Raw genomic sequence first — 56415 nt, 5'->3', positions numbered from 1 at the left:
GCCGATGGCTTGGTCGCGCTCCGCGATGTGCGCGGTCAGCTGCGCGGTCCGGTCGAGGATGTCGTTGATGGTGCCGCCCTGGCCCTGGAAGACGGTGACGATGGCCGACGCGATGGTGTTGACCTTTTCCGGATCGAGCGCCCGGAAGAGCGGCTTGAAACCACCGATCAGGGCGTCGAGATCAAGGGCCGGTGAGGTTCGCGACAGCGGGATGAACCCGCCCGTCGGCAGGGCTTTGTCCGCGCCTTCGCCGTTGCCGCGAACCAGCTCCAGGTAGCGGTTGCCGATCAGATCGAGATAGCGGATCTGCGCCGTCGTCGACTGGTACAGCGGCACCGCGCGGTCGACGGTGAAGTCCACCTGAACCCGCTTGCCGCCCTCGATCAGCCGTATTTTTTTGACCTTGCCGATCTCCACTCCGGAGGCGCGCACGAACTGCCCGTCGCGCAGACCGCTGGCGTTGCTGAACTCCGCGGAATAACTGTTGGTGCGGTTGAACCGCATCTGCGCGAACACCACCACGATCGAGACGGTGATCAGCAGCAGCACCAACGAGACGATGCCGAGCTTGATAGCGCTGCCGGTGGCTTTCATGGGTTGATCGTGTTGTCCCCGACCTGGCGGCCCCACACGTATTCGATGGCGTATGGCGAGCCGGTGTCTAGGTGGTTGTACGGCGCAAGACTGGCGCCGGTGTCCACGACGAGGGACGGCGCCGGCCACAGGTCGTGGGTGATGCTTTGCCAACAACCCGGCGCGCCCCCGGGCCCGCCGCGAGCGTTCACCCGAGGGAGATTGTCCGGATACACATAGGGATTCGGTGCCCCGCCGACCAGTCCGGCCAGGCCCAGGAGCCCTATGGTGGCCGCCGTGCCGGCCAACCCCGGGAGCGTGAGGATGCCCCCTAATGCTGACGTCAGCTCGGTCATGGTCTTCAGCGCGTAGCCGTTGCCGCCGCCCACCGTCGCATAGGCCGCGGGCTCCTCGTCGTAATAGTTGCGGACGGTGCAGAAGATCTCGGGGCTATAGGTGTCGAGCAGCTGGGCGGTGGGCACCAGGTCGGCGACACCCCGTTGCAGATAGGGCCCGCCGCGGACGAAGATGTCTTCGCCCGTCTTGCCCAGGCCGGTTGCGGCCAACAACGCGGCATCGAGGTCGGCTTCCTGGCGGTGCAGCGTGCGCGCTGTGATCACCGCGTTGTTCAGGGCGTCGAACAGGTCGGGTGCGGCGTCGGCGTAGATGTCGCTCAGGGCCGCCAGCCGCGCGATGTCGTGGCGGATCTGCGGCATTCGCGGATTGATGTCGTCGAGGATCGCGTTGCCGTTGACGATCGACTGCCCGAACTTGTCGCCCAATCCGGTCAAAGCCTGCGCGGCCGCGGCCAGCGTCAGGTTCACCTTGACCGGATCCACCTTCTCCGCGATCGAAGTCAGCGTCTCGAACAACGTGTTGAACTCCGTCGTCACCGACCGGGCATCAATCACCTGCCGCGAGTCGATACGTTGCGGTGTAGGGTTTTTCGGCGCGGTCAATGACACATACTTGTTGCCGAACACCGTGGTTGCCTTGACGTTGGCGTTCACATTGGCCGGAATCAGCGAGATGTACTTCGGATTGACATCCAAGACGAACTTCGCCGCCGGCATGCCGTCCCGCTGGATCTCCGAAATGCTGGCCACGCGGCCGATTTCCACGCCGTTGTAGGTGACCTTTGACCCCGGATCCATCACCAAACCGGCCCGGGGCGCCACCATCGTCAAGGGGGTATTCGGCGTGAGCGTGCCCCGAAACTGCAACCAGACGAAGCCCAACACCGCCGCGAACACCATCAAGAACACCGTCGCCGCCGTCCTGTACGGCGGAATACGTTGCGGGTTCTCCTTCACCGGGGCCGTCATGGCGGGTCACACCGTGAGGTTGAAGTTGGGGTTTTTGCCGTAGACCGACATCGCGGTCAGTACGACCACGACAACGATGGTGATCAACGACAGCCGCATCGAGCGGCCGACCGCTTCACCGACGCCGACCGGCCCGCCGCTGGCGGTGTAACCGTAGTAGCAGTGGGTGGTCATCACGACCACGGCGACGAGTGTCACCTCCGCGAACGACCAGCCGACATCATTGAGCCGCAGGAACGTATGGAAGTAGTGGTTGTACGTGCCGATGGACTGCCCGTAGAGCAAAACCGTGGTGACTTGTGCGGACAGGAAGGCCAGAGTGATCGCCAACCCGTAGAGCGGGATGATCACGACGAGACCGGCCACCACCCGAGTCGACGCCAGATAGGCGACCGACCTGATACTCATCACCTCCAGGGCGTCGATCTCTTCGCTGATGCGCATGGCACCCAATTCGGCGGTGGCGCCCGCGCCGACCGTCGCGGCCAGCGCCTGACCGGCCGCGACCGGTGCCACGAAACGCACGTTGACCATTGCGGCCAGGAATCCGGTGAATGCCTCGACGCCGATGTTGCCCAACGACGCGAAGCCCTGGATCGCGACCAACGAGCCCGCGGACAGGGTGATGAAGCCGACGATGGCGGCGGTGCCGCCGGCCACGGCCATCGCGCCGGTGCCCATCCCCATCTGGGCGACCATCCGTACCAGCTCTCTGCGGTAGCGGTGTAGGGCGTAGGGAATCAGGCCGATGGTGGTCAGCGCGAACCAGACCATCTGCCCGATCTCGACCAGTGGCCGGGTGGGGGTGTCCCCGTAGCGATGCAAGACGGCGGTTGTCCGCGGGAACCGGACGCGCAAGGCTGCCACCGTCGCCATGTCAGCGGCCCGTTCCGAACCGGACGCCGATGGTGGTCAGTGCCGCGTTGACCGCGAACAGCGCGATGAAGCAGAGCACCACCGTCTCGTTGACGGCGGTGCCCAAACCTTTGGACCCACCGCGAACGATCAGCCCCCGGTAACAGCCGACCAGGCCGGCGATCAGCCCGAATATCGCGGCCTTGACGAACGCGATCACGACCTCGGGCAAGCCGGTGAGCGCCGTCAGCGTGGAGAGGTAGGCACCGCTCGAGACGTTCTGCAGGTACACGCTGAAGAGGTAGCCGCCGCCCAGACCCACGCCGATCACCAGACCGTTGAGCAGGACCGCAACGACTGTGGAGGCGATGACGCGGGGCACCACCAGCCGATGGATCGGATCAATGCCGAGCACCTCGAGCGCATCGATCTCCTCGCGGATGGTCCGCGCACCGAGATCGGCGCAGATGGCAGTGCCCCCTGCGCCGGCGACCACCAGCACGGTCACAATCGGGCCGAGCTGGGTGACCGCACCGATGCCGGCGCCGGCACCGGAGACGTCGGCGGCACCGAACTCGGCCAGCAGGACATTGAGCGTGAAAATGAGCAGCACGGTCTCCGGGATGGACACCGCGATAGTGGGCAACAGCGACACCCGCATGAGGAACCAGCCGTTCACGATGAACTCACGCCATTCGAAGGGCTCCTTGAGGGCTTTGCCCGTGAGTACACACATCCGGAAGAACCCTCCGGCCACTTCCGCACCCGGACGAATTCTCTGGCCTACTTTGCTGGCGAACAGGTGCGAGGTCGTCATCCGTGCTGCCCCTGACGTGACGATCCGACGAGTCGCAAGGTCTGCGCTGACTGTCCGAGCGGATCGCGCACAGTTGCGGGATGAAGATCTCGATTCCGATTCAACCCCCGGCGCGTCGAGCGGTTATATTGCGGGAATCGCTGTACCGCAAAGCGTTTCGAACATTGCTCGAGTGACGACAACTTCGGGGTTCTTAGCCCCAGGTTCCGGTTCGACAATGCTCCGAATTCGGCGCGGCGTGCCGCATCGCCTCGTTCCCGACGGCCGTCGACCAGGTGATCCCCCCGACCGGCACTCCGGGACCGTGCTTTCAACTCCATGCCGTCCTCGTTTGCGCCACGCGGTAACTATGGCATTAGACCGTACGGTCAGTCAATAACTTTGGGTTGTCGGCGTGTGCGCCACCAGGAACGCCGCGGGCATCATCTGGCCTGCGCCGGGGTATCCGCTCTGTTACCAGGCATTTTGAGCTGTGATCGCCTGAGTCTCGGTCCGTACCAAAACGCGTCGACAGGGAGGCCTGTGGTATGTAGACCGACCGTCCGTACAGTCATTAACGCCTTTGTGATTTGCGCTCGGCGAGGTCGGCTAAGGAGGGGCCAAGCGCCTCACGCGGGACGTGGTAGGAGCCCAAATCCCTTTCCGCGTAAGGTGTTCGAGGCTATACGGTCAATCTAGGGGAGTCGTGACCGCGGTGAGGCATTCGCGCACCACCGAGACGACGTCCGCGGAAGGGTCCGCCCACTTGCGCAGGCCCAGACGGTCGAGCAGCAGTCCGCCGAGGAACACGTCGACGAAGGCCGCCCCGACTTGTTCGGGCGTCCGGGAACCGGCGGGATCGAACCACACCCACATCCATTGCAGCGATCCCCACAGCTGCAGCGCGGCCAGTTCGGCGTCGACGCCACGGAACACGCCGCTCGCTATCCCGTTGCGGATCTCGTCAATCGCGAGGATCTGCAATTGATGGCGCAACTTTCGCACTTGATGCATGGCCGGGTCATCGAACAACTGGACCACCTCGCGCTGGCTCGCCACCGTCGCATCGCGGGCCACCACTTGCAGCAGCGCGGAGGCGTAAATGATTGCGGCGATCCGCTCGTGCGGCGCGGGGAGACGTGCCCATGCCATCTGTAGCGCATCGAGTTGGCGGACAAGGTGGGTTTCCTCGAGCTCCCGCAACATCTGCACTTTGGTCCCGAAGTGATGAACGATGGTGCCCTTCGACATGCCAAGCTCATCGGCGATGTCACCCATATTCGTTCTGTCGTAGCCGCGTTCGGCAACATAGCGGACAAACGCGTCGAAAATCTCGCCACGCCTACCTGGCGATCGGGGCATCTTTCACCTTCGCTCAAACTAACCGTACGAACGGTCTATCATAAGTTTCGCGATGTCAAGATCCCATGAGCTGGGCGACAGGTATTGGGTGACGCCGGCCGCGTGAAGCCGCAGTGCCGTTGGCGCCTCCGGCGATCGGGTCCCGAAACCCTTCGACCTGCCGTCCAGAACGGCGTGTGAGAAGCCGCTGCGAGCAGGTCGGTCCGACGGGGTCAGCCGGGGCTACAGCGCCCTGGGGCCACCGAATCTCTCCGGCGCGGTTACGACATACGTGTTCGCATTGGCCGCCGGCTTTATCTCACCGGCGGTGTACACGGTCATGAGCTCTCTGCCGTCGCCGTCGGCGACGCATACAAAGGTATCCGTCTCGGCGTCGTACTCGAAGCTGTCCCAAGCCAATACGAAGGCCAAGCAGTTGCCGTCGCGGTCCGTGATGACGAGCTTGTGGACCCCGGACTCCTTTAAGAGCTGGGCATCCTGCGAGCGATGCCGAGGGCCGTGGCTGGTGTGGAGCGTAGCGTGTGACATCTGTGTACTCCCTTAGCGAGGGTGTCTCCGTCTAGCCTAGGCTCAACTGCTCACGTAATCCGAGGCTTTGCCGGAAACGTTTCTCGCCGAATATCACCACGAACAGGGCCCTAGGGCCCCTGTCAAGGGGTCGTAAGTCGCTTCCCCCGCCGTTCGCGACGACCGGTCCACCGTTACGCGCTCGGACGACGCCGCGAACTGGGGACGGTAACGGGTGACGGGGATCTGGGCCGCACCGCCACCAACACCGCCCCGGCGAAGAACACGCCCGCGGCCGGCCACGAGAATCGCCCGTCCGGTGCGAAGCCGCCCTGGGCCAAGAGGTGCAGTCCAACGGCGGCCAGGACGGCACCGGTCAGCATGGTCGCCTCGGCCCAGCGATCACCGAGCGGCAGGCCGAACGTGGGTAGCGGAACCGCGAAGAACCGCCGCTGCCACCACAACAGCAGCATTTGCGTCGCCGTCACCACGCTGAGGATGGTGATCCACTCCAACCGGACCAGCCACCACGCCGCCGAGCCCTCGGGTGGTTGCGGTATCAGCCCGGCCGGATACGCGACGATCGCGACGATCACAACGGGAATCATGTGCCAAAGGTAGAGGGCCATCACGTTGTTGTTGGCGGTCGACAACACGCGCTGCACCGGCCGGTGGTGTAGGACCCGGTCGAGCATCGCCGCGAATGCCATCGCCAACCCGGCTTGGGCACACGCGAACGCCATCATCGCCATCGTGGGGGGCGTCGTGTTCTCGATCGCTTGGCCCGGAACGCCGATCATGCTGACCGGATACGGTCCCACTCGGATCAGCAGCGCCAGAGCGACGGTCGAACCGGCGGCGAGCAGCACCGGTCTGCGGCCGGCCAACAGCCCACCGTGCCAAGCGATCCCGAGCTGGTAGAGCAGGCCCCAGCAGAGCAGATAGTTCAGCCAGCCGACATAGGGGACATGGCCCCCGAGCGAGACGGCGTCGACCAGCGCGACCCCTGCGGCCAGCACCACCGGCACCATGAGACCCCAACGGTTCTGTGCCGCAACGGCAATGGGTGTCAGTGACACCACCAGCACGTACACGGCGAGGAACCACAGGTGCATGGCGACCGCCCAGCCCGCGTACTCGAGCACCGTGCCCGGTACCTGTCGGGCCTGCAGGGCCACCACGATCACCGAAACCAGCGCGACGTAGACCGCAGTGGGTCCCAGCACCCGAGCCAGCCGGTGCCGAATCCAGTCCTGGCGCGAGAAACTGTCGGCGTCGCGGCGGTGGGCCCAGGACACGGCTCCGGCGTAACCGGCGACGAAGAAGAACACTGGGACCGCCTGGAAAATCCACGTCAGCCATTGTGTCCAGGGCATGTCGAGCAGTGGGTTCTCGCGGCCGAATTGCCCGTCGCGGTAGGTCACCGAACCGGCCAGCCAATGGCCCAGCACGATGAGCACCACGCCCGACGCGCGGTAGAAGTCCACCGCCAGATTGCGGGCCGGTCGCGCAGCCGCTACGTCGTCCATCGGATCGCGGCAAGGTTGATGCGGTGCACCCGCGCAACGGTACCCGTCCCGTGGCGTGAAGTCGCTGGGCGCACAATGACTCCATGAAACAAGCTCGCCTCGCCAACCTGGAGGTCGGCTGCCTGGGCCTGGGGGCGATGGGAATGTCGGTCGCCTATGCCGGCGCCGGCAGCGACGACGCCGAATCGATCCGTACCGTTCATCGCGCCATCGACCTCGGTGTCACCCTGATCGACACTGCCGAGGTCTACGGCCCCTACGTGAACGAGGAACTTCTGGCCCGCGCCCTGCGGGGCCGGCGGGACCGGGTGGTGCTGGCCACCAAGTTCGGTCTCATCTCGCATACCGGCCGTGACGGACTCGACAGCAGCCCCGCCAATATCCTTCTCGCCGTGGACGGTTCGCTGCGACGGCTGGCGACCGACCACATCGATCTGTACTACCAGCACCGCCTCGACCGCCAGACCCCGATCGAAGACACGATTTCGGCGCTGGCCGAGCTCGTCGCGGCCGGGAAGATCCGGCACATCGGTCTTTCCGAAGTCGGCGTGGACATCATCCGCCGCGCGCATGCCGTGCACCCCATCACGGCCGTCCAATCGGAGTATTCGCTGTGGACACGCGACCAGGAAGAGGCGATATTGCCGTTGCTGCGCGAGCTGGGAATCGGGTTTGTCGCCTACTCACCGCTGGGCCGCGGCTTCCTCACCGGGACCGTCCGTTCCACCGGGGAGCTTCCGGACACCGACTACCGAAAGACCAATCCGCGTTTCTTCGACGAGAACTTCGAGCACAACCTGCGCTGCGCGGACGAAGTGCGCGACATCGGCGCCGAAGCCGGCGCGACGGCGGCTCAGGTCGCGTTGGCCTGGCTGCTGGCGAAAGGCTCTGACATCGTGCCGATCCCGGGCACCAAACGCGTCACGCGCCTGGAAGAAAACGTCGGGGCCGATGCGCTAGAACTGACCGCCGCCCAACTGGCGCGGCTCGATCGCCTCACCCGACCTGTGGGTGGGCACCACGCCGAGGCGCAAATGGCATGGATCGACCGCTAGTGGCCGGCAAGAAACTGGTGATCGGCGCCAGCGGGTTCCTGGGATCGCACGTCACACGACAGTTGGTGGCGGCCGGCGAAGACGTGCGAGTCATGTTGCGCCGCACCAGCTCCACCGCGGGCATCGACGATCTCGATGTCGAGCGCTGCTACGGCGACGTGTTCGACGACGTCGCCCTGCGCGCCGCGATGGCGGGCTGCGATGTCGTCTATTACTGCGTCGTCGACGCCAGAATGTGGCTGCGTGACGCGGCGCCGCTGTTCCGCACCAATGTCGAGGGCTTGCGACACGTATTGGACGCGGCCCTGGACGCCGACTTGAAGCGATTCGTATACACCAGCACCACGGGTGCTTTGGCGATCAGCGACAGCAGACCGGTCACCGAATCCGACCCGCACAACTGGGATCAGGGCGGCGCGTACATCGAAGCGCGGGTGGCGGGCGAAGACCTGCTGCTGTCGTATGCACGCGACAAGGGGCTGCCCGGCGTCGCGATGTGTATCTCCACCACCTATGGCGCGGGGGATTGGGCGCCGACCCCGCATGGCTCGCTGATCGCCCTGGTCGCCAAGGGCCGGTTCCCGTTCTATTTCGATTACTCGGCCGAGGTGGTGGGTATCGAAGACGCCGCCAGGGCAATGCTTCTCGCCGCCGAGCACGGACGCAACGGCGAACGATACATCATCTCCGACCGGTACATGAGCGTCCGGGAGTTGCACGAGATCGCGGCCACCGCCGTCGGCAGACGGCCGCCACGCATCGGTATCCCGATGTCGGTGCTGCGCGCCGGGGCGCGGATCAACGACCTGGCGGCGAGACTGTCGCGGCGCGACTTGCCGTTCGCCTATGCGGGAATACGGATGGCCGAGTTGATGTCGCCGCTGGACCACGGCAAGGCCACCCGTGAACTGGGATGGACGCCGGAACCCGTCGAGGACTCGATCCGCAAGGCCGCGGTCTTCTTCGCGTCGCGCTAGTCGATGCTGGCCAATGCCGCTGTGCCGTACTTCTTTTCGATCAATGCCCACGGGTCAGCGTAGGGGCCGCGTCCCTCCAGCCGGCGCTGCACCATCAGGATGGCACGCAGCGCCGGGCGCAAGATCGGGCCGAGCAGCCGCAGCACGATGCGCATGGGGCCCTGCGACTCGGCCAGCCAGGCCACGGTCTGCTGCCAGTCGTGCTCTTGAAAGTCGAGCAGCGCCTGCGCTTCGCTGGTGTCGTACCAGCCGGTGAAACTCCAGCCGCGGTCGTCGCCCGGGTCGCCGGGCAGGCCGGCCGACGGGCCGAGCGGGCCCAGGCCGGCTGCGGTCATGATGTCGTCTTGCAGGACGTGCTGTCGGAGCACGTACGTTTCGTTACCGCCGATGAGCAAGACCTTGCCGGAAATGGTCGCTTCGCGGTCGACGCCGTTGGCGAAGGCCAGCGCCACGTCGCGCGCATCCACCGCATGAATGCGGTTGTCGCTCGGCATCGAACGCATCAGCGTGAGGTAGTCACCGTTGATGCCGGCCTGGGTGTCCGGCGAGATGACGCCGGCGAGCCGGTAGAGCGCGTAGGGCAGGCCGCTGGCGCGGATCGCCGCCTCGGCAAGCACTTTGTCCTGTCCGTATTGATCGATCGGGTTGACCGGGGTGTCCGGGGTGATCCGCTCGGGCTGGCGGAAGGGGTTCCGCGATCCGTACACCGCGGCGCTGGACGCCATGAGGAACAGCGGCGGGCGGGGGAGTGCGGCGCAGGCCGCCAACAGGTTTTCGGTGCCACCGACGTTGACGCACCGGGCCAGGCCGGGATTGCGATACGACGGTGGGGAGACGACGGCGGCCAGGTGAACGATGGCTCCAGGCCGGTGGGCGGCGACCAGATCACGCACCGCGTCGGCGTCCAGCAGATCGGTGTAGGCGGGAACCAGCGTCCCCGGGTGCCCGGCGGCGATCAGTGCTCGTTCGACGGCGACGGTCTTGTCGTTGCGCAGATCCATCGCGATCACGGTGCGCCCCCGGTCGAGCAGGGTTTGCGTGCAGCGCCTGCCGATTTGGCCGAATGCGCCGGTGACCAGAACGGTGTTGACAGTCATGGGCGCGTCACTGATCCATCAGCCGGCCGGCCATTTTGCCGATCGCCGTGCGGATTCGGGGGGACGCATAGATCGAGAATAGTGGGGTCACGATGTCCTCGCGGAGTCGAGTTAGCTTGGAGCTCTTGATAAGCCACCGACCACCGATGTTTTCATAGGTCTCGTGGTAGTGGCCATAGCCGACCAGGGTTACCCCGGGCCCGAAACGCACGACGTCTTGCAGCGCCCATATCCCGCGCGCCGTCGTCGCCGACGTGAGCTCGATTTCGGGTGTGTGTACCTGGTGGGAGGTGGGTTGGGTGGGGCGGCCGAGTGCCTGGCGGGTGAACGCCACGAAGTCGTCGGCGCCGGCGATCACCTTGCCGCCCGCCTCGGATGTGTCACTGACGAAGTCGTCGGCGAAGATCGTTCGCCAGGCCGCCCAGTCCTTCGTGTCCAGGTAGCGGCAGTAGCGCGCTTTGAGCTGCTTGATGGATTCGATCGACGGCAGCGTGCCGGCGACCAGGCTTTCCGCGCGCTCTGTCATTGCGGCTCGATTCTTTCCGTAAGCGACTTGGCGTGACGTTTCACTGGCGAAGTGTAAACCTGTCAGCCTTTGAAGTAGACGATCTGATGTGAGGAGGCCAGCAGCCCGCCACCCCGCGCCCATAGCTGCGCGCTCTGGTCGAAGTAGCCACCGGCGAAGCGGTTGGCGTGGCCGGTGGCCAGCACGAAGTCGTCGCCCAGCGCGCCGAGTTGCTGCTGATCGGCGTGGAAGTACGTCGTCAAGGAGATCGTCCCGGACGGGATGAAGCCACCTCGCCGCAGGAACACCCGCGGGTAGAAGATGTCGCACAGTGCGGCCAGCGCCGGGTAGTCGACCGGGCGTCCCGCTTTGTCGCGGACCCACAAGGTGGTCGTCGATGACGGGCTCGGTTGCCCGTCCGCGCCGGCCATCGCACCCTCGACGAACCGCATGTCGTAGAGGCCCGTCCACGCAACGAAGCCCGGATCGCCGGCGGCGACCTGCTCGGGCGGCGGGGCGCTCGCCGCCCGAGCTTCCGTGTCGGCCCAGCTCTCGCGCCTGATCGCAAAGACCGCGGTGGCCGTGGTCTTGACCACCCCGTCCTGGCTGAGCTCGACAATCCAATGCTGGTTCGTGCGGTTGGTGCGCGCGGCCCGAAGCGCGATGTCGAAGTCGCCGTCGTCGATCGGTGCGGTGAAGTTGACGGTCAAGGCGAGCGGCTCCCCGATGCGATCGGGGCGCCCTTCGACGGCGGCAAGCATGGCGGCGGCCGTGATCCCGCCGAACGGTCCGACCATGTTGGCCCACTCCGGGTGCGTGCGACCGCGTCTGAGGTCCACGCTGACGGCGTCGAGGTGGATGGCTTCGTCGAAGGGATGTGGGTCAGTCATGTCGGTCCTTGATTGCCAGAACGTGGAGCGCCGTGAGGCCCAGCCGAACAATTCACCGCACGCTCCGGCACGAGTCGTCGGCAGACTACTCGCCACCGATCTCAGCGCCTGCCACGGGGTCGCCGCGCACGACCGGACGCCCTGCCGTCCCACCCGCACAACAGTTGCTGTACAGTCGCCCAGCACAAGGTCGACGCTCGAATGAGAGGCCATCCGTTGACTTCCGAGTCGGTCGAGGAATTCCGGAGCCGGGCCAGGGCGTGGCTGGCCGCGAACATGCCACGACGCGATCCGGCCACCGCGGCGCTGCTGGAGCGAGATCAGCCGCCGGCGTGGCACCGCGCTCGCGAGTTGCAGAAGCTCCTGTACGAGGGCGGATTTGCCGGAATCTGTTTCCCGCGCGAATACGGGGGGCTCGGGCTGAGCTACGAATACAAGAAGGCATTTGACGCCGAGTCCCTCGCGTACGAGACGCCGCTGCTACTCAACGTCCCGTCCTTCGGCATCTGCTGCGCAACGATTCTCGATACGGGCAGCGAGGAGCAAAAGCGCACCCACATCCCGGCCGCGCTACGCGGTGACGAGGTGTTGGTACAACTGCTGTCGGAGCCCAGCGGCGGATCGGACCTGGCGGGCGTCATCACCCGCGCCGACCGCCGGGATGGGCGATGGATCATCAACGGCGCCAAGACCTGGAGCACCTGGGCATTCGCCGCCGACTACGGGCTCTGCCTGGCCCGGACCAACTGGGATGTACCCAAGCACGACGGGCTGACGATGTTCCTGGTGCCGCTTCGGCATCCCGGAATCACGATCAACCGCGTCGAGCAGGTCAACGGTTCGATCGAGTTCTGCGAGGAGTTCTTCGACGACGTCGACGTGGGGGATGACGCCGTCGTCGGCGAACCGGGTAGGGGGTGGGAGGTCGCGTCGCGGCAGCTTTATCACGAGCGGCGCTGCATGGGCGACGGTTCGGAGTACACCAGCGGACCCGGAATCGCTGAGGCCGAAGATATTTTGGTCGACCTGCTGGCGTTGGTCGACAAGACGAACCAGCAGGACAGTGAACGCGTCCGGCAGATGATCGGGCGCGCTCTGGTCCACCGCACCGTCCACGGTCAGCTCAGCGAGCACGTCTTCCACGCGGTGGCCGGCGGCGCCCTGCCGCCGGCCGCCGGATCGATCATCCGGCTATCGATGGCCGCCGTCCACGACGTCGAAACGGACACCGCCCTTGCCGTCACGGGGACATCGGCCGTGGTCGAGGACGACGGCGGGCTGCTCGACATCGGGACGCGCTATCTGGGCCGGCAGACCGCCAGCATCGGCGGCGGCACCACCGAGATGGCGCGCAACGTGATCGGCGAGCGGGTGCTGAACTTTCCACGGGAGCGCGCCGACGACCGCGGCGTGCCGTTCAACCAGGTGCGACGCGGCAAAAGCTAAGGAGGCGAACGGAATTGAGTGACCGACTTCGTGACATCCGAGAGTTGGTGGGAGACTCCGACGCCTACCGCGATGAACTGTACCGCCGCTGGACCGGCCTGCTGAGTTACCGCTACATCGGCCGCAAACACTCGTCGATGAATATCGGCGAGGCCGACGACACCGTCACCATCCGCCGCGACATGCGCAACGAAGCGGGTGGAATCATGGTGGCGCCGTTGGCCATTTCCTCCCCGGAGGGCTGTCAGACCGACATGGTCGCGGTGCCCAATCCGGTCATCGCGTCGGTACAGATCGTCGACCCCGGCTTTGACGTCACACGGGTCGAGATCGTCGGGTCCGGCATCGTGCACCAGGGCCGCACCATGGGCTACGGGCGATGCACCATCGTCGACGCCGACAACCCGAACCGGGTGATCGCGTTCAACGAGGGGCAGGGAGCGATCATCGGCATCCCGCCCGAAGGCCTGGACAGAATGGATGTTTCGGGCACGGAGCTGGTGATCGAGGACTCTTCCGACCTACCTCCGCTGTGGCAGGCCTTCGGTGCCAGCCGTCGCGGCGACGGCCATTGGATACTGCCCGAACTCAGCACCGAACTCGCGTCACCGGATGCAGCGCTGCACATCGGACCCCAGCACGTCGTTCTCGAGACCGCCGCAATCGATCTGGCCGCCGAGGTCGCGGGAACCAAAAAGCTGCAGGTCGTCAGCTGGCATGTGATGTTCATGTCCCGCGGCAAGGTGGGTCCCTTCCGGGTCGAGGGCACCGCGCATCCGGGCGGGCCCGGACGCGTCGGCGTGCGGATGCTGCTGCACGACGAGGGAAACGCCGCCAAGGCCGTCACCTCTGCGGCGGCGGTGTTCGACATCGTCGGCTGAGCCGGATTCGGCGGCCGCATCGGGTGGGGGCATAACCCCGCACGACGGCCACCGACACTGCTGTCTCGCAGCATCACGAAGCAGACGTCAAGCGAGCGTCGGTGTCCCTACCTGTAGCCGCCACCGCCTGCCGCTTCGTTCGTCTAGGAGTTGATAGCACCGGCGTGGGAGAAGCGGGCTGCGCGACGGTGGATGCGGTGCGCGTATTCACGGGTGCGGTGCGGCCGGTCGAGCAGCCGCATCGGTTCGGAGTAGAACGCCTTTTTCGCCAGCTCCACCAGGGCCAGGTAGATGATCACGAACGCGCCGAGGGCGCCGAAGAACTGCCACGGCAGCGGGGTGAAGCCCAAGGCGCGCGCGAGGGGGGACACCGTGAGCAGCGCGCCGATCGCCACCACCGAAAGGCTGGTGACGGCCAGCCATCGGCTCGGCCGACTGCGGAAAAATGGCACCTTACGGGTGCGAATGGCGAAGATGATCAGGGTCTGGGTGGCAAGGGATTCCACGAACCAGCCGGTGCGGAATTCGACGGGCCCGGCGTGCAGAACACCGAGCATCAGGCCGAAGGTCATGAAGTCGAACAGTGAACTGATCGGGCCGAAGAAGAGCATGAACCGGCGAATGAACGCGACGTTCCAGTGTGAGGGGGCATGTAGTTGTTCGTCGTCGACCCGGTCGGTCGGGATGGCCAACTGTGAGCTGTCGTAGAGCAGGTTGTTGAGCAGGATCTGGCTGGGCAGCATCGGCAGAAACGGCAGCAGCGCCGAGGCGGCCGCCGCGGAGAACATGTTGCCGAAGTTGCTGGACGTGCCCATCAGCACATACTTGATGGTGTTGGCGAAGATCCGCCGGCCCTCGGCCACCCCGGTGGCCAGCACCCCGAGATCTTTCTCAAGCAACACCACGTCGGCGGCGTCCTTGGCGACGTCGGTGGCGGTGTCCACGGAGATACCGACGTCGGCGGCATGCAGTGCCAGCGCGTCGTTGACGCCATCACCCAGAAAGCCCACGGAGCGCCCGGTGCGACGCGCGACGGTGATCAGGTGGGCCTTCTGCTCAGGTGAGATGCGCGCGAAGATGGTGTGGTTCACTGCCGCTTCGGCGAACTCGTCATCGCCCAGGCCGTTGAGCTGGCTGCCGGTGATGGTGCCCTTGGATTCCAATCCGAGGTCGTGGCACACCTTTTCGGCCACCTGGGCATTGTCGCCGGTGGCGATCTTGAGTTCGATGCCCAGAGCGGCCAATTCGGTCAGGGACTGTCGGGCGGCGGCCTTGGGTTCGTCGGCGAATACCAGGAACCCGGCCAGCATCAGGTCGGTTTCGTCGTCGGCGCTGATCGCGGTGAGGTCGGGGGCGGGTTTGGCCGCGACCGCCACCACGCGGCGGCCGGCGGCGAACAGCCCGGCCAGGGTGTCGGCGGCGGCCGCGTCGGTCATCGGGCAGCGGGTCAGCACCTGTTCGGGAGCTCCTTTGACTACAAGGATGCGTTTGGCGCCGTCGTCGATCAGGGCCGACGTCGAGCGCCGGACGTGGTCGAAGGGCAGCAACGCCACCCGCTTGGCCGCGCCCACAATTGACTGGGCGTTGGGGGACTCCCATAGCGCGGTGTCCATGGGGTTGGGGCTTGCCCCGCCGTCGGCGAGGTCGACGTCGCAGGCCAGTAGCCCCAGACGCAACACCGAATCACTGTGTGCGCCTGCGGGATTGAGGGCGTCAACCAAGCTGATACGGCCGTCGGTCAGGGTGCCGGTCTTGTCGGTGATGAGGATGTCGATATCGCCGAGGTCTTCGATGCACACCAGCCGCTTGACCAGTACTTTGGCCTTGGCCAGCCGCCGCGATCCGGTGGCCAGGCTGGCGCTGACCACCGCCGGCAACAGTTGCGGCGTGATGCCGACGGCAATAGCCAGTGAGAACAGCACCGAGTCGATCAGCGGCTTGCGCAGCAGCAGGTTGCTGGCCAGGATAAGCACGGTCAGCGCGACCGCAACCTGCAGCAACAGATACGAAAAGCGGCGCAGCCCGATCTGGAAGTCTGTTTCGGGTTGACGTTCACCCAAACCGGCTGCGATGCGGCCGAATTCGGCGTTTCGGCCGGTGGCGTACACTACACCGACGCCCTCACCGGCGCTGACGATGGTGCCCATGAAAGCCAGATCCGTGCAGTCGGCCAGATCGGTATCAGCGGCCACCGGGTCCGGCGACTTCTCCGAAGCCATCGACTCACCAGTCAGGATGCTTTCGTTGCACTCCAGTCCGGTTGCCTCGAGCAGCCGCACGTCGGCGGGGACGGCGTCGCCCAGCGTCAACCGGATGACGTCGCCGGGAACCAACGCGGTGACGTCCAGAGCGACGAATTGGCCGTCGCGGCGCGCCACCGCGGTGTGGCGCATCCGCGAGTGCAGGGCCGCGGCGGCCCGCTCGGCGCGGTACTCGTTGAAGAACCCCAATCCGATGCTGGCAACCAGGATGATGCCGATGATGACGGCCTGCATCGAATCACCGAGAAAGTACGACACGATGGCGGTGCCGGCCAGCAGGATCAGCACGGCGTTGCGCAGCTGGCGCCCCAGCACCGCAAGCGCTTTGACGTGATGGGTGCGCACCGCGTTGGGGCCGACCCGCGCTAGTCGCGCCGCGGCCTCGGCGCTCGATAGGCCGTCCGCTGAGCTATCCAGTAGACCGAGGACCTGATCGGCCGAAGCGCCGACGGCCTGCCGGGCGGTCAGCAGCCGCCGATCGGCTTCGTCGGTGACGCTCGGTTTCATGGCCACGGTGCAACTCCCGGCCGGGTCGACCCCGCGAGAGCGGGCGCTGCCGTTCGTGCCGTGGCGGCCTCGGCGGCCCGCCGGCCCCGACCAGACATCGACGGCCTCCTTCCCACGACGACATTGTCAGGGTGACAACCCGGTGCCGTAGGGCACAAAGGCCTTAGGGGTCCGCCGCCTGCTCGGCGGGGTCCAAAGACCCGTGGCGGCAGGCATTGCGGCACTTGCGCCGCAAACCCATGACTGATCGACTGAGCTGGGATGCCTGTGACCGTCAACGAGCCTGGCTTTGCCCTCGACGAGCAACGAGATTTCCGGGGCGGGAAGGAAGATTTCATGGTGTACGACGCGGCCGGCCGTCAGATCGCGCGGGTACGGCCTTGGGTCGAACCGGTTTTGGTGGCAGGCACGGTGGGCGCCTTGGCCGCCGGGGGGATCGCGTGGCTGGGCGACTGGCGCGGGGTGGCCGATGGCTGCTGGATCGCCGGCACGGTGATCGCCGTCGTGCCGGCCACGGTGTGGGTGGTGTCGGCATTGCGCCGGCGACGCGGCGGCGTCGATCTCATTGCGCTGATGTCGCTGATCGGCTGTCTGCTGGTTCACGAGTACCTTGCCGGCGCACTGATCGCCGTGATGTTGACGGGTGGCCGCGCGCTGGACGCGGCGGCCGAACGCCGTGCCTCACACGATCTGAGGGCTCTCCTTCAGCGTGCGCCGCGCTTCGCTCGCCGACGGGTGGGAACGCAGGTCAGCGTGATTCCGCTGGGGGAGGTGGCTGTCGGTGATGTGTTGGTGGTCGGCCCCGGCGAGGTGGTGCCGGTCGATGGGCGGATCACCGACGTCATAGCCGTGCTGGATGAGTCGGTGCTTACCGGCGAACCGCTGCAGGTCGAGCGTGGCGTTGGTGAACCGGTCCGCAGCGGTGTCATCAACGCCGGCGGTGCTTTTGAACTGGGCGCCACCGCAACCGCCGCCGAGAGCACGTACGCAGGCATCGTCGGTTTGGCTCAGCAAGCCTGCGCAGAGAATGCTCCGATCGTGCGGCTGGCCGACCGCTACGCGGCCTGGTTCCTGCCGCTGGCGCTGCTGCTTGCCGCAACTGCCTGGCTGGTCAGCGGATCGGCGGTGCGGGCGGTCGCGGTGCTGGTGGTGGCTACGCCGTGCCCGTTGCTGCTGGCTGCACCGGTCGCAATCGTCTCCGGTTTGTCCCGGGCATCCCGTGCCGGCGTCGTCATCCGGGGCGGTGGCGTATTGGAGAACCTCGGTCACGCGACAACGTTGGTGATGGACAAGACCGGAACCATGACGATGGGACGGCCGGTGGTCGTCGATGTGTTGGCCACCCCCGACGACGATGCGACTTCGATACTGCGGCTGGCCGCTTCGGCGGACCAGCTTTCGCCGCACGTGCTGGCGGAGGCCATCGTCACCGAGGCCCTGCGCCGGGGTCTGGAGCTGTCGCTGCCTACCGACGTCGTCGAACAGCCGGGTCGTGGTGTGGCAGCGACCGTCGGCGGGAGTCGCGTCACCGTCGGCAAACTACCGGATGACGCGCTGACCGGCGCGTGGGCACGAACGGTGCTCAATCGCGCACGCCTCGACAGCGCAGCCATCGCCTGGGTCTGCATCAAAAACCGGCCGGCGGGTGCGATTTTGTTACGTGACCCGCTGCGCCGCCAGGCGCCGCGCACTGTGCGGCGGTTGCGCGAGGCCGGGCTGAATCGGTTGATCATGCTCACCGGTGACCGACCCGAGCCGACCCGCGAAATCGCCGCGATCTTGGGGCTGGACGAGGTGTACGCGGAGCAGACCCCGGCCGACAAGTTCGCTGCGGTGCGCGCCGAAAGCGGTCGCGCGGTGACGGTCATGGTGGGCGACGGCGTCAATGATGCTCCCGCGTTAGCCGCAGCCACCGTCGGTGTGGCGATGGGCGCGCGTGGCGCGACCGCGTCCTCTGAGGCCGCCGACGTCGTGCTGACCACGGATCGCATCGACCGACTCGCTGACGCGATGGACATCGCCCGCTGGTCTCGGCGCATTGCCGTGCAGAGCGCGGTTATCGGCATGGGACTGTCCCTGACGGCCATGGTGGTTGCCACACTGGGCTGGCTGCCGCCAGCCCCGGGCGCGTTGCTACAGGAAGGTATTGACGTCGCGGTGATCCTCAATGCGCTGCGAGCACTGCGGGGCAGCCCTGGCGCGGAGGAGCCTTTGACCGCCGGCACCGAAGAGATGCTGCACCGCTTCGCCGCCGAACACGAGGAGCTACGCGATACCCTCGGCCTACTGCGCGACAGCGCGGATCGACTGGTTGCCGGCCCGGATCTCACAGACTTGGAATCCCTGACCGCCGCGCATGCTCTGCTGGTCGAACGGATTCTGCCCCATGAACACGCCGAGGAAAGTCAGCTCTACCCGGCGCTGGCGCGCCCTCTGGGCAGCGAAGCCACCGCGACCATGAGTCGTACCCACGCCGAGATTCAGCGTCTCTCCGATCGCATCGCCACGCATCTAGCCCTCGCGCAGGCGGCCGGAGCGATCCAGCCCGATCAGGTCGATGACCTACTCGCGTGCCTCTACGGTCTCTACACGCTCCTGCGGCTGCACTTCCTCCAGGAGGAAGAAAGCTACTTCGTTCTCGCGGAGGACGATCCCGAACCTACCCAAAAGCGCTGAGCGGCAACAACATCAGGCGAGGCCAACTGAGGTGGGGACCATTTACGATCATCGGCTCGGGTCGGTGGGGAACTCGTGGGCCGAAGTGCCCTCGGTGTTGGGACTCGGGTCTGGCGAGAAGGATGACCGCCCGCGCGATCGGTAATCAGCTGCCGGTGGATGTCGCCGCTGCTGTCGCCGCGTAGGTTGCCCGCGACCTGCTGTGATCCCCGGATTAGTGGCACAAAGTCCCTGGCAGGTCGGGACATGATCCCCTCGCGCAGCCGGTGCGAACAGACGAGCATTGACATGACCACACGACGGAAGGGCCCAGTGAAATGAGCAAGCATTTTCCCGATGAGGGCACCATTCGGACGGTACTGGCTCTGGGGTCTCGCGCCCCGTCCGTGCACAACACCCAACCGTGGCGATGGCTCGTGGGTCACGAAAGCCTGCATCTTTACTCTGATGATGACCGGCAACTGCCGAACACCGATCCCGATGGCCGCGACCTGATTTTGAGCTGTGGTGCGGTGCTCAATCACTGCGTCGTCGCTTTCGCGGCGGTGGGGTGGCAGGCCAAGGTGACCCGATTCCCTAACCCGGCCGAACCCAGTCACCTTGCCGCGATCGAATTGTCGCGCTCCACTGCGGATCCCGTTGATATCGCGCTCGCCGCGGCGATACCGCGGCGGCGAACCGACCGGCGCCACTACAATTCCTGGCCGGTACCCGTAGGCGACATCGGGCTGATGGCCGCCCGGGCTGCCCGCAATGGAGTGATGCTATGCCAAGTCGAAGACACCGATAAACTGCACGAGATCGTGACCCAATCGGTCTGGGATCACATGAATCACGATTACCTTACCGAGCTCGCCGCGTGGAGCGGCCGCCACGCGTCGGTGACCGGAGTTCCGGCGCGGAATACGCCACAATCCGATCCCACCGCAAAAATTCCGGGCCGCCTGTTCGCCGGCCCTGCGCTGATGATGCCACCGGGATCGTCTGCTGCCGAAGACAACGCGGTGCTGCTTGCGCTTGGGACCCGCAGCGACGACAGGCTGGCCCGGCTACGAGCCGGCGAGGCCACCAGCATCGTCTTGTTGACCGCGACATCGATGGGCCTGGCCAGTTGCCCGGTCACCGAACCCTTGGAAGTTGCCGACACACGGGAGGCGGTGCGCACCGAGATCTTCGGCGCCTGCAGCTATCCGCAGATGTTGCTTCGGGTCGGCTGGTCGCCGATCAACGCCGACCCACTCCCGTCGACGCCGCGACGCGAACTCTCCGATTTCGTCGAATGGGTGGTCGACCGCGAACCCATCACGGCAAAGTAGTTTGCGCTCTGCGCAGGACTTCGGATGACGGAGTGGTGGACACCGGCGATATCAGTGAGGCGTCGTAGCCATTGGGGCTCAGGGGAGTTGTGATGGAGACCTTCATGTTAGATCCACGTTGCTGGCGGATCGCCCGCGTCTTCGGTCGCAATCCGCTGCTCCGTCGCGCCGATCGAATCGAAGCCGTGGTGGTGTTGATCGCACTCGTCGTCTCGCTGGTCGCGCTCCCCGTAGCCGGTGTCGCAGGCACCGTGGTTTACGGGGCGCGTCACAGTCAGTACGTGCGGGAAGCGAGCCAGCGACATGCGGTAGTGGCAACGGTCACCGCCACCGGAATCGATAGTGTGGATCATTCTGTCGTACAAGCGAGTTGGCCGGTCGCAGGCGGCGACCGCAATGGCTTGATCGGTCTCATCACCGCAACCAAAGTGGGTCAGCACGTCCGAATCTGGATCGACGACGGTGGTAATCCGGTGGACCCGCCAACTCCGGCTTGGCGAGCGCTGACCGGCGCGCTGGGAACCTCCCTGACGATAGTGCTGGCGCTGGGTCTCGCCACGGCGTCATTTGTCACCGGCATCCGTTCGCGGCTCGATCGCGCACGCGACGCTCAGTGGGAACACGAGATCAGGAGCCTCCAGGACGATGGCGGCCGGGCAAACCAGCGTTGACATCTTTCTGGACATAAACGTCTATGCACAGCTGCGGGTCGAGCGGATGATGGGTCAATGAGCGGAAACGCCGACAACCCCGGTACCGCGATGTTGAACGCCGCTGGCCTGCAACGCCTTGTCGAGGTGCTGATCGAACGAGGTTACCGCGTGGTCGGTCCGACCCTGCGGGACAACGCAATCGTGCTGGCCGAACTCGACTCGGCGGACGATCTGCCCCGGGGGTGGGGCGTCGATGTGGGTCCGGGGCACTACCGGGTCCGCCGTCGCGACGACGACGCGGCGTTCGGACACTCGGCTGGTCCGCAGTCCTGGAAGCAATTTCTCCACCCACCACGGCAGCGCTTGTGGTCCGGTACCCGGGACGGGCCGGGCGAAGCGGAATCCGAAGAAGACACCCCCCGGTACGCATTCCTGGGAGTGCGTGGGTGTGACCTGGCAGCGATTGCCACGCTCGACCGCGTACTGGGGCGTTCTTCCTATCCCGACGGGTCGTTTGTCGCCCGTCGTCGACAAGCGTTCGTGATCGCGGTGAACTGCACGGAACCGGGTGGACTCTGCTTCTGCACATCGATGGGCACCGGACCCGCGGTCGGCCCGGGCTACGACCTGGCCCTCACGGAACGCCTTGCGGGCGACACGCCCTCGTACCTCGTCGACGTGGGCAGTCCGGAGGGCGCCGACGTGCTCGCGGGTATCCCGCATCGTGTCGCCGGTGGCAACGAAATCGATGCGGCGCGTGCCGATGTCGAGGCCGCTTCACATCGAATGGGCCGCCAGATGCCGCAGGCGGATTTGCGGGACTTGCTCGTCCGCTCTCGCGAGTCCCCGCAATGGGATGAGGTGGCCAGTCGCTGCCTGACGTGCGGTAACTGCACAATGGTGTGCCCCACGTGTTTTTGCACCAGCACCGAAGACGTCAGCGATCTCACCGGCGAGCACGCCGAGCGCTGGCGCCACTGGGCGTCGTGTTTCGAGTTCGATTTCACCTACATTCACGGCGGGGGCAGTGTTCGCCAGTCGGGCGCATCGCGCTATCGGCATTGGCTGACCCACAAATTGGGCACCTGGCACGATCAGTTCGGCATGTCGGGCTGTGTCGGCTGTGGGCGATGCATTGCGTGGTGCCCCACCGGTATTGACATCACTGCAGAGATGAACAAGATGGCCGGCGATGATTGACGGGGCGAACGGCACCGCTCTGGCGTCGGCCATGGCGCCGGTCCCGTATCGCGTAGGCACCCGGGAGGTGGAGAGTCCGGATTCAGTCACGTTGACCCTGGTCCCGGTGGGTGAAGCGCTACGGTCTCCGCAACCCGGGGAATTCATGATGCTCTACGCGTTCGGGGTGGGCGAAGTCGCGATTTCGATCAGCGGCGATCCCACCGTCACTGACGGGTCGATCACCCACACGGTTCGCGCGGTCGGCGCCGTCAGCCGAGCCCTACACGACGCCGGGCCGGGAACCGTTGTCGGGGTGCGGGGCCCGTTCGGCACCACATGGGGGTTGGACGAAGCAGGCGATCGCGATTTGATCATGGTCGCCGGCGGCGTCGGCTTGTGTCCATTGCGGCCGGCAGTGCTCGGCGCGTTGGCGCGGCGGGCGCGCTACGGCAGGATCACGCTCATAGTCGGCGCGCGGTCCCGGGCCGACTTCGTGTTCGCCGCCCAGCTGGAGAAGTGGGCCGAAGAACCGCAGATCGATTTGCATTTGATCGTCGATGCCGCGACACCCGGCTGGACCGGCGAGGTCGGGTTGGTCACCGCCCCGTTGAGCCGACTGGAACTGAATGCCGATCGCACCACGGCGTTCCTGTGCGGCCCGGAGCCGATGCTGCGCTTCGGTGCGGAGGCCCTGCTCGCGAAAGGCCTAGCGGCGCAGGATATTCGCGTGTCATTGGAACGCAACATGCAATGTGGAATTGGTTGGTGCGGGCACTGTCAGCTGGGGCCGCTGCTGTTGTGCCGCGACGGACCCGTGGTCGGTTACGACATTGCCGGCCCCCTGCTGCAGGTCAAGGAGCTCTAAATGCGCAGACCCACGCTGGCAGTGTGGAAGTTCGCCTCCTGCGACGGTTGTCAGCTGACCCTGCTGGACTGCGAGGACGAGTTGCTTACCCTGGCTGACCAGGTCGAGATCGCCACCTTCGCCGAAGCTTCGAGCGCAACCGTCAGCGGGCCTTACGACGTGTCCCTGGTCGAAGGTTCGATCACCACCGGCCGCGATGCGCAGCGGATTCACGAGATTCGGGACCAATCGAAGGTGCTGGTCACCATCGGCGCATGTGCAACGGCAGGGGGAGTGCAGGCGCTGCGCAACTTTGCCGACATCGCCGAGTTCACGTCCGTCGTGTACGCGAAGCCCGAATACATCGATACGTTGGCCACCTCTACGCCGGCGTCGGAGCACGTCACGGTCGACTACCAGCTGCCCGGATGCCCGATAGACCGTGGACAGCTGCTCGATACCCTTGCGGCGCTTCTCATTGGCCGCAAACCACGGCTGCCGGCCAAGACGGTGTGTACGGAATGCAAACTCCGCGGGGTGACGTGCGTTCTGGTTGCCGACGGGATCCCGTGTCTGGGGCCTGTCACCCACGCGGGCTGCGGAGCCCTCTGTCCGCGCCATCACCGCGGGTGCTACGGCTGCTTCGGCCCGTCGGCGATCCCGCGGACGGCGACGCTGATCCCGCTGCTGCGCCGTGATGGAATGTCCGACGGCGATGTCGACCGGGTGTTCTCGACGTTCAATGTCGTACCGTTTTCCGCCGAGCGTGACAAGCAATGACGCCGGACGCTCGCACACTGAGCGTCGGCGCGCTCACTCGGGTGGAAGGTGAAGGCGCACTGCACATCATCTTCAGGGACGAGGTGCTACACAGCGTTCAACTCAACATCTATGAGCCGCCGAGATTTTTCGAAGCCTTCCTGCGCGGCCGTGCATACACCGAGCCCCCGGACCTGACCGCGCGTGTCTGCGGAATATGCCCCGTTGCCTATCAGATCAGCGCCTGCAACGCGATCGAAGAAGCCTGCGGCGTTCATGTCGACGACGACCTGATTGCGCTGCGGCGGCTGCTGTATTGCGGTGAATGGATCAACAGTCACGCGCTGCACATTTATCTGCTGCACGCACCGGATTTCCTCGGCTACGCCGACATCATCGGCATGGCGCGCGATCATGCCGCGGCCGTGGAGCGTGGGCTGGCGCTGAAGAAGGCCGGCAACCGTTTGATGGAGTTCGTTGGTGGGCGGGCGATACATCCCGTCAACGTGCGCCTGGGCGGCTTCTATTCGGTGCCAACCAAACGGGATTTCACGCCGCTCGTCGAGCAACTGCGCATCGCGCTGGACAACGCGCTGGCTACGGTCGAGTGGGTTTCGGGATTCGAGTTTCCCGATCTCGAGCTTGACCATGAGTTCTTGGCGCTCACGGCGTCGGGCCGTTATCCCATCGAGAACGGCGAAATCGCGCGCAGTGCCGGCCCGGCGTTTCCGCCCGCCGAGTTCACCAGCCACGTCGCTGAGTCGCAGGTACCGTATTCGACCGCGTTGCATGCGACGCTGGACGGCGGCCGCTATTTGACCGGGCCGCTGGCGCGCTATTCGTTGAACTCGTCGACGCTGTCGCCCAGCGCTGCTCAGGCTGCGACGAGCGCCGGATTATCGACCGAATGTCGAAATCCGTTCCGGAGCATTATTGTTCGCGCCGTAGAAGTCGTCTATGCGATCGAAGAGGCGTTGCGGATCATCGAGGAGTATCAGCGTCCGTCACGCCCATGGGTCGACGTCCCGGCGCGCCCGGGCGTAGGACACGGCGTCAGCGAGGCACCGCGTGGCCTGCTGTATCACCGCTACCGGATCGACGACGATGGGCTGGTGGCGGCGGCCACCATCATTCCGCCCACCTCTCAGAATCAAGCGGCGATCGAGGCGGATCTGGCTCGCGTTGTTACGGACAATCTGTCTCTCGATGATGCCGCGCTGACCGCCCTGTGCGAAAAGACGATTCGCAGTTACGATCCGTGCATCTCGTGCTCGGCACACTTCTTGCGGCTGACGGTGCGGCGAGAATGACGGGCGAACCCGGAGGGGTCGTCATCATCGGCCTCGGAAATGACCTCCGGCGCGATGACGGAGTAGGCGTTGCCGCTGCGGCCGCACTCGATGCCCTCGCGATTCCGAACGTTGGTGTGAAAACCGGAATCGCGGACCCGATGAGTCTTCTCGAGGCGTGGACGGGTGCCGGGCTGACCGTGATCATCGACGCTGCGATCGTTGACCCGTCAACGCCCGGCCGCATCCGTCGCTGCGATTTGGCCGATGTGGCCACGCAACCCGAAGGATTGAGCTCGCACAGCCTCGATATCGGCCGAACGTACGCGCTGGGGCAAGCGCTTGGGCGTGTGCCCGGCGAGGTTGTGGTGTTCACTGTCGAGGTTCCGGATACTGGCCATGGCATCGGGATGACTCCGCAGGTCGCACGTGCCGTGCCGGGGGTGGTCGATATGGTGACAGCCGAGATCAACCACGCGCTGCCGGCGGGATGATCCCGGTTTCCCGCGCCGACTTCGGACGATTTATCTGCTGGCCACAGTTCGGACAGAATCGTTCCGCGGGGTGATGCTCAGCCCCACAATGCGCGCAGAAGTGAGTTTCGTCATCGTCCGACTGCTGGCCCGGTATCAGGCGAAGCGACTGTACGCCGCTAGTGTCGTCCGTGACGTAGTACGCCGATGTCTGCCCGGCAGGTGTAACCGCTTGTGTATCAGCCGATTCTGCGCTGACAGCGCCGAAGGCGGGCGGAGCGCCCGGGGCGGGTGCCATCTTGGACGTGGCGGCTGAGGTAACGGGCGCCCGATGCATCCTGAGGATCAGGAAGGTCAGGCCGGCGCTCGCGCCGACCACCGATACAAAGCTGATCACGATGTACCACAACAGAACTGCGCCGCTGAGCCGTGACGTATCTCCGTACTGCTGGCGCAGATTGACCGCGCTGGACTTGAGATCGTCCAGGGCGGGGTAGCCGGGGGACAGCGCCAGCGCCTGGTCGAATTCGCCGATCGCCTCGGTGTAGCGACCTGCATAGAAGTTCCTCAGCCCTTTTCGATATGACAGGTCAGCGGGCCCGAGCATCGGCTTGACGCCCTTAGCGGCCAACAGTGCGGCCAGGCCGTCGGCAGGTGCAATGAAGTTGAATGACTGCGTTTCACCGGCGGGGGCGAAGCTGTTCACGCCAACCACCTTGCCGTTGAGCCCGATTGTGGGGCCACCGCTCATGCCCTCCGTCATTGCGGCGTCGATCTCGTACTCGGGACTCGGTCCCACGATCGACTTCTTGCTGACCTGGCCGCTCTTGTAAGTCGGGTCTAGCGAAGGGCCGGTGATGTTTTGGGTACTTTCGGGGAAACCCACCGCGAGAATGGACGTACCGATGGTGACGTCGGCGTCGGTTCCGAGTTCGGAGGACGGCAGGTTGCGCTGGGCTACCTTGAGGACAGCAACGTCGCCCTCCCCGAGGGGACGGAAATCGACGACGCTGGCGGGCAGCTTCGCGGCGAGCTTGGTGCCCGTGCCGGACATCAGCTTGAAACTCACGTGCGGACCTTGCCCGGCCGCGTCACCTTCCACTATCGCGTTCTTTTGAAGCCATTCGAAGGCCGCTGCGGGTTCGTGCGACTCGGGGGCATCCGGGTACTGACTTCGGTATTCGCTGGCGGCCCGCTTGAGTATGAGTAGCTTGGCGCTCGCCGGATCGACACAGTGGCCTGCGGTCGCCACCCATCCATCGGGATTGACGACGAAAGCCGTGCAGTCCCAGGTGGCCAGGAAAGGCATGCTGGACCCGCGGCCGAATTGAGACAGGATCTCGCCATTGGGCAGCCGCACCAGTCCATACCCTTCACCGGCGAGATACATGACTGATGGCCGTATCAGGGCCGCGGCCCGTTCCTCCGGTTTGGCTTGCTGACGCCCGCCGTCGGCGAACGCCATACCCGGCGGCACGGCTGACAGCATCAGCGCGGTCACAAACAAAACCACCAGCCCTCGAAACCAACGGGCGAATCCAGGCACGACTCCCGCCGTACGTCGGCGAGAGCCGGGTTTTTGGGCCCGCTCCGCATCCGATACGCGGTGGGCCAATGGACAAGCCGTTGATCCATTCATGGCCGGCGCTGCCCGATCTCGCCCTGCGCCCCACGCGACTGCTCAGCCACGGCGGCTCCCTTCGGTCGGGGAAGTGTCGCATTGACAACATCCATTTGAGCGGTTTGCCGGATCGGTTGATAGGGACCGAAGTCCCGACCGGAGAGGACCTCCGTTCGTTATGTTCCGCACAGGCCCACAGAAGACGCATCGAAGCCGTCGACCTTTTACCGGTTGGGAAGCCGAGCTACGGGTGCCGAAAGATGTCCCCGTGTGGGCCGGAATCATCTGTCTGGCAGTCATCTTCATCCGATCGCCCGAGCGCGACTCGCGATGCCGCAAATCGTGGTGATAATGCGAGGCGTCGAAAAATTGGTTCGGTGACCTACGGCACTAGCGCGTCCGGTCGAGCGTGTGCAGAGATTAGGTGTACCCCACAAAGGAGGAGCCGATGATTGAGGTATTGCCCGACATGCCGCAGGGAGTGACCGGTATCCGTGTCTCGGGCCGGCTGCGCGGTGACGAACTGCGTGACGTCAGACCCGCCATCGAGGAGTCGCTGAAAACCGGCGAGATCAGAATCGTGGAGGTCATCGATTCCGATTACGAGGGCTTCGGGCCGGGCGGCCTGGTCGAGGATCTCAAGCTGGGCCTGGGCACTGTCTTACCGCACCATTCGGCGTTCCGGCGAATCGCGGTCGTATCCGACAAGGAATGGATCGCGCATACGCTGCATGCGCTGGCGTGGATGGTCCCCGGCGAGCTCGCCGTGTTCGGGCTCGACGACCTCGAGCGGGCCAAACAGTGGGCTGCCGGTGCAGGACCGTCCTCCTGAGTCAGCCGAAAACCTCGGCGCGCCAGAGGATCTTCGGCCATGCAAGGCGGTGACGTGATGCCTTCCGCCTGGCGATACACGTGCATGATTCGACCGAAGTAGGAAAGGAAAAGCGCATGAAGGCAAAAGTCGGTGACTGGCTGGTGATCAAGGGCACTACGGTCGAGCAACACGACCAGCGGGGACTGATCACCGAAGTTCACTCATCAGATGGTGCACCACCGTATGTGGTGCGATGGCTCGCCAACGGCCACGAGGCTACCGTCTTTCCGGGCCCGGACGCCATCGTCGTTACCGCCGCAGAACAGGCGAACGCCGACAAGCGCGCCCAAGATCGTTTCGGTGCGATACAAGCAGTTATCTCCCGTAAGGGCAGGTTCGCCGATTAGGGCACGCCGGCCATGAATGGCAACGAGGTGGCCCGGGCTCTTGCGGATTTGGCGGATCAGTTGTTCGCCATGACATCAGCAGATATAGAAGCCGGCACGCACGAGCAGGTCGCAGGCCGGCACCGCTGAATATGGTTGAAAAGCGTAACCGTACCCTCGCTGGCGATGACTTTCGGCTCTACAACATGGATTTGGGAAAGCGTAGCAATGAATCATGAGACAGCGAGCTGATTTACCCTCCGTTCTCGACGTCGAAGTGACGACGCGTGGCCAGCTGGAAGATGCCGTGGACTATGCCCGGGCAAAGATCGGCGAGCTTGGCCCGCTTACCCACAAACCAGTGTTGCGTGCCGTCGTCAAATTGAGCGAGCACACCGATCGGGCTGTGCCCCGTCGGGTGATCGCGCAGGCGAACCTCGACGTCAATGGGCGACTGATCCGTGCTCAGGTGGAAGCTACCACCGCACGGGAGGCAATCGATCTCCTGCAGGCACGTCTGCGCCACCGCCTGGAGCGCGGCGCCGAACACTGGGAGGCCAAGCGAGGTGGCATTCCGAGGGCCGACGGAGGTGAATGGCGGCACGAATCCGAGACCTACGATCGGCCGAAGTATTTTCCCCGGCCCGAGGGCGAACGCCGAATCATGCGGCATAAGTCCTACAGCCTGCCGACCTGCACGGTCGAGGAAGCAGCGTTGGAGATGGAGTCGCTCGACTACGACTTTCACCTCTTCACGGAAACGGGGACGAAGCAGGATAGCGTGCTGTATTTCGGTAAGGCCGGGGAATACCGTCTCGCACAAGTCAATCCGGAACATGCGGATGAGCTGGCGCCATTCGAGCTGCCGCTGACCATCAGCGCGCAGCGGGCTCCCGCGCTCAGCGTCGCGCAGGCAGTCGAGCGATTAGGACTGCTCGGCCTGCCGTTCCTGTTTTTCCTCGACACCTCGCGGGGCCGTGGCAGCGTGCTGTACGACCGCTACGACGGGCACTACGGCCTCATCACGCCGGCGCGCTGAGCGAGTCGCCGTCGCTTGTTCTTTTCGGCCGCTCCGCATGACTTCACCGTGCGATTCACGGCGCAGTCAGAGACTTTTCGCTTCCGGAGTCGTAGAGGGCCGACAGCCGGTCCGAGAACCTTTCGATGACCACTTTGCGCCGCAGCTTCATACTCGGGGTCAGGTCGCCGGCTTCGATAGAAAGTTCGCGGTCGGCGATCGCGAAGTCTTTGATCTGTTCCCACCGGTTCAGTTCCGAGTTCAGCACGTCGAGGTATCCAGCGATCATCGCGTGAGTCTTCTCGTCGCGGGCGATCTCGGCGAAGGACTTGCCCGCGAGGCCGTTCTTGCCGGCCCACTCGGTAATCGCCTCGGCGTCAAGGCCGATCAGCGCCACGCAGTACGGCTTGCCCTCCCCGTAGACGAGGAATTCGCTCACATACGGACAAAGGCCCTTGAATCTCGCGTCGATCGCCGACGGCGCCACGTACTTGCCTTGCGACGTTTTGAACATGTCCTTTTTGCGGTCGGTGATTCGCAGAAAGCCGTCGGCGTCGATTTCCCCGACGTCGCCGGTGCGGAACCATCCGTCCGGGGCGAGTGCCTCGGCGGTGGCGTCGGGCAGATCGTGATAAGCGGTCATCAAACCCGGCCCCCTGAGCAAGATTTCGCCGTCGTCGGCGATCTTGGCCTCGGTGGCCGGAAACGGCCGGCCGACCGTTCCGAATCGGTAGGCGTTGGGGCGGTTGATGAATGACGCGGCGGCCGTCTCGGTCAGACCGTAGCCCTCGAGCACGACGATGCCGACGGCGTCGAACCACTGCGCGACATCGCGGTCGAGGGCGGCGGCCGCGGACACGAAGAACCGTAACCGCCCGCCGAATCGCTCCCGGATGGTGGAAAAGACCAACCGGTCGGCCACCCGGTAGGCCAGCGATGATGCCCACGAGGGCTGCTTCCCCGCTTGTCGGGCCGCCGAGACCTTCAGGCCCACCGCGATCGACCAGTCGAACATCTTCTTGCGGAACCCGCCCTGCTCGGCGACCATCTCCTGGACGCGAGCGTGGGCTTTCTCGAATATGCGTGGCGCAGCACCCATGATGGTGGGACGCAAGGTCGCGAGGTTGTCGACGATCCTTTCTACCCGGCCATCGATGGCGGTGGGGAAGCCGATCTGCAGCGGCAGCGCCAGCATGACCTTGCCGAAGGCGTGCGCCAACGGCAGCCACAAGAAGTTCAGGTCCTCGGGGCCGAGGATGCCGAGCGCGTCAATGGCCGCCGCGGTATACGTCCACGCACCGTGGGTCAGCCGTACGCCCTTCGGGCGTCCGGTGGTACCGGAGGTGTAGATCAGGCTGGCGAGCTGCTCAGGACCGACGGCCGCGACACGCTTCGTGACGGCATCGGGTGAGTCGGCGAGCAATTGCTTGCCCAGTCGTTCGAGTTCACCAAGGGTGATCACCCAGTCGCCGTCACCGTTGCCGTCGATCATCACCACCTTGGCCACGTCCGGCAGCTCGGCCCGGTGTGCGAGCAGTTTGTCGAGCTGGGTCCGGTTCTCGGCGACCACCACGCGGCTTCCCGAATTCGCGAGGATGTATGCGGTGTCGCGGTCGTTGGTCGTCGGGTAGACCGTAGTGGTGGCCGCGCCGGCGCACATCACGGCGAAGTCGACGAGTACCCACTCGTAGCGCGTCGACGAAACGAGGGCGATCCGATCCTCCGGTGCGATCCCCAGCGCGATCAGACCACCGGCGATCGCGCAGACACGTTCGTCGACCTGCTGCCAGGTCACGCTCTCCCAGGTGTCGTCCTGCGGGTAACGAAAGGCCTCGGCGTTCGGAGTGGCAGCGACCCGGTTGAGGAACATGCGGGCCACCGACGGCGCGCGATTCTCGATCTTGGCGAAGTCTGGTTTCTCGGTCGGAATGCGAAGTGCCTTCATGGTGTCAATCCGTGGGTGCCGAATCGGGGTCCGCTCGTGCGGGCATGTGTTGGTGCATCGATCGTGCCGCTTTCCGCAGGCCGAGCGTAGGGGCGAAAGTCACGCGGAGATCGGCGAACGTCCCTGCGTTCGACCGCCGCGACCACAAGTGACCAAGGCCCCGGCCGGTTGTGTCTTTGCGCCCTTACCGGAGGGACGACAGCGCGTGCAGCATCGGAGTGTAGTCGCCGGGATCGCCGAAAAGAGTTGAGCAATGAAGTCCCTCATCATCTGCACCTCCAAGTCGCACGGCAATACGCGCCTGGTGGCCGATCGGATGGCCGCGGTGCTGGACGCCGAGGTCGTCGCACCCGAGTCGGTCGACCCTGCAACGCTGCGCCAGTACGACCTGATCGGCTTCGGGTCCGGCATCTATTACATGAGCGTGGACGCGAGGCTGCAGAACCTGATTCGCCACTTACCCGCCGTCGACCACATCCGGGCGTTTACTTTTTTCACCAGTGGGGCGCGCGAGGTTCCCTTGTTGAGGTACAACAAGCTGGTTCGGAAACGCCTCGAAGCGAAGGGCTTTGAGGTAATCGGCTCATTTTCGTGCCGCGGGTTTGACACGGTGGGGCCGTTCGGGTTCATCGGCGGCATCAACCGGGGGCGGCCCGACGACCACGATCTTGAACGAGCCGCGGCGTTCGCGCGACGCCTCCGCAAGCGGGTTGAGGACAACCCCGGTCCGTCAAAGGGCTTTCGTGACTCCGGCCGGGCCGGAACATCTTTGAACGCCTGATATGAGGTCCTGACACCCTTCTGGGTGGTGAGTCGGGCCGGTACACGACGGCTGACCTAACGGAGGATTGCATCCATCGTGCGCTGACGGCATCGCGGATGCAGAACTCGCCATATGGCGTGGCGACCCGAGGGCGTGGCGTCCTCGGGTCGCCCGGATTTCCGGTGGTCGATTCACGCGGCCCGCGGCAGATCCGGGGTTGCAGCCGCAGCCTGACGCGCCGGCCGGCTTGGTGCCGGAGCCCAGCCCACATAGGTTAGATACAGTCCAATCAATCCCATGACGACCAGGCTGCTCATCCACCAGCCCGTTCCGCTCACCGCTGAGTTGGCCGCCGAGATGTAGGTGTGGGGAAAGGCCATCAGGAATAACCCCTTGAGCGCTGTCAACCAACCGAGCACAGAGACGATGACCGCTGCGGTGCCGCGCCAGGATTGGTGCAGCGCGACGACGACCAAACCGCTCAGCAGGACGAACGCTCCACTCACCCAGGGCCACGCCGAGTTCGCGTCGAATTGCGAAAGCAACGTCCGCATGTCGGAGGCGCGTCCCGCTGCAGTGGCGGTGACAATCACGAGGAACGGGCCGATCACGCGGGCGAACATGCGTGTCCGGCCTTGGGATTGTTGTGAAGAATTCATAGCTGGACCTCCGTCTGGAGTTCGATATCCTTCAGATGACAGTGCATCACTGTCATCTCTGGGATGGATTGAATCCCATGAACTAATCCGATCCGTCGACCGCAGTCGCGCAATAGGGACCGAAGTCCCAGGTATTCGGGGTATTCGTCCACTGCACAGCACCACACGACCAGATCGCCGTTGTCGTGCCGCGGAACGCCGACGGCCTACGGTGCCCAGGGCCGCAGGTTCACGACGGCGGAGATGACGAATGACCCGCCAGCTCAGGGACTTCGGTCCCTATCGACGCGGTGGCACGGAATGCTGGGATCAAACGGTACAGCTGAACGAACCAGGCCGCCCACACACCCAACACGAAGGCTGCGATGGCAGAGAACCACGTTCACGAACGAGGGGCGATGACCCAGCCGCACGCGACTTTGTCGGTCGTGGTGGGCATTGACGGGTCAGATGCGGCCATCGCGGCGGCGTTATGGGCCACCGACGAGGCCATCGTCCGAGATGTGCCGCTGCGGCTGATCCACGCCGCCGACTCCACCACAACCCCGTCCGGGCCGGGCGAAGATTTTAGGCGCCATCTCGCCCGCGCCGAACCGCTGCTGCGCGCCGCCGAAGCGGCGGTCGCCGCCACCGGCAAGACCGTCAAAGTCGAAACCGGTGTTGTTACCGCGGGACCACGGGCTGGCCTGATCAGCGAATCACACACAGCCCAGATGGTGTGCGTTGGCTCACTTGGCATCCCACGCGTCGGCCATGTGCTGGGATCCACCGCCGCCGCGCTGGCCAACACCGCGTTTTGTCCGGTGGCCATCATCCGTCCCGAGCCCACAACGTCGGCACCCGAGGGGGGTTGGATCGCTGTCAGCGTCGACGGCTCCCCGGACAGCGACGTGATCCTTGAAACAGGGTTCTGTGAAGCCAGGTTGCGCGACGCCCCGCTGTTGGCGCTCGGAGTCGGCGCGGCCGCCGTGGGCGGCGACCGGCTGCAGCGCCGCCTCGATCCTTGGCGTCCCCGATTCCCGCAGGTGCAGGTGCAGGCCGTCCCCGCGCTCGGCGGTGTCGCCGAATTCATCGTCGGTAGCGCAGAACCCGTTCAGTTGGCCGTCATCGGTAGTGGCCAGGTCGCCCCACTGACGCGGTTCGATCCCGATGCGGCCGCATCGGTCGCCGATTTGTGCTCGCTGCTGGTAGTGCGGAGCTAACTGGTAGTGCGGAGCTAAACCGCGCTGAGCGGCCTAGACGCGCAGAAGAGCGCGTGGGCCCCCGCGCGATCACCGGAAGCTACATGCAGGGAAGAGTCGGCCTGCTTGGCCGCTACTCTTGGTCGTCGATGGCGTAAACCTCGTCGTCGATGATGTGAATCGCGGCTTCCTCGGCCGATGCTGCGCCTCCGCTGATACCGACGTCCTCGGCGACCAACTCTGCCTCGGTGTCTTCGCCAAATCCCTGGCCCGGCGCCACAAGCCGGCCGGCTCGCGCCCGGCCAACCTCGCGTCGCTGGGGGAATTCGGCTTCGCGCTCGGCTTCATCGGAACGTTGCCGCTCGGATTCATCGAGCAGGACATCGATTCGCGCGGCCGGATCCGGCTCTTCCTCCGCGAGCATTTGGTTCATTGTTTCGGAGGGCTCAAACGCACCAGGCCCATACGGTCGCTGGGGTGGTGAGTAGCCCTCGTCGAGCATGTCGTCTGTACCGCGGTCGATGAGGGTGTCCGCCGGCTGAAGTTGATTGTCGTCCTCGACGCTGTATTCGCCTGCGGCAGGGCCGGCCTCATGGTGAGTGCTCATGATGGTGTGCTCCTGAGTCGTGGCGGTGCCGCCGCATTTTCCGCGTGCGCAGTCCAACCATAAAGATGACGATGTCGTCCGGCTAGGGCCGTTCGTCCCTTTGAGTCGACGACAGTGGACCGACGAAGAGCTGTGCGATTCGCGCCAAGGCGAGCTGTTCGGCCAGATTGCGCCGGGTCGGGGCGATCGCACCTTGGCCACGTTGCTGCTCAACGGTTTTGACTGTTCCTCACGTTGCGGTCAGTCGCTGCCGGCCGATACTGCTGTCGGAGAACGTGCCGGCTCGTGAGCCGATTTCGGCACGACGTTTTCTCAATGGCGTTAACTGACCTTGGAAGACGCGGACAATGATGTCCGTGAAAGTGAGGCTAGGGAAGGGAGAAGCCATGGCCGCCGACCCGCAGTGCGCCCGCTGCAAGCAGCCCATCGGACCGGGATGGCTTTACCTGGTTGCGCATCGCCGTGGCCAGGCCGAGACACTCGACGACGAGGCGGTGCTGATTCACGTGCCCGACGAATGCCCGCGGCCGGGAGAGCACGTTCCTCCGAGCTAGGTGACTGCGGTCTCCTGATATCGACTACGGCCCCACAACGTTTCGTCGTTGCTCTAGGGATTTGCTGTCCCAGCGACTCGGCTGAGGGGATCGACGAACCAGTCGGCGCCGCAAAGGACTTTCGTGACTCTGGTTGGGCCGTAAGGCCCTAATGGGCGGCCGCCAGCAGCGTTAACGTGCCCTCATGGCCGCTATCCCCGCCGGTAACGACCGGCAGCGTCCGGGGCCCCGTAATTGGGTTGACGTGGCTGCCAGTGGCGTGGGCGGCGCTATCAAGCCGTTCACGCACACCGGTCAGTACATCGCCGAGTCGTGGCGCGATTACCGTGGTCGTGGGTCGGACGAACTGCCGATCGCCCGGCCCACCGTCGCGCTGGCTGCACAGGCATTCCGCGATGAGGTCGTCCTCATGGGCTTGAAGGCGCGCCGCCCGGTCACTCGACCTGAGGCGTTCGATCACATCACCGACGAAGTGGTCGCGGGGCTCAAGTTCTACGGCGGTCGAGGGTGGCTGGAAGCGCCCACCGAATTTTTTGCCGAACCTCCCTTTCTTTCAGACGTCACTGTTCGCCAGGTCAAGGGATCCAGACGTTCCTTCTATCGCCTCTCCTATGACAGTGGGTACCTGCCGCATCCCGGCGAACCTGGTGGGCGTCGGTGGCAAACCTACACAGGGAATAACCGTGAGTACGCACTTTTGCTGCGTCATCCAGAACCGCGTCCCTGGCTCGTGTGTGTGCATGGCACCGAGATGGGCCGGGCCGCACTGGATCTCGCGCTCTTTCGCTCCTGGAAGCTGCATGATGAGCTTGGATTGAACGTCGTCATGCCCGTCCTTCCGATGCACGGCCCGCGGGCCCATGGCCTTCCCAAGGGTCGGGTCTTTCCGGGAGAAAACCTTCTCGACGACGTGCATGCGACGGCTCAGGCGGTCTGGGATATCAGGCGACTGTTGTCCTGGATCCGCTTGCAGGAGCCGGACTCGCTCATCGGATTGAACAGTCTTTCGCTCGGCGGCTATATCGCCGCGCTGGTGTCCAGCCTTGAGAGCGGCCTGACCTGCGCGATCCTCGGCGTTCCGGTGGCAGACCTGGTGGGGCTGCTGGGTCATCATTCCGGCCTGAGTCACGACGACCCGCGACGTCGCACGATGAAGTTGGCCGAACCCATAGGGCGGATGGTGTCGCCGCTGTCGCTCACTCCACTTGTGCCCATGGAGGGGCGTTTCATCTATGCCGGCGTCGCTGACCGCGTCGTGCACCCACGCGAACAGGTGACCCGCCTGTGGGAACACTGGGGTAAGCCGGAGATCGTCTGGTACCCCGGCGGGCACACCGGGTTCTTCCGGTCGCAGCCAGTGCAGCGGTTCGTGTGGGCGGCTCTACGGCAGTCGGGACTCCTCAACGGACCAGCGGCACACCGCGACAAGTCCGCGTAGAGCCGAGGACAGGGTGAATCCGCTGAACCCACTGGATGCCGCGATGATGACCGCGGAGTTGGTGTCCAGCCCCATGCATGTCGGTGCCGTGCTGCTACTTTCACCGCCCGTGGATGCGGGGCCGGACTATGTCGACCGGTTGTATCGCGAAGCGCTCGCCGGTGACGACGCGATCGACCCGAGACTTCGCCGGTATCCACATCGGGGAGTTGATACCGGCGGCCTATGGGTCTGGCGCGATGTCGATACGGTCGACCTGAGTCGACATTACCAGCGCCGCACGGTGTCTGGAGGTCTTGACAAGTTCTGGCGGCTGATCGGCGAGCTGGATGCGGAGCGCCTCGACCGGTCACACCCGATGTGGATGTCGTATCTGATCGACGGCCTTGACGACGGCAGATTCGCCTTCTACGTGAAGGTGCACCACACTCTCATCGATGGTGTCGCCGGTTTCCAGATGATCGCCGACGTACTGACCAGCAACCCGAAGCGCCGGTCAATGCCACCTTTCCATGTGGACTGCGGCCGCGGATTCGCCCCGCCGATGTCATCGACCGGGTTGTTGCGTCGTGTGGTCGCGCCGATTCGGTCGATGGCCGAAGCAGCGGCGTCGAGCGCCGGCCTGATCGAGCGGGTCATCACCGGCGAGCTGTCGACGGCGATCGCAAGCCTGGTCAGGCACACGACCGTGCTGCCGCTGGGGGCGCCGTACACACGCTTCAATGGCCGTCTCGGGCCCATGCGAGCGGTCTGCGCGGGCAGCTGGGCGAAGAGCCGTATTCGGGCAGTGCAACTGGCCGCCGGGGTGAGCGGCAACGACGTGGTCAATGCCGTGCTGGCCTCCGTTCTGCGCCGGTGGCTGAGTGATCGCCAGGAACTGCCCAAGCAGTCGCTGGTGGCAATCTGTCCGATCACAGTCCGCGATCGGACTCACCCTCACACAGTAAATGAGGCTTATGGCAACAGGTTCGGGCTGTGGCTCTGCCCACTGGGCACCAATGTGGATGATCCGGTCGCGCGGCTGGCTCTGATCCATCGCTCGATGTCGGAAGGGAAAGACTGGGTGACAAAACGCGGATCGGCGGCATCGCTGCTGACAACGGCGGGAAGTATTGCCGCGACAGTCGTCTTCCCGATGCTGCCGTTGGCGCCGAAATTGCGAACCGGATACAACCTGCCGATTTCGCACGTTCCCGGGCCTCGCGACGAAATGTACTTCAACGGCGCCCACATCGAGGAGATATATCCGGTGTCAACCGTCTATGACGGTCAGACACTCAACATCACGACGTGCTCCTACGCCGACCGGATCGGAATCGGGTTCGTTGCGGGCGCCGACGTGATGGGTGACGTCGATGCCCTGATACCGCTGACCGAGCTGTACTTGACCGAACTGGAAACCGCCGTGGGCGTGCGCGGCTGATGCGATCAGCCGGGAGGCGCCTCATCGACACCCGGATACTCGGGACAGAGGGACTTTCGGCCGGCCGGACAGGGACTTTCGGCCGTTTTCGCTGCCCCACTGATGAGCGCGATCGGAGAACTCACCGGCTTCTTGACCCGCGAGTCCGATACCGCGCGGCGCACGCAGCCGCACGGACTTGCCGACGAAAACCTGGTCCGCACAACGACGCTGCATTGAACGCTGCACTGGTCCCCGGAAACCCCTGCGGGTGCGTCGGCCGGGCCAGATACCGTTCGGTTGGCCCGAGGTGCGGAGCCCATTGGCATGGCCGCAAGGACCATTGACCCTGTCGGAAAAGCGTGCGGTGCGAGCAGACTGGCGCCATGGGCAAGAAGACAGAACGTACCGCCGAAGCCGCCGTGTTGCTCGCGATCTTGTACGGAGCGCGGCGGTACTACCGCAATTGGGGTACGACGAAGTCCGAGTCCCGGATGCTGCTGCCGGGTGATGCGTTGGTAGCCGATCCGGCCATCCAGACCACGGAGGCCGTATACATTGACGCTCCCGTATCCGCGGTGTGGCCCTGGCTATTGCAGATGGGACAGGATCGCGGTGGGTTCTACGGTTGTGCCGGAATGAATCTGGACGGCCGCTGCGACGATGATTCCGAGCAGATCCACCCGCAATGGCAGCAACTGGAGGTGGGGGATCCGGTGCGGCTGGCGCCCGAGGGCTGGATGGGGTTGCCGGCCGGAGTGACGTTGACCGTTGCCGAGATCGTGCCCGAGAAATACCTGGTGCTCGATGCCACGCGGGAGGATCGGCGCTGGAATGCGGTGTGGTCGTTCCACCTCCAGCCCCACTGGGAGGACCGGGTCCGGCTACTCACCCGCACCAGGATCGGCTTGCGCCACCCCGGTGAGGTGTTCGTCATGGAACTCATCAGGCCGGCGATCGCCTTCGGCACTCGGGGTTTGTTGCTTGGAATCAAGCACCGGGCGGAGCGACTGGCCATCGCAGCACCTGCCGGCGCGCCGGCCGAGCAGTCACGGCCGGCGGATAATCTCCGTGATGCCGGCAACGGTCCCGGGCCCATTGGCCGCCGACGGGAGGTCCAACGGCCCTAGCGTCGGGATCAGCGTCGCCTTACTTTCGGCATCAGACGGGAATTTCACCCGGATCCGAGGAGGATGCGATGACCGCTGCGCGTGACATCATGAATTCCGGCGTGAGCTGCATGGGCGAGCACGAGACACTAAGCGCCGCAGCCCGACACATGCGTGAGCACGACATCGGCCGGCACCTGCCCAAGCATGCCGTTGTGCGGTTCGTCAAGGCGATTGGCTCGCCTGCGGCCATCGCCGGCTGATCGCGCCGGAGGGCGGTCTCGCTCGGCGATCAAGAACAGCACGGACGCGAAAACAGCTATCGGACATCAATTTCGGAGGTTACGACATGCGTGACGCCATTCCACTAGGGCGGATTGCCGGGTTCGAAGTCAAGGTCCACTGGAGCGTCATAGTGATCCTGTGGTTGTTCACCTGGAGCTTGGCTACCGCGTTGCCCGGCACCGTCAAGGGATATTCGCGGCCGAGTTATTGGTTGGCAGGCGCCTGTGGCGCGGTGGTCCTGCTGGCCTCGCTGTTGGCCCACGAGCTGGCGCACGCGGTTGTCGCCCGCCGTATGGGAGTCCGCGTGGGCGACGTGACGCTATGGCTGTTCGGCGGTGTGACGACGTTGCACGGGGAGGCGAAAACGCCGAAGGCGGACTTCCGGATCGCGGCGGCGGGCCCGGCGACCAGTCTTGCCCTGTCTGCGGGATTCGCCGCGCTTGCCGTCGTGCTTCCCGCCCTGGGGGTGGGAGCCATCGCGGTGAGCGTGACGTGGTGGCTTGCCGTCATCAACCTCATGCTGGGCGTGTTCAATCTGCTGCCCGGCGCGCCGCTGGATGGCGGTCGATTGGTGCGCGCTTATTTATGGCGCCGCTCCGGCGACAGCGTGCGCGCCGCGGTCGGGGCGGCGCGTGCCGGGCGGGTCGTCGCAATCATCCTGATCGTGTTGGGATTGGCAGAGTTCTTGGTGGGCGGCCTGGTCGGCGGCGTCTGGCTGGCGTTCATCGGCTGGTTCATCTTCGCCGGCGCGCGGGAGGAAGAGCTGCAAGTGACGACCCGTCAGGCCCTGGCCGGGGTGCGCGTCGCCGACGCGATGACCGCGAACCCGCGTTCCGCGCCCGGCTGGCTTACGGTGGAGGAATTCATCGAGCGCTATCTGCTGGGCGCCCCTCACTCGGCATACCCGGTCGCCGACCGGGACGGATCGATCGTGGGGCTGGTCACGCTCAGACAGCTGCGCGATGTTGCGCCCGACCGGCGCTCCACGACCAGCGTGCGTGAGATCGCGCTGCCGCTGGAGCGCGTGCCGACCGCGGCGCCTCCCGAACCTCTCAGCGCGCTCATCGAGCGGTTGGCCACGGCCGGTCACTGCAGCCGTGCGCTGGTCATCGATGGTGGCAGGGTGGTCGGCATCGTCACGCCAAGCGATCTCGCACGACTGATCGACGTTTACCGGCTCGCCCACCCGGGGACAGGCGGCAGTGCACACCCTCAAGTCACGGAAAAGAACTCCGGCGCTGTGTGATTCACAATCGGATCGATACCGGGCGTCAGCGCTCGGATATGGTCACAGGCGTCGTGCGACACTGAGATCGACTGGGTCGTCGTGCGGATGACCGATACCCCCGACGACGAGAACGTCGTCAAACACGCCGCCGGGGAGGCGAATCTGCGCGGAGCGCCGGTGCCCATCCTGGGAGGCCGACCGGAGGACCTCACCGAGCATGCGGATGGCGCCTTCGAAGTGCTTGTCGTCCGCTGACCTAGGTCTGCGACGCGCGGGCCACGATCACCGGCACCCGCGCCGTCTGGGCGACGCTTTCGCCGACCGAACCCACCAGCATGTCGGCAAAGCCGCCACGCCCTCGGCTGCCTACCACCACCAGTTGGGCCCCTTCGGAGCGCTGTACGAGCTGGCGTGCCGGCTTGTCGCGCACGACAATACGATCAACCCGCACGTCGGGATAGCGTTCCTGCCAGCCGGCCAAACGCTCGGCCAATACCTCTTCGGCCATCGACTCCGTTGCCGGCCAATCGATTCCGGGCCAATCCGAGGTATCGGCATCGGCCCACGCGTGCAATGCGTGCAAACCCACGTTCCTGCGCGAGGCCTCGTCGAAGGCCATCGCGGTCGCCAACTCGGAAGCCGCCGACCCATCGATGCCGACCAGAACCGGTGCTTGGCTCGGATGGGGTGTGGACGGGTCCTCGTCGTGGACTATCGCCACCGGGCAATACGCGTAGCGGAGCAATCCGGAGCTCACCGAGCCCATGGGCAGGCCGGCCGACCGGCCGGCTCCACCATGCCCCATGACCACCAACTCTGCGTCCTTGGACAAATCGACAAGAGTCGGGACAGCGGCCGAGGACAAAACTTGGGTGTGCACTTCGGCGGGCCCGCCGCGACGCGACGCCGTTTCCACGATCTTGTACGCGTCGTTGAGGAGCCGGCGTCCGCGATCCTGCTGCCAGCGGGCCAGGCCCGCGGGTAACCACACCCGTGGCCAGGTGGCGATTTCGGGCGAGATCGCGTGCACCAGCGTCAGCGCAACTTTGCGGAGTTCCGCGTCGTGCGCCGCCCATTGCACCGCCGCCTTGGCGGCGGGTGATTCGTCGACGCCGACGACGATTCCCAACGACGCGCTTCGCGATGACATGGCCGAACCCCCGGGTCGTAGGTGCACTATCGGGCCGGTGCCAAACCCGCCGGGCCGCCCGCGCATAACCGTATCGAGCGTGGCGGACGGCTGTATCTCGAGCGTCCGGCGATTGCAGTCCTACCTCATGCGGCGCGCGGGATATCTGGAGTCGAGGTTTTCGCCCCTGTCGACGGGTGAACCGGCGCGGGCTTCCAGCCGACGTAGGTCAGATACAGCCCCACCAGGCCGACGAACACGGTGACACCGACCCACAAGGCGGTCATGCGGACTGCGGCATCGGCGGCTCCCATGAAGGCATGCGGGAACGCCATGAGAAACAGCGCGCGCAGCGCGAAGACCCAGCCCACCACCGACACGATGATCGCCGCGGCGCCTCGCCAGTACTGGTGAAGCCCCACGATGACCAGGGCAGCCAACAGCAGGAAACCGCCTGTCACCCACGGCAATGCGGAGTTGGCTTCGAAAGCCGACAGCAGCTGTCGCATGTCCGATGCGCGGGCCACGGTTGTTGTCGCGAAGATGACGAAGAACGGGCCGAGCACCCGGGCGAACAGTCGGGTGCGAAGCTCCGGTTGTTCTGTAGTAGTCATTTGTCACACCTCCATTGGCGCGCCTGGCATCTCTATCGGTGACAGGCCGTTGTGCGTGAGATTCCATCTCACCTTCGATCTGAGCATTCGGCCGAGGCGCCCGCGAGGGACTGAAGTCCCACGCCATGGGGACGTTCGTCGTGAATCTGCCCCGCTTTACGGTTCGCCGACCGCACGATGACTTAGGGCCATCACCCAAGGACGAATGACCCTCGCCGACGCGTCGTCGCACTCCTACCGTCGAGATGATTGTTACGACCACCCAAAAAAGGTAGACCCGTGTCCGATCAGGCGTCCGCAGCATCACGGCAGCCTGCTGCGGTACCAACCCGGATGAGCGAAGTCAGGACGCACAGAAGTCACACGAACGGCGGTGGCGACCGGGGGGCCTCGATCGTGGCGCTCGATCCGGAGGAGGCCGCCGATCGCCTGCTGCGGGATCTGCGCAGTGACCGCGGTGGCCTGTCGACCCGTGAGGCGCAGCGACGGTTGCTGCAATACGGGCCGAATTCGCTGCGGCGCCGGCGGAGGCGCCGCTGGCCTGCCGAGTTGGCGCGCCAGTTCACCCACCCACTGGCGCTGTTGTTGTGGTTGGCGGCCGGGCTGTTGCTGATCGTCGGCTCGAACATCGTTGCCAGCGCGGTGGTGCTGATCATCGTGCTGAACGCGGCGTTCTCATTCGTTCAGGAGCTGCAGGCCGGACGGGCGGTGGAAGAACTCGCCAAATACCTGCCGCAGCGTGCCAGGGTGGAACGCGACGGTGCGAGCACCGAAGTCGATGCGTCCCAGCTGGTTCCCGGTGACATCGTGTTGATCGGAGAGGGTGACCGCATCGCCGCGGATGTCCGCCTGCTCGACGGTGCTGTCGACGTCGACATGTCGGCGTTGACGGGGGAGTCCGTGCCGGCGCTGCGTTCAGCGGCCATGGCGGACACGAATGTGCCGCTGCTGTCCGCGCATGAGTTGGTGTTCAGCGGCACCAGCTGCACCGGCGGCGAAGCGCGCGGAGTGGCATTCGCGACCGGCATGGCGACCGAGATCGGCCGCATCGCGGCGCTTTCCGAGCGCGTCAAAACAGATCCGAGCCCGCTGGAGCACCAGGTCCGTCGCGTCGCCTGGCTGATAGCCGCCGTCTCCGTGATGCTGGCGCTGTCATTCATCCCGGTGGCTACGCTGGTCGCGCACCTGACCCTGGTCAATTCGCTGGTGTTCGCGGCCGGCCTGCTGGCCGGGATGGTGCCAGAGGGTTTGCTGCCCGTGATCACGCTGGCACTCGCGGTGGCGGTACGACACTTGGCGGGCCGCGGCGCGCTCGTCAAGCGGCTCTCAGCGGTGGAGACGTTGGGTTCCACCGACGTGATCTGCACCGACAAAACGGGCACGCTGACCGAGAACCGGATGATTCCGGTCGCCGCGTGGGTGCCCGGGCAACGAGTTGAGCTCGGCGACAACACTTTTGCCGCTACCGCCGCCGCGAACCCCTCGGCTTTGCGGCCGTTGAGCCGTGCCGCCGCCAGCTGCAACAACGCGTCTCTGAACGACGGCGTCGACCCGACCGGGGACCCCACCGAGATCGCCATCTTGATGGCCGCGCGCGACTTGGGGGCAGACCCCGACCGGCACCGCCGAGAGGCGCAGCGCCACTGTCAATTTCACTTCGACCCCGAACTGAAGCTGATGTCGACCGTCGATCACATGCCCGACGGGCCGCCCGTGATGCACACCAAGGGCGCACCCGAAGCGGTGTTGGCGATATGCACTCACATCCTTGACATGGACGGCCACCCGGTGCCTCTGGACGCACCGGGACGTCACGCAGTCGAGGCAGCCGTCAACGCGTTCGCCGCCGAAGGGCTACGGGTGCTCGCCTTCGCGTCGCGTGAACTCGCCACCGACGAGCCGATACCGCAGCGCCGCAGCGACAACGAACGGGATCTGTGCTTCACCGGCTTGATCGCGATGCTGGATCCGCCCCGCGCGGGCGTCGCCGAGTCGGTCGCCCAGTGCCACACGGCGGGAATTCGCATCATCGTGATCACCGGCGATCACCCGCTCACTGCGAAGGCCATCGCTCAGCGGGTCGGCATTACCGGTGAGCACCCCACTGTGGTGACAGGTGATCAATTCGAGCAGCTCAGCGAGCCAGAACTCGCAGCGCTGATCCAGGACCACCCCGAGGTGATCTTCGCCCGCGCTTCCCCGGAAGCCAAACTGCACATCGCCGAGGCGCTCCGTGACGGCGGCCACGTGGTCGCGATGACGGGCGACGGCGTCAACGACGCCCCGGCTTTGCGCTGCGCGGACATCGGTGTGGCGATGGGCAAGTCTGGCACCGACGTCGCTCGTGAGGCCGCGACGATGGTGCTCGTCGACGACAACTTCAGCACCATCGTCACCGCGGTGCATGCGGGCCGCCGGATCTATGACAACGTGCGCAAGTTCATCGTCTACATCTTTGCTCACGCCACCCCGGAAACGGTGCCGTTCTTGATATTTGCCGTCAGCGGCGGATTGATTCCCCTGCCGCTGACGATCATGCAGATACTGGCTTTCGATGTGGGCAGCGAGACGCTGCCGGCGCTGTCATTGAGCCGCGAACCCGCCGAACCGGGCATCATGGCCCGACCTCCGCGCCCCCGCAAGGAGGGCGTGATTCGCGGCCCGATGTTGGTCCGGGCCTGGCTGTTCCTCGGCGCCATCGTCGCCGCGCTGCAAATGGGCGGGTTCTTCTATGTCCTGCTGAAAGCAGGATGGCACCCGGGTGTGCCCGTGTATGGGGACGCTCCGCTGCACCACGCCTACCAGCAGGCGACGACGATGACGTTTCTGGGCATGATGGCCGGGCAGATCGGCACGGCTTTCGCCGTGCGAACCCAGCGGGCCTCGTTACGGTCGGTGGGCGTCTTCACGAACCGGTATTTGTTGGCCGGCATTGCCGCCGAAATCTTATTGGCGGCCCTGTTCGTCTACGCGCCGCCGATGCAAGCCCTGTTGGGAACCGCGCCGCTGCCGGTCTCGGATCTGCTTCTGTTGCCCGCATTTCCGGTGATCGTCTGGGGGGCCGACGAATTCATGCGGTATCTGCTCAGGAAGCGCTCAGCGTGAAGATCGCACCCTGCTGGCGCACAAGTCCCAATCGTTGGCCGAGCGCCGCTCAGCGCTGGCGCGCACCCGTGCCTACGTAAGTGACCAGATCGGCCAACGTGCGCAGCGACGCGTAGTCGGCTTCTGGGATCTCGACGTGCAGCCGTCGATGGATTCCGCGCAGAAAGTTCAGCCAGTCCATGGAATCGAGGTCGACCTGATCTCGCAGCCGAACGTCGTCGCGAATCTCGTCGGGTTCGATCTCGGGGGCGATGGTGGTCAGCACGGAGAGGATGGCGCTGCGAGTGTCTTCTTCGGTCATGGCAGATCACTTCTCTAGCAGGTCGGGCTGCTGCAGCAGCTCGTTGATTGCGCCCAGAAACAGCGCTCCCCGGTGACCGTCGCTGGCTCGATGGTCGGCGGCAAGGGTCGCGTGGACGGTGGTGACCACCCGAATCCCCCCGTCGATGACGCAGACCCGCTCGGCGGGCCTGCCGAAGCCGACCAGAGCTACCTGCGGCGGGTAGATCACGCCGAACACGCTGTCGACGCCCTGATCGCCCAGGTTGGTCACCGTAATCGTCGGATCGGACATCTCCGAGCTCCGCAGCGAGAACGAGCGTGCGCGTGCCACAAGATCGGTCAGCTCCTGCATCAATTCGTCCAGCTTCTTGTCCGGAACGTCATGTATGGCGGGTGCAACGAGGCCACCGCCACGAAGCGAAATCCCGACACCGACGTGCACCCCCGTCGCGGGCTGGAATCGGTCGCCTCGCCAGAAGCCGTTGAACTCGCCGAAACGCCGTGCGGCGATGCCGACGGCTTTCAGCGCCAAGGCGGCGGGCAGGACCCGTTCGTCGATACTCCGATGCGCGTTTCGTGTGGTCAGCCAGTTCGACGAGTTCTCCAAGATGATCTCGTCGGCAAGATAGTAGTGCGGAATCTCCCGCTTACTGCGGCTCATCGCGGCGGCGATCGACTTCCGCATCTGGGCCGCACGCTCGGCCGAGGTTGGTTTGCTCAGCGGCTTGCCGGCAGGGACATTCCGTGCTGCGGCGTGCTCGACGTCGCTGATGATGACCGCCCCCTGCGGGCCGGTCCCGGTGACCGCGTCGATATCGACTTTGAGATTCTGGGCGAGGCGGCGCGCGGCGGGCGATACCCAGCGGCGGTGCTGTGGTGCCTCCGGGGGCGTGGCGGCGGTTGCTCGCGGCCGTGACGGTGGGGCCGCCCGCTTTTCGGCGGCCTTCGCGGACGGACGCGGCCGCCGGCGGGGCCGCGCCCCTGCCTGCTCATCGGGGGCCAGCAAGGTGGCCAATACCGTTCCCACTTGCACGGTTTCACCGACCGGGACGATCAGCTCGTTGACCGTCCCTTCCTGCCAGCACTCGACTTCGACCGCGGCCTTGGTGGTTTCGACGACCGCCACGATCTGGCCGCGAGTCACCTTGTCACCGGGCTTGATCAGCCATTGATCCAGGGTGCCCTCGTCCATGTCGGAGCCCAGGGCGGGCATGGTGAACTCGATCATCGCGGGTCACCGAAGAGGTTTCGGACGGCGGCGACGACGTCGGCGGTTTGCGGTAGAGCCGCTTCTTCCAGGTGCTTCGCATAGGGCATGGGGACTTCCGCGCTACACACCCGGGCGACGGGGGCATCGAGGTCGTAGAAAGCTCCCTCCATCACGCGTGCCATCACTTCAGCCGCCAAACTGCCGGTGCGCCACGCCTCGTCAACCACCACAGCACGATGCGTCTTGCGGACCGAGTCAAGGATGCACTCGTCGTCGAGCGGTCGAAGCACTCGCAAATCGATTACCTCGCAGTCGATCCCGGACAGTGACAACTCGTTGGCGGCATCGAGGGCCTTTCCGAGCGAGCCGCCGTAGGCCACGACGGTGACGTCGGTGCCGCTACGACGGATCGCCGCACGGGAGATGTCGGTGGGAGCGAGCGCGTCGATATCCGACGAGGTGTTGTAAAGCTGAACGTGCTCGAAGATCACCACCGGATCGGGATCGGCCAGCGCCGGCCCGAGCATGCCGTAGGCGTCTTCGACCGTGGCCGGCGCCACCACCTTGATGCCGGGAATGTGCGCGTACCAGGGCTCGAGGCTGTGTGAATGCTGGGCGGCGAGCTGGCGCCCGGCCCCGGTCGCCATCCGGACCACGAGCGGGACCGAGAACTGGCCGCCCGACATATGACGAAGCGCGGCCGCGGTATTGACGATTTGATCGAGTGCCAACAGGCTGAAGTTCACCGTCATGACTTCGACGATCGGGCGGAGCCCGTTGAGCGCGGCGCCTATTCCAATTCCGACGAAGCCCAGTTCCGACAGCGGGGTGTCCCGCACCCGCTCGGCGCCGAACTCCGCCAGCAGGCCTTTGGACGCCGCGTACGTTCCCCCGTACCGGCCGACGTCTTCACCCATCAGCACGACGCGCGGGTCGTCGCGCAAGGCGTCGCGAATCGCATCGTGAACCGCGGTTCGGTAGGTGGTTTTCATCGCGCCGGCTCCGGGGTCAACACATCACGCTCGAGATCCGCTGCGTCCTCCCACGTTCCCGCCTCGGCGAAGGCCACAGCGGCCTCGATCTCGGCTGCCGCCGAATCCTCGATCTGATGGACGTCCGAGTCGCAGAGCCGCCCGTCACCCAGGCACCGTTCGGTGAACGCCCGGAGCGGGTCGCGCTTGCGCCATTGCTCGACTTCGGTCTTGTCCCGATACAGTTCCGGGTCGAACATCGAATGCGCCCGGAACCGGTAGGTACGGAACTCGATGAAGAACGGACCACCTGTGCTGCGAACGTCATCGACGCCCCGTTGCGCGGCCGCGTAGCATGCCTCGACATCCATCCCGTCGACAGCCAGCGTGGGAACGCGGTATGCGGCCGCCTTGGCGGTGAGATCGGTCTGCGACTGCGCGCGATCCAATACGGTGCCCATCGCGTAAAGGTTGTTCTCACAACAGAACAGCACCGGCAGTTTCCACAGGGCGGCCATGTTCAGCGATTCGTGAAACGCGCCCTCGGCCACCGCGCCGTCACCGAAGTAGCACGCGGTCACCCGGTTCCGCTTGAGCATCGAGTCTGCGAGCGCTATGCCCACCGCGAGCGGCAGGCCACCCGCGACGATCGCGTTACCCCCGTAAAAGCGTCTGGACGCGTCGAATAAGTGCATCGACCCGCCGCGCCCGCGCGAGCAGCCCTGCTGCTTGCCGAACATCTCGGCCATGATCGAGGTCATCGGGATGCCGCGCAGCAGTGCGTGCGCATGCTCGCGATAGGTCGCGACTACCGCGTCATCGTCGGCCAGAGCGCGCAGTGATCCCGCGGCGACGGCCTCTTCCCCGACATAGAGATGCAAGAATCCGCGAATCTTGGCTGCGCTGTAGAGTTCCGCGCATTTCTCCTCCATACGACGCACGCGGACCATATCCGACAAGAGTTCGCGGGCGAACTTCGCATCGCTCATAGCGACACCTCTTCGGTGCGCTGATCGGGCTGTCGCTCGATGGTGGAGGTGTCACCTTCGGGCAGCCCGAGTTCGCGGGCCCTCAACAGGCGTCGCATGATCTTGCCGCTGCTCGTGTGCGGCAACGAGTCGACGAATTCGATTTCTTTGGGCGCTACGGTGGCCCCGAGCCGCTTACGCGCGTGGCCGATCAGTTCCAGGCGCAGGTCCTCGTCACCGACCACGCCATTCTTCAGGGTGACAAAGGCTTTGACCATTTCGCCGAGCGTCTGGTCGGGCTTGCCGATGACCGCCGCTTCGGCCACCGCCGGATGATCGGTCAGCGCGCTTTCCACCTCGAACGGGCCGATCAGATGTCCGGCGGATTTGATCACGTCGTCCTTGCGTCCGACAAACCAGAAGTACCCGTCGGTGTCTTTCTTGGCGAGGTCTCCGGTCAGGTAGAGCCCGTCGGCGAAGCACGCTCGATAGCGGCTTTCGGCGTCCAGGTAGCCGCGAAACATCGATGGCCAGTTCGGCTTCAGTGCAAGCTCACCTTCGATCCCGGGTTGGTCGATGATCGTGGTCGTCCCGTCGTCCGTGCGGCGAACAATATATGCGTCCACACCGGGAAGCGGCCGGCCCATGGAGCCTGGCTTGATATCGAACGCGGGGGTGTTCGCGATCATGATGCCGCCCGTTTCCGTCTGCCACCAGTTGTCGTGGATGGGTAAGCCCAGTACGCGGGTTCCCCACCACACCGCTTCGGGGTTGAGCGGTTCGCCCACGCTCGCGACGAATCGAAGTCGTGGGAAATGGTATCGAGCGGGCAGGTCGGGGCCCGCCTTGATCAGCATTCGGATCGCGGTCGGGGCCGTGTACCAAACAGAGACGGCCTGATCCTGCAGGATCCCGTACCACCGTTCGGCATCGAAGTCCGCCTCGTCGACGACCGAGGTGACTCCGTGTAGCAGCGGGCTGATGATCCCGTAGGACGTTCCCGTGACCCACCCGGGATCCGCTGTGCACCAGAAGATGTCGTCGGGATGCAGATCAAGGGCGTAAAGGCCGGTGAGGTAGTGCATCGCCACGGCACCGTGGACGTGGATGGCGCCTTTCGGCGTTCCGGTCGTGCCGCTGGTGAAGTGCAGCAGTGCCGGGTCATCGGCGGTGGTGGGTTCGATGGGCGTGTTCTCGTCGGCGCCGTCCATCCGGTCCCAGAAGTCGAGCGTTTCGGGAAGTTGGATGGCGGCCCGGTCCTCGTCGACCACCAAGATGTGCCGGACGGAGGGAATTCGATGACGGATCTTGGCGATCTTGCGCTGGTAGATCGTCCTGGTGGTGACCAGAACATCGGGTCGGCCGATACCTATCCTTGTCACGATCGGCTCGGGGCCGAAGGCAGAGAACAAGGGCGAAACGACGCTGCCGTTGCGCAGCGCACCCATGACCGTGATGTAGAGCTCGGGGCAACGGTCCATGAGCGTGAACACGCGATCGCCCTTGCCGATGCCCAGCGATCGAAGCAGACCGCAGAACTGCCGGGAGAACCGGCCGAACTCGGCGTAGCTGAGGTCTCGGGTCGAGACCGCACCGTCCCGGCCCCGGTCGGTGATGAAGCGCAACGCCGTGCGACTGGCCCTCACGCCGGCGGCGTGCCGGTCGACGGCCGCGTAGGCGATGTTGCACCCGCCCGGACCCATGCCTTCACACAAGTCCGGAACGTCGGACCATTCGAACTGTGCCCGCGCCTTCTCGTAGTCCATGAGATTGGGCTGGACTCGATAGTCGTGCGGCATCTTACGGATGATATCCATTTGAGAACCTAGTGATTCGGCCGAGTGTTGACCCGCACGATGTGGCTCACCGTCGCGGGAAGTCTTACCAGTCTTTCCGTGGGGTGCTCGACGCGGCGGATCGCTACCATGACTGCCCCTCTTCTTCGCTTTGGGCGTCTCCATCGTTTCCTCGGGCTCCATGCCGCAATAGAGACGAAAGTCATCAGCCACGAGGCGTTTTGTCGTCCATGGCCGAACGCCGGCCGTGACGCGGGAGCGACTCCTACAGCGCTGCGGTCGGCGGAGTCCAAGGACTTCACGGTGGGGACCAACGGCCCTGGCGCGGGCCCCTCGTATACCGGAAGGTCGTATCCATAGACAGGCAGGTGAAAGGCATGGCCCAAATGACCGCGGATACCGACGTGATCACTGCGGCGGTGGAACTGGCGTGTCGTGCTCCATCGCTGCACAACAGTCAGCCCTGGCGTTGGGTTGCCGGCGACACGAGTGTCGATCTGTTCGTCGATCCGCGCCGAACGGTGACATCGACCGACACATCGGGTCGCGAAGCGATCATCAGCTGTGGCGCGGCGCTCGATCACTTCCGGATCGCGATGGCCGCGGTTGGCTGGAGCACGAACGTCGAGCGGTTCCCCAACCCGAACAATCTTGACCACCTGGCTTCGATTGACTCCACGCCGACCGATTACGTCGCGCAGGCCCGTCGCGATCTTGCTGACGCGATACTGCGCCGCCGAACAAATCGACTACCGTTCCGGGCGCCCAAGCACTGGGCGTCGCTGGAACCAGTGCTTCGTAACGCACTCGAAAACGATGTCGTCACCCTCAACGTGCTGGGCGCAGACGCTCGACCGCGGTTGGCGGAAGCGGCACTCCTCACCGAAGCCCTGCGCCGCTACGACGACAGCTATCACCATGAATTGGAGTGGTGGACATCGCCGTTGAGAAAGTACGAGGGCATTCCCGAGAGTGCGCTGGTTTCGGAGTCGGACGACCGCAGGGTCGACGTGAACCGGCGGTTTCCCATCGACCCGCTTGACGAGCGGAGCTCCGCCGGCACCTACGACGAAGCGAAAATCGTCCTGCTGTCAACACCCAACGACACACGGGTCGATGCCCTCCGATGCGGTGAGGCGCTGTCAACGATCCTGCTGGAGTGCACCATGGCAAGCTTGTCCACCTGCCCGGTAACGCACATCACGGAGCTTGCAGCCAGCCGGGAGATGATTCGGGATCTGATAGCCGATCACACTGCGATACCCCAGGTCTTGGTCAGGGTGGGCATCGCGCCCGAGGGTGAGTTACCTGCCCACCCGACGCCACGGCGACCCCTGAGCGACGTCTTGCAGATCCGACGCTAAGGCAGAAGTGAGATGGCCTCTTACCCCGCTGATTGGTTGCCGCTGACCGACTCCGACATCGATGGGCTCGCGTGGCAATTCACGGACTCGGCCTATGCGGACGACACCTACGCGGATTGGTCGCTGGATCGGCGGCTCGAGGGGTTCCTTCGTCAGCGGGGGCTGTTGGGCATCGCCGAAGACGGCGATGCATTCGGCCTCGTGCTCGAGCGCGTCATGGCTTGCATCGGCGCGCTGTCCCGCTCCGTTCCGCGGATCCGATAGCCGGCTCGAGTCGTTGCCACCCCGCCGGTTGGGGAGCTGACGAACGACCTACAACCCGGGGACTTCGGTCCCTTTCGACATTGCCGGCCGATTGGTGCGATAGAAGATGCAAGCAACGCAATTCGCTACACCTGGAGATACCCATGAGTACCATTTCCGTTCGGCGTCAGCCGATATCGCTATTTCCGGACTTCTCGGAGCTGTTCGCCGGCTTCCCATCATTCGCGGGGCTGCGTCCTGCCTTCGACGCCCGCGTGATGCGGCTCGAGGACGAGATCAAAGACGGCCGCTATGTAGTGCGCGCGGAGATGCCGGGTGTCGACCCGGCGAAGGATATCGACATCACCGTGCGTGACGGGCAACTGACGATCAAGGCGGAGCGTAGCGAGAAGAAGGACTTCGATGGACGATCCGAGTTCTCGTACGGCTCATTCGTTCGGACTGTGTCGCTGCCGGCCGGCGCTGACGAACAAAGTATCGACGCCACTTACGACAAGGGGATCCTCACCGTTTCGGTGACGGTCTCGGAATCGAAGCCGGCCGAGCGCCACATCGAAGTGCAATCCGCCAACGGACAGTGATCGGTGCGAGATGACCAGAGCGGCTGATGTCTCCCGGCGCTCGCCGCGGCGTGTGTTCCGCGACCGCAGCGAGGCCGGGCAGGTGCTGGCGAAGCTCCTCGGCGCCTACCGCGATCAACCCGACGTGATCGTCCTGGGTTTGGCCAGGGGAGGGCTACCCGTGGCATGGGAGGTCGCAGCTGCACTGCACGCTCCCTTGGATGCCTTCATCGTGCGCAAGCTCGGCGCACCCGGACACGAGGAGTTCGCGGTCGGGGCGCTGGCGAGCGGGGGCCGGGTCGTCGTCAACGATGACGTCGTGCGGGGCCTGCGGATCACGCCGCAGCAATTGCGCGCCGTCGCCGAACGTGAAGGCAGGGAACTGGTCCGGCGAGAGGCCGTTTACCGTGACGGACGTCCGCCGGTCGACGTGACCGGCAAGACGGTCATCCTCGTCGATGACGGCCTGGCCACCGGCGCAAGCATGTTGGCCGCGGTGCAGGCCCTGCGCGAGGCCGAGCCGGCCCACATGGTGATCGCCGTGCCCGCGGCCCCGGAATCCACGTGCCGCGAGTTCGCCGGCCTGGTGGACGACGTCGTATGTGCGAGCATGCCGACCCCGTTCCTCGCCGTGGGGGAGTCGTTCTGGGATTTCCGCCAGGTCACCGACGAGGAGGTTCGTCAGCTGCTCGCCATGCCCACGACGGTCGCCTCGCCGAAAATAGCCCAGGAACGGACACCGGGACAGGTGATCGCCGGTGTGGCCATCGAAGCGCCGGCGGGTGTCCCTTCGCGTGAGACGTTGGAGAAGTTGATAGGTGACGCGCGGATCGTGCTGATCGGCGAGAGCTCGCACGGCACGCATGAGTTTTACGAGGCGCGGGCCGCAATCACGAAATGGCTGATCGACGAGAAGGGGTTCTGCGCGGTCGCCGCGGAGGCCGACTGGCCCGACGCCTATCGAGTGAATCGGTATGTTCACGGTCGCGGTGATGACGATAGCGCCGATGCGGCATTGAGTGGGTTTGAGCGCTTTCCGGCCTGGATGTGGCGCAACACGGTCGTTCGGGACTTCATCGATTGGCTACGTCTGCGCAACCAACGGCAGAGGTCGGACGGACAACGGCAGGCCGGATTCTACGGACTCGACCTGTACAGCCTGCACCGATCGATGCACGAAGTCATCGGTTACCTCGACAGGGTCGATTCGAAAGCGGCCGCGCGGGCGCGGGAGCGTTACGCGTGCTTCGACCACGCCTCGGCCGATGATGGCCAGGCGTACGGCTTTTCGGCGGCGTTCGGCGCCGGCCCGTCGTGCGAGACGCAGGCGGTCGAGCAGCTGATCGACATCCAGCGCAACGCGTTGGCCTACGCGCGCCTGGATGGCCTGCTCGCCGAAGACGAACTGTTTTACGCCGAGCAGAATGCGAAGACGGTTCGTAACGCCGAGGTTTACTACCGAGCGATGTTCAGCGGGCGGGTCAACTCGTGGAATCTGCGCGACACGCACATGGCCCAGACGCTCGAAGCGCTGGTGAAACATCTGGATCGTCATTCGGATGTTCCGGCAGCGCGAATCGTGGTGTGGGCCCACAACTCTCATGTCGGAGACGCACGCGCGACCGAGGTCTGGGCGGAGGGGCAGCTCACGCTTGGGCAACTCGTGCGTGAGCGATACGGCGAGGATTCGCGCCTGATCGGGTTCAGTACGTACGCCGGCACGGTCACCGCGGCCAGCGAGTGGGGCGGCCTGGCGGAACGAAAGGCCGTCCGGCCGGCGCTCAACGGAAGCATCGAGGAACTCCTGCACGAGACGGGGCAAACTTCCTTCCTGGTCTCCGCGCTGATCAGCCCGGAAGCCGCCGACCCGCTCGGTGTCGTTCGGTTGGGCCGCGCCATCGGCGTGATCTACCGGCCCGAAACGGAACGGCAAAGCCACTACTTCCACGTCCGGCCCGCCGATCAATTCGACGCGATGATCCATATCGACAGGACCCGGGCACTCGAACCCCTGGAGCTCACCAGCCTCTGGATTGCCGGCGAAACCCCGGAAACGTATCCCACCGGACTGTAATCAGTGAAGCGGAGTCAAACGGACATGGATATGCCCGCCGAATCGGCGCCCCGCCGGGTGCAGCTTGCCACGTTGACCATGAACCCGGCCCTGGACATCACGACAAGCATCGACGTGGTGCGGCCAACTGACAAGATGCGCTGCGAGACAACCCGTTACGACCCGGGCGGCGGCGGTATCAACGTCGCTCGCGTCGCGCACGTGCTGGGCGCGTCGGTGGCAGCCGTTTTCACCGTCGGTGGGCCAACCGGTGCTCTTGTCGCGTCCCTCGTCAGGGAGGAAGGTGTGCCCTGCCGGCAGATCGAGATCGCGGCACCGACCCGGGAGAGCTTCACGGTCAACGAGAACAGTTCCGGCCAGCAATACCGGTTCGTTCTTCCCGGACCGCTACTGTCGTTCCCCGAACAGTCGCGGTGCCTTGACCGGTTACGGGCGGAGGCGGAGTCCGCCGATTTCGTCGTCGCGAGCGGTAGCCTGCCGCCGGGCGTACCTCCTGACTACTATCAGCGTGTCGCCGACCTCTGCCGTGACGTGGACTCCCGTCTGGTTCTGGACACGTCGGGAGGGGGATTGCGGCACATCTCGTCCGGCGTTTTTCTGCTCAAGGCCAGCGTGCGGGAACTGGGCGAGCGTGTCGGACGCCCGCTTGTCACCGAGACGGAACAATTGGCCGCCGCACAGGCTCTCGTCGAAAACGGCTGCGCGCAAATCGTCTTGGTGTCGTTGGGTTCCCGGGGCGCACTTCTTGCGACACAGCGGGCGAGCCAGCGGTTCTCGGCGGTCCCGCTGCGGGGCGGTGGGAGCGGCGTCGGGGCGGGCGACGCGATGGTGGCCGCAATCACGACAGGGCTCAGCCGGGGGTGGCCACTCGTCAAATCCGTTCGCCTGGGGATAGCGGCGGGCGCGGCGATGTCCATGACGCCCGGTACAGAGGTCTGTACCCGAACGGCGGTGGAAACGTTATTCGCACTGGCCGCCGAGCCCTACGACCTCACGGGCTGCTGCTGAGCGGCGTTTTCGGATCGATTGTGGCCGGCGTCGCGCATTCGGGACGAACGGCCGATGATGTGAGGCCAAAGGACTCCTGCGTAGCGGCCGGAAGTTCCATAGCCTGGCATTGAGCCGATCGCTGATCTGCTCGACAGCTAGCCAGGAGCTCTGATGAATCAGCTGCACTCGAAGTCGGTGGTGGTGGGAATCGACGGGTCGCAAGCTGCGGTGAATGCCGCCAAATGGGCAGTGGACGAGGCGATCAGCCGACAGCTACCCCTGCGGCTCGTCCACGTCGCCGGGGGCAACCGATCACAATC

54 protein-coding genes and 1 pseudogene (2 of these 55 only partly in view) are annotated in these 56415 nt (G+C 65.2%); 33 read left to right on the top strand and 22 right to left on the bottom strand.

Annotated features, from left to right (window positions below; all coding sequences use genetic code 11):
- The 7 genes from EPN51_RS14745 to EPN51_RS14715 all read right to left on the bottom strand — a co-directional run.
- Positions 1–594: the 5' portion of a virulence factor Mce family protein gene (locus tag EPN51_RS14745; RefSeq protein ID WP_293043797.1), read on the bottom strand. It extends 447 nt beyond the left edge of the window; 594 of the gene's 1041 nt are visible here — the first part of the coding sequence; it begins with the start codon at positions 592–594; its stop codon lies off the left edge, out of view.
- Positions 591–1898 (bottom strand): MCE family protein, encoded by a 1308-nt coding sequence (locus tag EPN51_RS14740; RefSeq protein WP_293043795.1) that lies wholly within the window; start codon positions 1896–1898, stop codon positions 591–593. Before EPN51_RS14740 ends, EPN51_RS14745 begins: the two co-directional genes overlap by 4 nt.
- Before the next feature lie 6 nt (positions 1899–1904).
- A complete protein-coding gene (locus EPN51_RS14735; RefSeq protein ID WP_293043793.1) occupies positions 1905–2774 on the bottom strand; it encodes an ABC transporter permease in 870 nt (289 codons plus the stop codon).
- Position 2775: 1 nt separating this feature from the next.
- Positions 2776–3570 carry an ABC transporter permease gene (locus tag EPN51_RS14730; RefSeq protein ID WP_293043791.1) on the bottom strand — a complete coding sequence of 265 codons (795 nt, stop codon included), beginning with the start codon at positions 3568–3570 and terminating at the stop codon, positions 2776–2778.
- 669 nt (positions 3571–4239) lie between these two features.
- Complete coding sequence (locus tag EPN51_RS14725) at positions 4240–4911, bottom strand: TetR/AcrR family transcriptional regulator (protein ID WP_293043789.1); 672 nt, start codon at positions 4909–4911, stop codon at positions 4240–4242.
- 222 nt (positions 4912–5133) lie between these two features.
- Entirely contained in the window at positions 5134–5439 is a 306-nt protein-coding gene (locus tag EPN51_RS14720; RefSeq protein ID WP_293043787.1) for a hypothetical protein, read from the bottom strand.
- 173 nt (positions 5440–5612) lie between these two features.
- Complete coding sequence (locus EPN51_RS14715; protein ID WP_293043785.1) at positions 5613–6947, bottom strand: acyltransferase; 1335 nt, start codon at positions 6945–6947, stop codon at positions 5613–5615.
- 83 nt (positions 6948–7030) lie between these two features.
- Here EPN51_RS14715 and EPN51_RS14710 point away from each other — a divergent pair, with 83 nt between their 5' ends.
- Both EPN51_RS14710 and EPN51_RS14705 read left to right on the top strand, forming a co-directional pair.
- Positions 7031–8002: an aldo/keto reductase gene (locus tag EPN51_RS14710; RefSeq protein WP_293043783.1), complete on the top strand. Its 972-nt coding sequence runs from the start codon at positions 7031–7033 to the stop codon at positions 8000–8002.
- Positions 8002–8979, top strand: a complete 978-nt coding sequence (locus EPN51_RS14705) for an NAD-dependent epimerase/dehydratase family protein (RefSeq protein WP_293044079.1) — start codon at positions 8002–8004, stop codon at positions 8977–8979. Before EPN51_RS14710 ends, EPN51_RS14705 begins: the two co-directional genes overlap by 1 nt.
- On the opposite strand, the gene EPN51_RS14700 is transcribed toward EPN51_RS14705, so the two are convergent.
- The 3 genes from EPN51_RS14700 to EPN51_RS14690 form a co-directional block, all read right to left on the bottom strand.
- Complete coding sequence (locus EPN51_RS14700; RefSeq protein WP_293043781.1) at positions 8976–10076, bottom strand: NAD(P)-dependent oxidoreductase; 1101 nt, start codon at positions 10074–10076, stop codon at positions 8976–8978. The genes EPN51_RS14705 and EPN51_RS14700 overlap by 4 nt on opposite strands.
- Positions 10077–10083: 7 nt before the next feature.
- Positions 10084–10602, bottom strand: a complete 519-nt coding sequence (locus tag EPN51_RS14695; RefSeq protein ID WP_293043779.1) for a nuclear transport factor 2 family protein — start codon at positions 10600–10602, stop codon at positions 10084–10086.
- A 62-nt stretch (positions 10603–10664) separates the two neighbouring features.
- Positions 10665–11471, bottom strand: a complete 807-nt coding sequence (locus tag EPN51_RS14690; protein WP_293043777.1) for a thioesterase family protein — start codon at positions 11469–11471, stop codon at positions 10665–10667.
- A gap of 216 nt (positions 11472–11687) precedes the next feature.
- Here EPN51_RS14690 and EPN51_RS14685 point away from each other — a divergent pair, with 216 nt between their 5' ends.
- Both EPN51_RS14685 and EPN51_RS14680 read left to right on the top strand, forming a co-directional pair.
- Positions 11688–12917: an acyl-CoA dehydrogenase family protein gene (locus EPN51_RS14685; protein ID WP_293044077.1), complete on the top strand. Its 1230-nt coding sequence runs from the start codon at positions 11688–11690 to the stop codon at positions 12915–12917.
- Positions 12918–12931: 14 nt separating this feature from the next.
- Positions 12932–13798, top strand: coding sequence for a hypothetical protein (locus EPN51_RS14680; RefSeq protein WP_293043775.1), 867 nt, complete (start codon positions 12932–12934; stop codon positions 13796–13798).
- A 143-nt stretch (positions 13799–13941) separates the two neighbouring features.
- Here EPN51_RS14680 and mgtA read toward each other — a convergent pair whose 3' ends face one another.
- A complete protein-coding gene (mgtA, locus tag EPN51_RS14675; protein WP_293044075.1) occupies positions 13942–16566 on the bottom strand; it encodes a magnesium-translocating P-type ATPase in 2625 nt (874 codons plus the stop codon).
- 336 nt (positions 16567–16902) lie between these two features.
- Here mgtA and EPN51_RS14670 point away from each other — a divergent pair, with 336 nt between their 5' ends.
- From EPN51_RS14670 to EPN51_RS14635, 8 genes are all read left to right on the top strand, one after another.
- On the top strand, positions 16903–19242 hold the full coding sequence (locus EPN51_RS14670; protein ID WP_293044073.1) for a heavy metal translocating P-type ATPase: 2340 nt from the start codon (positions 16903–16905) through the stop codon (positions 19240–19242).
- A gap of 317 nt (positions 19243–19559) precedes the next feature.
- A complete protein-coding gene (locus EPN51_RS14665; RefSeq protein ID WP_293043773.1) occupies positions 19560–20558 on the top strand; it encodes an NAD(P)H nitroreductase in 999 nt (332 codons plus the stop codon).
- A gap of 92 nt (positions 20559–20650) precedes the next feature.
- Positions 20651–21229 (top strand): hypothetical protein, encoded by a 579-nt coding sequence (locus tag EPN51_RS14660; RefSeq protein ID WP_293044071.1) that lies wholly within the window; start codon positions 20651–20653, stop codon positions 21227–21229.
- 57 nt (positions 21230–21286) lie between these two features.
- Positions 21287–22411: a 4Fe-4S dicluster domain-containing protein gene (locus EPN51_RS14655; RefSeq protein ID WP_293043771.1), complete on the top strand. Its 1125-nt coding sequence runs from the start codon at positions 21287–21289 to the stop codon at positions 22409–22411.
- Positions 22404–23258: an FAD/NAD(P)-binding protein gene (locus tag EPN51_RS14650; RefSeq protein WP_293043769.1), complete on the top strand. Its 855-nt coding sequence runs from the start codon at positions 22404–22406 to the stop codon at positions 23256–23258. Before EPN51_RS14655 ends, EPN51_RS14650 begins: the two co-directional genes overlap by 8 nt.
- Positions 23259–24017, top strand: a complete 759-nt coding sequence (locus tag EPN51_RS14645; RefSeq protein WP_293043767.1) for an oxidoreductase — start codon at positions 23259–23261, stop codon at positions 24015–24017.
- Entirely contained in the window at positions 24014–25306 is a 1293-nt protein-coding gene (locus EPN51_RS14640) for a Ni/Fe hydrogenase subunit alpha (RefSeq protein ID WP_293043765.1), read from the top strand. The genes EPN51_RS14645 and EPN51_RS14640 overlap by 4 nt, the downstream gene beginning before the upstream one ends.
- Positions 25303–25779 carry a hydrogenase maturation protease gene (locus EPN51_RS14635; RefSeq protein WP_293043763.1) on the top strand — a complete coding sequence of 159 codons (477 nt, stop codon included), beginning with the start codon at positions 25303–25305 and terminating at the stop codon, positions 25777–25779. The genes EPN51_RS14640 and EPN51_RS14635 overlap by 4 nt, the downstream gene beginning before the upstream one ends.
- Here the strand turns inward: EPN51_RS14635 and EPN51_RS14630 are convergent.
- The gene (locus EPN51_RS14630; RefSeq protein WP_293043761.1) at positions 25754–27259 is read right to left on the bottom strand and encodes a trypsin-like peptidase domain-containing protein; all 1506 of its coding nucleotides are present in this window, start codon (positions 27257–27259) and stop codon (positions 25754–25756) included. The two genes, EPN51_RS14635 and EPN51_RS14630, sit on opposite strands and share 26 nt — an antisense overlap.
- A gap of 568 nt (positions 27260–27827) precedes the next feature.
- On the opposite strand from EPN51_RS14630, the gene EPN51_RS14625 reads away from it, so the two are divergent.
- The 4 genes and pseudogenes from EPN51_RS14625 (at position 27828) to EPN51_RS14610 (ending at position 29618) form a co-directional block, all read left to right on the top strand.
- On the top strand, positions 27828–28211 hold the full coding sequence (locus EPN51_RS14625) for an STAS/SEC14 domain-containing protein (protein ID WP_293043759.1): 384 nt from the start codon (positions 27828–27830) through the stop codon (positions 28209–28211).
- A gap of 116 nt (positions 28212–28327) precedes the next feature.
- Positions 28328–28600: a DUF1918 domain-containing protein gene (locus EPN51_RS14620; RefSeq protein WP_293044069.1), complete on the top strand. Its 273-nt coding sequence runs from the start codon at positions 28328–28330 to the stop codon at positions 28598–28600.
- A gap of 18 nt (positions 28601–28618) precedes the next feature.
- A pseudogene (locus EPN51_RS14615) lies at positions 28619–28729 on the top strand (dsRBD fold-containing protein); the annotation flags it as partial.
- 85 nt (positions 28730–28814) lie between these two features.
- On the top strand, positions 28815–29618 hold the full coding sequence (locus EPN51_RS14610) for an HPF/RaiA family ribosome-associated protein (RefSeq protein WP_293043755.1): 804 nt from the start codon (positions 28815–28817) through the stop codon (positions 29616–29618).
- A 55-nt stretch (positions 29619–29673) separates the two neighbouring features.
- On the opposite strand, the gene EPN51_RS14605 is transcribed toward EPN51_RS14610, so the two are convergent.
- Positions 29674–31542, bottom strand: coding sequence for a long-chain fatty acid--CoA ligase (locus tag EPN51_RS14605; protein ID WP_293043753.1), 1869 nt, complete (start codon positions 31540–31542; stop codon positions 29674–29676).
- A 253-nt stretch (positions 31543–31795) separates the two neighbouring features.
- Between EPN51_RS14605 and EPN51_RS14600 the strand changes: the two genes are divergently transcribed.
- A complete protein-coding gene (locus EPN51_RS14600; protein ID WP_293043751.1) occupies positions 31796–32323 on the top strand; it encodes a flavodoxin family protein in 528 nt (175 codons plus the stop codon).
- 173 nt (positions 32324–32496) lie between these two features.
- Here the strand turns inward: EPN51_RS14600 and EPN51_RS14595 are convergent, their stop codons facing one another.
- Positions 32497–32928: a hypothetical protein gene (locus tag EPN51_RS14595; protein WP_293043749.1), complete on the bottom strand. Its 432-nt coding sequence runs from the start codon at positions 32926–32928 to the stop codon at positions 32497–32499.
- A 434-nt stretch (positions 32929–33362) separates the two neighbouring features.
- Between EPN51_RS14595 and EPN51_RS14590 the strand changes: the two genes are divergently transcribed.
- Complete coding sequence (locus EPN51_RS14590) at positions 33363–34166, top strand: universal stress protein (RefSeq protein WP_293043747.1); 804 nt, start codon at positions 33363–33365, stop codon at positions 34164–34166.
- A 112-nt stretch (positions 34167–34278) separates the two neighbouring features.
- On the opposite strand, the gene EPN51_RS14585 is transcribed toward EPN51_RS14590, so the two are convergent.
- On the bottom strand, positions 34279–34752 hold the full coding sequence (locus tag EPN51_RS14585; RefSeq protein WP_293043745.1) for a DUF5709 domain-containing protein: 474 nt from the start codon (positions 34750–34752) through the stop codon (positions 34279–34281).
- 19 nt (positions 34753–34771) lie between these two features.
- On the opposite strand from EPN51_RS14585, the gene EPN51_RS14580 reads away from it, so the two are divergent.
- From EPN51_RS14580 to EPN51_RS14545, 8 genes are all read left to right on the top strand, one after another.
- A complete protein-coding gene (locus EPN51_RS14580) occupies positions 34772–35041 on the top strand; it encodes a hypothetical protein (protein ID WP_293043743.1) in 270 nt (89 codons plus the stop codon).
- A gap of 97 nt (positions 35042–35138) precedes the next feature.
- Positions 35139–35306 carry a hypothetical protein gene (locus tag EPN51_RS14575; protein WP_293043741.1) on the top strand — a complete coding sequence of 56 codons (168 nt, stop codon included), beginning with the start codon at positions 35139–35141 and terminating at the stop codon, positions 35304–35306.
- A gap of 184 nt (positions 35307–35490) precedes the next feature.
- Entirely contained in the window at positions 35491–36744 is a 1254-nt protein-coding gene (locus EPN51_RS14570; RefSeq protein ID WP_293043739.1) for a hypothetical protein, read from the top strand.
- Positions 36745–36757: 13 nt separating this feature from the next.
- Positions 36758–38167: a wax ester/triacylglycerol synthase family O-acyltransferase gene (locus EPN51_RS14565; protein WP_293043737.1), complete on the top strand. Its 1410-nt coding sequence runs from the start codon at positions 36758–36760 to the stop codon at positions 38165–38167.
- A gap of 365 nt (positions 38168–38532) precedes the next feature.
- Complete coding sequence (locus tag EPN51_RS14560; protein WP_293043735.1) at positions 38533–39276, top strand: SRPBCC family protein; 744 nt, start codon at positions 38533–38535, stop codon at positions 39274–39276.
- Positions 39277–39344: 68 nt separating this feature from the next.
- Positions 39345–39518: a hypothetical protein gene (locus EPN51_RS14555; protein WP_293043733.1), complete on the top strand. Its 174-nt coding sequence runs from the start codon at positions 39345–39347 to the stop codon at positions 39516–39518.
- An 86-nt stretch (positions 39519–39604) separates the two neighbouring features.
- The gene (locus EPN51_RS14550) at positions 39605–40786 is read left to right on the top strand and encodes a site-2 protease family protein (protein WP_293043732.1); all 1182 of its coding nucleotides are present in this window, start codon (positions 39605–39607) and stop codon (positions 40784–40786) included.
- Positions 40787–40873: 87 nt separating this feature from the next.
- Positions 40874–41023, top strand: a complete 150-nt coding sequence (locus tag EPN51_RS14545) for a hypothetical protein (RefSeq protein ID WP_293043730.1) — start codon at positions 40874–40876, stop codon at positions 41021–41023.
- Position 41024: 1 nt separating this feature from the next.
- Here the strand turns inward: EPN51_RS14545 and EPN51_RS14540 are convergent, their stop codons facing one another.
- On the bottom strand, positions 41025–41918 hold the full coding sequence (locus tag EPN51_RS14540; RefSeq protein ID WP_293043728.1) for a universal stress protein: 894 nt from the start codon (positions 41916–41918) through the stop codon (positions 41025–41027).
- A gap of 125 nt (positions 41919–42043) precedes the next feature.
- A complete protein-coding gene (locus EPN51_RS14535) occupies positions 42044–42475 on the bottom strand; it encodes a hypothetical protein (RefSeq protein ID WP_293044067.1) in 432 nt (143 codons plus the stop codon).
- Positions 42476–42907: 432 nt separating this feature from the next.
- Here EPN51_RS14535 and EPN51_RS14530 point away from each other — a divergent pair, with 432 nt between their 5' ends.
- Positions 42908–45616: a cation-transporting P-type ATPase gene (locus EPN51_RS14530; RefSeq protein ID WP_293043726.1), complete on the top strand. Its 2709-nt coding sequence runs from the start codon at positions 42908–42910 to the stop codon at positions 45614–45616.
- Between the two features lie 49 nt (positions 45617–45665).
- On the opposite strand, the gene EPN51_RS14525 is transcribed toward EPN51_RS14530, so the two are convergent.
- The 5 genes from EPN51_RS14525 to acsA are packed head-to-tail and all read right to left on the bottom strand — an operon-like array spanning position 45666 to position 50864.
- Positions 45666–45917: an acyl carrier protein gene (locus EPN51_RS14525; protein ID WP_293043724.1), complete on the bottom strand. Its 252-nt coding sequence runs from the start codon at positions 45915–45917 to the stop codon at positions 45666–45668.
- A 6-nt stretch (positions 45918–45923) separates the two neighbouring features.
- Positions 45924–47126, bottom strand: coding sequence for a dihydrolipoamide acetyltransferase family protein (locus tag EPN51_RS14520; RefSeq protein ID WP_293043722.1), 1203 nt, complete (start codon positions 47124–47126; stop codon positions 45924–45926).
- On the bottom strand, positions 47123–48100 hold the full coding sequence (locus EPN51_RS14515) for an alpha-ketoacid dehydrogenase subunit beta (protein ID WP_293043720.1): 978 nt from the start codon (positions 48098–48100) through the stop codon (positions 47123–47125). The genes EPN51_RS14520 and EPN51_RS14515 overlap by 4 nt, the downstream gene beginning before the upstream one ends.
- Positions 48097–49068 (bottom strand): pyruvate dehydrogenase (acetyl-transferring) E1 component subunit alpha, encoded by a 972-nt coding sequence (gene pdhA / locus EPN51_RS14510; protein WP_293043718.1) that lies wholly within the window; start codon positions 49066–49068, stop codon positions 48097–48099. The genes EPN51_RS14515 and pdhA overlap by 4 nt, the downstream gene beginning before the upstream one ends.
- Positions 49065–50864 carry an acetate--CoA ligase gene (gene acsA / locus EPN51_RS14505; RefSeq protein WP_293043717.1) on the bottom strand — a complete coding sequence of 600 codons (1800 nt, stop codon included), beginning with the start codon at positions 50862–50864 and terminating at the stop codon, positions 49065–49067. Before acsA ends, pdhA begins: the two co-directional genes overlap by 4 nt.
- Positions 50865–51220: 356 nt before the next feature.
- On the opposite strand from acsA, the gene EPN51_RS14500 reads away from it, so the two are divergent.
- The 6 genes from EPN51_RS14500 to EPN51_RS14475 all read left to right on the top strand — a co-directional run.
- On the top strand, positions 51221–52207 hold the full coding sequence (locus EPN51_RS14500; protein WP_293043715.1) for an NAD(P)H nitroreductase: 987 nt from the start codon (positions 51221–51223) through the stop codon (positions 52205–52207).
- A 12-nt stretch (positions 52208–52219) separates the two neighbouring features.
- Positions 52220–52471, top strand: coding sequence for a hypothetical protein (locus tag EPN51_RS14495; RefSeq protein ID WP_293043713.1), 252 nt, complete (start codon positions 52220–52222; stop codon positions 52469–52471).
- 143 nt (positions 52472–52614) lie between these two features.
- Positions 52615–53052 carry an HSP20 family small heat-shock protein gene (locus tag EPN51_RS14490; RefSeq protein ID WP_293043711.1) on the top strand — a complete coding sequence of 146 codons (438 nt, stop codon included), beginning with the start codon at positions 52615–52617 and terminating at the stop codon, positions 53050–53052.
- A gap of 10 nt (positions 53053–53062) precedes the next feature.
- Entirely contained in the window at positions 53063–55105 is a 2043-nt protein-coding gene (locus tag EPN51_RS14485) for an erythromycin esterase family protein (RefSeq protein WP_293043709.1), read from the top strand.
- 24 nt (positions 55106–55129) lie between these two features.
- Positions 55130–56113 carry a 1-phosphofructokinase family hexose kinase gene (locus EPN51_RS14480; protein WP_293043707.1) on the top strand — a complete coding sequence of 328 codons (984 nt, stop codon included), beginning with the start codon at positions 55130–55132 and terminating at the stop codon, positions 56111–56113.
- A 153-nt stretch (positions 56114–56266) separates the two neighbouring features.
- On the top strand, positions 56267–56415 hold the start of the coding sequence (locus EPN51_RS14475) for a universal stress protein (RefSeq protein WP_293043705.1). Its footprint extends 622 nt past the window's final position; 149 of the gene's 771 nt are visible here — the first part of the coding sequence; its start codon is at positions 56267–56269; its stop codon lies off the right edge, out of view.

The sequence above is a fragment of the Mycobacterium sp. genome, assembly GCF_004298145.1.
In the GTDB taxonomy this organism is placed as follows: domain Bacteria; phylum Actinomycetota; class Actinomycetes; order Mycobacteriales; family Mycobacteriaceae; genus Mycobacterium.
This window is presented reverse-complemented; position numbering and strand designations above follow the sequence as displayed.

What these genes read in the sequence shown, in the direction of transcription:
- EPN51_RS14555 (WP_293043733.1), top strand. Translation starts at nt 39,345, where the DNA reads ATGACCGCTGCGCGTGACATCATGAATTCCGGCGTGAGCTGCATGGGC.
- EPN51_RS14545 (WP_293043730.1), top strand. Translation starts at nt 40,874, where the DNA reads ATGACCGATACCCCCGACGACGAGAACGTCGTCAAACACGCCGCCGGG.
- EPN51_RS14495 (WP_293043713.1), top strand. Translation starts at nt 52,220, where the DNA reads ATGGCCTCTTACCCCGCTGATTGGTTGCCGCTGACCGACTCCGACATC.
- EPN51_RS14660 (WP_293044071.1), top strand. Translation starts at nt 20,651, where the DNA reads ATGGAGACCTTCATGTTAGATCCACGTTGCTGGCGGATCGCCCGCGTC.
- mgtA (WP_293044075.1), bottom strand. Translation starts at nt 16,566, where the DNA reads ATGAAACCGAGCGTCACCGACGAAGCCGATCGGCGGCTGCTGACCGCC.
- EPN51_RS14735 (WP_293043793.1), bottom strand. Translation starts at nt 2,774, where the DNA reads ATGGCGACGGTGGCAGCCTTGCGCGTCCGGTTCCCGCGGACAACCGCC.
- EPN51_RS14640 (WP_293043765.1), top strand. Translation starts at nt 24,014, where the DNA reads ATGACGCCGGACGCTCGCACACTGAGCGTCGGCGCGCTCACTCGGGTG.
- EPN51_RS14715 (WP_293043785.1), bottom strand. Translation starts at nt 6,947, where the DNA reads ATGGACGACGTAGCGGCTGCGCGACCGGCCCGCAATCTGGCGGTGGAC.
- EPN51_RS14600 (WP_293043751.1), top strand. Translation starts at nt 31,796, where the DNA reads ATGAAGTCCCTCATCATCTGCACCTCCAAGTCGCACGGCAATACGCGC.
- EPN51_RS14695 (WP_293043779.1), bottom strand. Translation starts at nt 10,602, where the DNA reads ATGACAGAGCGCGCGGAAAGCCTGGTCGCCGGCACGCTGCCGTCGATC.
- EPN51_RS14590 (WP_293043747.1), top strand. Translation starts at nt 33,363, where the DNA reads ATGACCCAGCCGCACGCGACTTTGTCGGTCGTGGTGGGCATTGACGGG.
- EPN51_RS14670 (WP_293044073.1), top strand. Translation starts at nt 16,903, where the DNA reads ATGGTGTACGACGCGGCCGGCCGTCAGATCGCGCGGGTACGGCCTTGG.
- EPN51_RS14665 (WP_293043773.1), top strand. Translation starts at nt 19,560, where the DNA reads ATGAGCAAGCATTTTCCCGATGAGGGCACCATTCGGACGGTACTGGCT.
- EPN51_RS14740 (WP_293043795.1), bottom strand. Translation starts at nt 1,898, where the DNA reads ATGACGGCCCCGGTGAAGGAGAACCCGCAACGTATTCCGCCGTACAGG.
- EPN51_RS14500 (WP_293043715.1), top strand. Translation starts at nt 51,221, where the DNA reads ATGGCCCAAATGACCGCGGATACCGACGTGATCACTGCGGCGGTGGAA.
- EPN51_RS14485 (WP_293043709.1), top strand. Translation starts at nt 53,063, where the DNA reads ATGACCAGAGCGGCTGATGTCTCCCGGCGCTCGCCGCGGCGTGTGTTC.
- EPN51_RS14550 (WP_293043732.1), top strand. Translation starts at nt 39,605, where the DNA reads ATGCGTGACGCCATTCCACTAGGGCGGATTGCCGGGTTCGAAGTCAAG.
- EPN51_RS14520 (WP_293043722.1), bottom strand. Translation starts at nt 47,126, where the DNA reads ATGATCGAGTTCACCATGCCCGCCCTGGGCTCCGACATGGACGAGGGC.
- EPN51_RS14635 (WP_293043763.1), top strand. Translation starts at nt 25,303, where the DNA reads ATGACGGGCGAACCCGGAGGGGTCGTCATCATCGGCCTCGGAAATGAC.
- EPN51_RS14625 (WP_293043759.1), top strand. Translation starts at nt 27,828, where the DNA reads ATGATTGAGGTATTGCCCGACATGCCGCAGGGAGTGACCGGTATCCGT.
- EPN51_RS14720 (WP_293043787.1), bottom strand. Translation starts at nt 5,439, where the DNA reads ATGTCACACGCTACGCTCCACACCAGCCACGGCCCTCGGCATCGCTCG.
- EPN51_RS14690 (WP_293043777.1), bottom strand. Translation starts at nt 11,471, where the DNA reads ATGACTGACCCACATCCCTTCGACGAAGCCATCCACCTCGACGCCGTC.
- EPN51_RS14585 (WP_293043745.1), bottom strand. Translation starts at nt 34,752, where the DNA reads ATGAGCACTCACCATGAGGCCGGCCCTGCCGCAGGCGAATACAGCGTC.
- EPN51_RS14560 (WP_293043735.1), top strand. Translation starts at nt 38,533, where the DNA reads ATGGGCAAGAAGACAGAACGTACCGCCGAAGCCGCCGTGTTGCTCGCG.
- EPN51_RS14620 (WP_293044069.1), top strand. Translation starts at nt 28,328, where the DNA reads ATGAAGGCAAAAGTCGGTGACTGGCTGGTGATCAAGGGCACTACGGTC.
- EPN51_RS14575 (WP_293043741.1), top strand. Translation starts at nt 35,139, where the DNA reads ATGGCCGCCGACCCGCAGTGCGCCCGCTGCAAGCAGCCCATCGGACCG.
- EPN51_RS14700 (WP_293043781.1), bottom strand. Translation starts at nt 10,076, where the DNA reads ATGACTGTCAACACCGTTCTGGTCACCGGCGCATTCGGCCAAATCGGC.
- EPN51_RS14605 (WP_293043753.1), bottom strand. Translation starts at nt 31,542, where the DNA reads ATGAAGGCACTTCGCATTCCGACCGAGAAACCAGACTTCGCCAAGATC.
- EPN51_RS14490 (WP_293043711.1), top strand. Translation starts at nt 52,615, where the DNA reads ATGAGTACCATTTCCGTTCGGCGTCAGCCGATATCGCTATTTCCGGAC.
- EPN51_RS14540 (WP_293043728.1), bottom strand. Translation starts at nt 41,918, where the DNA reads ATGTCATCGCGAAGCGCGTCGTTGGGAATCGTCGTCGGCGTCGACGAA.
- EPN51_RS14525 (WP_293043724.1), bottom strand. Translation starts at nt 45,917, where the DNA reads ATGACCGAAGAAGACACTCGCAGCGCCATCCTCTCCGTGCTGACCACC.
- EPN51_RS14655 (WP_293043771.1), top strand. Translation starts at nt 21,287, where the DNA reads ATGAGCGGAAACGCCGACAACCCCGGTACCGCGATGTTGAACGCCGCT.
- EPN51_RS14650 (WP_293043769.1), top strand. Translation starts at nt 22,404, where the DNA reads ATGATTGACGGGGCGAACGGCACCGCTCTGGCGTCGGCCATGGCGCCG.
- EPN51_RS14595 (WP_293043749.1), bottom strand. Translation starts at nt 32,928, where the DNA reads ATGTTCGCCCGCGTGATCGGCCCGTTCCTCGTGATTGTCACCGCCACT.
- acsA (WP_293043717.1), bottom strand. Translation starts at nt 50,864, where the DNA reads ATGGATATCATCCGTAAGATGCCGCACGACTATCGAGTCCAGCCCAAT.
- pdhA (WP_293043718.1), bottom strand. Translation starts at nt 49,068, where the DNA reads ATGAGCGATGCGAAGTTCGCCCGCGAACTCTTGTCGGATATGGTCCGC.
- EPN51_RS14515 (WP_293043720.1), bottom strand. Translation starts at nt 48,100, where the DNA reads ATGAAAACCACCTACCGAACCGCGGTTCACGATGCGATTCGCGACGCC.
- EPN51_RS14730 (WP_293043791.1), bottom strand. Translation starts at nt 3,570, where the DNA reads ATGACGACCTCGCACCTGTTCGCCAGCAAAGTAGGCCAGAGAATTCGT.
- EPN51_RS14725 (WP_293043789.1), bottom strand. Translation starts at nt 4,911, where the DNA reads ATGCCCCGATCGCCAGGTAGGCGTGGCGAGATTTTCGACGCGTTTGTC.
- EPN51_RS14710 (WP_293043783.1), top strand. Translation starts at nt 7,031, where the DNA reads ATGAAACAAGCTCGCCTCGCCAACCTGGAGGTCGGCTGCCTGGGCCTG.
- EPN51_RS14645 (WP_293043767.1), top strand. Translation starts at nt 23,259, where the DNA reads ATGCGCAGACCCACGCTGGCAGTGTGGAAGTTCGCCTCCTGCGACGGT.
- EPN51_RS14480 (WP_293043707.1), top strand. Translation starts at nt 55,130, where the DNA reads ATGGATATGCCCGCCGAATCGGCGCCCCGCCGGGTGCAGCTTGCCACG.
- EPN51_RS14610 (WP_293043755.1), top strand. Translation starts at nt 28,815, where the DNA reads ATGAGACAGCGAGCTGATTTACCCTCCGTTCTCGACGTCGAAGTGACG.
- EPN51_RS14570 (WP_293043739.1), top strand. Translation starts at nt 35,491, where the DNA reads ATGGCCGCTATCCCCGCCGGTAACGACCGGCAGCGTCCGGGGCCCCGT.